General features: G+C 70.6%; 48 protein-coding genes and 2 pseudogenes (2 of these 50 running past the window's edge). 29 read left to right on the plus strand and 21 right to left on the minus strand.

What is annotated here, in order from left to right; all coding sequences use genetic code 11:
* Nucleotides 1–1732 carry the 5' portion of a beta-N-acetylglucosaminidase domain-containing protein gene (locus ABZX79_RS21515; RefSeq protein WP_355259876.1) on the minus strand. Its footprint begins 1274 nt before the window's first position, so only the first 1732 of its 3006 coding nucleotides appear in the window; the start codon lies at nt 1730–1732; its stop codon lies off the left edge, out of view.
* Nucleotides 1733–1930: 198 nt separating this feature from the next.
* Between ABZX79_RS21515 and ABZX79_RS21520 the strand changes: the two genes are divergently transcribed.
* From ABZX79_RS21520 to ABZX79_RS21530, 3 genes are read left to right on the plus strand one after another with little or no spacing between them, the layout of a single operon-like run.
* Nucleotides 1931–2206 carry a hypothetical protein gene (locus ABZX79_RS21520; protein ID WP_355259879.1) on the plus strand — a complete coding sequence of 92 codons (276 nt, stop codon included), beginning with the start codon at nt 1931–1933 and terminating at the stop codon, nt 2204–2206.
* Nucleotides 2207–4495 carry a 4-alpha-glucanotransferase gene (gene malQ, locus ABZX79_RS21525; protein ID WP_355259882.1) on the plus strand — a complete coding sequence of 763 codons (2289 nt, stop codon included), beginning with the start codon at nt 2207–2209 and terminating at the stop codon, nt 4493–4495. It abuts the gene before it with no gap.
* Nucleotides 4496–4515: 20 nt separating this feature from the next.
* Nucleotides 4516–4749, plus strand: coding sequence for a hypothetical protein (locus ABZX79_RS21530; RefSeq protein WP_355259885.1), 234 nt, complete (start codon nt 4516–4518; stop codon nt 4747–4749).
* Nucleotides 4750–4855: 106 nt separating this feature from the next.
* Here ABZX79_RS21530 and ABZX79_RS21535 read toward each other — a convergent pair whose 3' ends face one another.
* A complete protein-coding gene (locus ABZX79_RS21535) occupies nt 4856–5377 on the minus strand; it encodes a MarR family transcriptional regulator (RefSeq protein ID WP_355259888.1) in 522 nt (173 codons plus the stop codon).
* A 125-nt stretch (nt 5378–5502) separates the two neighbouring features.
* Here ABZX79_RS21535 and ABZX79_RS21540 point away from each other — a divergent pair, with 125 nt between their 5' ends.
* The 4 genes from ABZX79_RS21540 to ABZX79_RS21555 all read left to right on the plus strand — a co-directional run bounded on the left by ABZX79_RS21540 (nt 5503) and on the right by ABZX79_RS21555 (nt 14015).
* Complete coding sequence (locus ABZX79_RS21540) at nt 5503–6453, plus strand: EamA family transporter (RefSeq protein ID WP_355259891.1); 951 nt, start codon at nt 5503–5505, stop codon at nt 6451–6453.
* 92 nt (nt 6454–6545) lie between these two features.
* Entirely contained in the window at nt 6546–7457 is a 912-nt protein-coding gene (locus ABZX79_RS21545; protein WP_355260082.1) for a DMT family transporter, read from the plus strand.
* Nucleotides 7458–7590: 133 nt separating this feature from the next.
* On the plus strand, nt 7591–8499 hold the full coding sequence (locus ABZX79_RS21550) for a LysR family transcriptional regulator (protein WP_355259894.1): 909 nt from the start codon (nt 7591–7593) through the stop codon (nt 8497–8499).
* Nucleotides 8500–10640: 2141 nt separating this feature from the next.
* A complete protein-coding gene (locus ABZX79_RS21555; protein WP_355259897.1) occupies nt 10641–14015 on the plus strand; it encodes a glycoside hydrolase N-terminal domain-containing protein in 3375 nt (1124 codons plus the stop codon).
* A 15-nt stretch (nt 14016–14030) separates the two neighbouring features.
* Here the strand turns inward: ABZX79_RS21555 and ABZX79_RS21560 are convergent, their stop codons facing one another.
* The 5 genes from ABZX79_RS21560 to ABZX79_RS21580 are packed head-to-tail and all read right to left on the minus strand — an operon-like array spanning nt 14031 to nt 18951.
* A complete protein-coding gene (locus ABZX79_RS21560) occupies nt 14031–15467 on the minus strand; it encodes a cytosine permease (protein ID WP_355259900.1) in 1437 nt (478 codons plus the stop codon).
* Nucleotides 15468–15480: 13 nt separating this feature from the next.
* Nucleotides 15481–16416: an ABC transporter substrate-binding protein gene (locus ABZX79_RS21565; RefSeq protein WP_355260085.1), complete on the minus strand. Its 936-nt coding sequence runs from the start codon at nt 16414–16416 to the stop codon at nt 15481–15483.
* Between the two features lie 38 nt (nt 16417–16454).
* The gene (locus tag ABZX79_RS21570) at nt 16455–17129 is read right to left on the minus strand and encodes an ABC transporter permease (protein WP_355259903.1); all 675 of its coding nucleotides are present in this window, start codon (nt 17127–17129) and stop codon (nt 16455–16457) included.
* The gene (locus ABZX79_RS21575; RefSeq protein ID WP_355259906.1) at nt 17129–17773 is read right to left on the minus strand and encodes an ABC transporter permease; all 645 of its coding nucleotides are present in this window, start codon (nt 17771–17773) and stop codon (nt 17129–17131) included. The genes ABZX79_RS21570 and ABZX79_RS21575 overlap by 1 nt, the downstream gene beginning before the upstream one ends.
* Nucleotides 17770–18951 carry an ABC transporter ATP-binding protein gene (locus ABZX79_RS21580; protein ID WP_355260088.1) on the minus strand — a complete coding sequence of 394 codons (1182 nt, stop codon included), beginning with the start codon at nt 18949–18951 and terminating at the stop codon, nt 17770–17772. The genes ABZX79_RS21575 and ABZX79_RS21580 overlap by 4 nt, the downstream gene beginning before the upstream one ends.
* 137 nt (nt 18952–19088) lie before the next feature.
* Between ABZX79_RS21580 and ABZX79_RS21585 the strand changes: the two genes are divergently transcribed.
* Both ABZX79_RS21585 and ABZX79_RS21590 read left to right on the plus strand, forming a co-directional pair.
* Complete coding sequence (locus ABZX79_RS21585) at nt 19089–20555, plus strand: aromatic amino acid ammonia-lyase (RefSeq protein ID WP_355259909.1); 1467 nt, start codon at nt 19089–19091, stop codon at nt 20553–20555.
* A 10-nt stretch (nt 20556–20565) separates the two neighbouring features.
* Nucleotides 20566–21402 carry a MurR/RpiR family transcriptional regulator gene (locus ABZX79_RS21590; RefSeq protein ID WP_355259912.1) on the plus strand — a complete coding sequence of 279 codons (837 nt, stop codon included), beginning with the start codon at nt 20566–20568 and terminating at the stop codon, nt 21400–21402.
* A 160-nt stretch (nt 21403–21562) separates the two neighbouring features.
* Here the strand turns inward: ABZX79_RS21590 and ABZX79_RS21595 are convergent, their stop codons facing one another.
* The 7 genes and pseudogenes from ABZX79_RS21595 to ABZX79_RS21625 all read right to left on the minus strand — a co-directional run bounded on the left by ABZX79_RS21595 (nt 21563) and on the right by ABZX79_RS21625 (nt 27069).
* Nucleotides 21563–21937: a hypothetical protein gene (locus tag ABZX79_RS21595; protein ID WP_355259915.1), complete on the minus strand. Its 375-nt coding sequence runs from the start codon at nt 21935–21937 to the stop codon at nt 21563–21565.
* Between the two features lie 65 nt (nt 21938–22002).
* Nucleotides 22003–22428: a roadblock/LC7 domain-containing protein gene (locus ABZX79_RS21600; RefSeq protein WP_355259918.1), complete on the minus strand. Its 426-nt coding sequence runs from the start codon at nt 22426–22428 to the stop codon at nt 22003–22005.
* Nucleotides 22429–22468: 40 nt separating this feature from the next.
* Nucleotides 22469–23230, minus strand: a complete 762-nt coding sequence (locus tag ABZX79_RS21605) for a transcriptional regulator (protein ID WP_355259921.1) — start codon at nt 23228–23230, stop codon at nt 22469–22471.
* Entirely contained in the window at nt 23227–23601 is a 375-nt protein-coding gene (locus tag ABZX79_RS21610; protein ID WP_214972817.1) for a hypothetical protein, read from the minus strand. Before ABZX79_RS21610 ends, ABZX79_RS21605 begins: the two co-directional genes overlap by 4 nt.
* Before the next feature lie 132 nt (nt 23602–23733).
* Nucleotides 23734–25105 (minus strand): annotated as a pseudogene (locus ABZX79_RS21615) (APC family permease).
* A gap of 97 nt (nt 25106–25202) precedes the next feature.
* Nucleotides 25203–25679, minus strand: a complete 477-nt coding sequence (locus ABZX79_RS21620; RefSeq protein ID WP_355259924.1) for an SRPBCC family protein — start codon at nt 25677–25679, stop codon at nt 25203–25205.
* Nucleotides 25680–25746: 67 nt separating this feature from the next.
* Nucleotides 25747–27069 carry a diaminopimelate decarboxylase gene (locus ABZX79_RS21625; protein WP_355259927.1) on the minus strand — a complete coding sequence of 441 codons (1323 nt, stop codon included), beginning with the start codon at nt 27067–27069 and terminating at the stop codon, nt 25747–25749.
* A 142-nt stretch (nt 27070–27211) separates the two neighbouring features.
* Between ABZX79_RS21625 and hutU the strand changes: the two genes are divergently transcribed.
* From hutU to hutI, 4 genes are all read left to right on the plus strand, one after another.
* Entirely contained in the window at nt 27212–28870 is a 1659-nt protein-coding gene (hutU, locus tag ABZX79_RS21630; protein ID WP_355259930.1) for a urocanate hydratase, read from the plus strand.
* A gap of 89 nt (nt 28871–28959) precedes the next feature.
* Entirely contained in the window at nt 28960–30159 is a 1200-nt protein-coding gene (locus ABZX79_RS21635; protein WP_355259933.1) for an allantoate amidohydrolase, read from the plus strand.
* Nucleotides 30150–31484: a formimidoylglutamate deiminase gene (locus ABZX79_RS21640; RefSeq protein WP_355259935.1), complete on the plus strand. Its 1335-nt coding sequence runs from the start codon at nt 30150–30152 to the stop codon at nt 31482–31484. The genes ABZX79_RS21635 and ABZX79_RS21640 overlap by 10 nt, the downstream gene beginning before the upstream one ends.
* 272 nt (nt 31485–31756) lie before the next feature.
* Nucleotides 31757–32941, plus strand: a complete 1185-nt coding sequence (hutI, locus tag ABZX79_RS21645; protein WP_355259939.1) for an imidazolonepropionase — start codon at nt 31757–31759, stop codon at nt 32939–32941.
* Nucleotides 32942–33032: 91 nt separating this feature from the next.
* Here hutI and ABZX79_RS21650 read toward each other — a convergent pair whose 3' ends face one another.
* Complete coding sequence (locus ABZX79_RS21650) at nt 33033–33980, minus strand: RNA polymerase sigma factor SigF (protein ID WP_355259942.1); 948 nt, start codon at nt 33978–33980, stop codon at nt 33033–33035.
* Between the two features lie 239 nt (nt 33981–34219).
* Here ABZX79_RS21650 and ABZX79_RS21655 point away from each other — a divergent pair, with 239 nt between their 5' ends.
* From ABZX79_RS21655 to ABZX79_RS21680, 6 genes are all read left to right on the plus strand, one after another.
* Nucleotides 34220–34588 (plus strand): STAS domain-containing protein, encoded by a 369-nt coding sequence (locus tag ABZX79_RS21655; RefSeq protein ID WP_214972804.1) that lies wholly within the window; start codon nt 34220–34222, stop codon nt 34586–34588.
* A 194-nt stretch (nt 34589–34782) separates the two neighbouring features.
* A complete protein-coding gene (locus ABZX79_RS21660) occupies nt 34783–35280 on the plus strand; it encodes an ATP-binding protein (protein WP_355259946.1) in 498 nt (165 codons plus the stop codon).
* A gap of 175 nt (nt 35281–35455) precedes the next feature.
* Nucleotides 35456–36145: a peptidase gene (locus ABZX79_RS21665; RefSeq protein ID WP_355259949.1), complete on the plus strand. Its 690-nt coding sequence runs from the start codon at nt 35456–35458 to the stop codon at nt 36143–36145.
* Between the two features lie 8 nt (nt 36146–36153).
* The gene (locus tag ABZX79_RS21670) at nt 36154–37086 is read left to right on the plus strand and encodes a hypothetical protein (RefSeq protein ID WP_355259952.1); all 933 of its coding nucleotides are present in this window, start codon (nt 36154–36156) and stop codon (nt 37084–37086) included.
* Between the two features lie 191 nt (nt 37087–37277).
* The gene (locus tag ABZX79_RS21675; protein ID WP_355259955.1) at nt 37278–38345 is read left to right on the plus strand and encodes a hypothetical protein; all 1068 of its coding nucleotides are present in this window, start codon (nt 37278–37280) and stop codon (nt 38343–38345) included.
* Between the two features lie 14 nt (nt 38346–38359).
* The gene (locus ABZX79_RS21680; RefSeq protein ID WP_355260091.1) at nt 38360–39718 is read left to right on the plus strand and encodes a hypothetical protein; all 1359 of its coding nucleotides are present in this window, start codon (nt 38360–38362) and stop codon (nt 39716–39718) included.
* A gap of 91 nt (nt 39719–39809) precedes the next feature.
* Here ABZX79_RS21680 and ABZX79_RS21685 read toward each other — a convergent pair whose 3' ends face one another.
* A complete protein-coding gene (locus ABZX79_RS21685) occupies nt 39810–41309 on the minus strand; it encodes an oligopeptide:H+ symporter (RefSeq protein WP_355259958.1) in 1500 nt (499 codons plus the stop codon).
* A 393-nt stretch (nt 41310–41702) separates the two neighbouring features.
* Here ABZX79_RS21685 and ABZX79_RS21690 point away from each other — a divergent pair, with 393 nt between their 5' ends.
* Together ABZX79_RS21690 and ABZX79_RS21695 are read left to right on the plus strand one after the other, a co-directional pair.
* Entirely contained in the window at nt 41703–42383 is a 681-nt protein-coding gene (locus ABZX79_RS21690; RefSeq protein ID WP_355259961.1) for a response regulator transcription factor, read from the plus strand.
* 15 nt (nt 42384–42398) lie between these two features.
* Nucleotides 42399–43664 carry an ATP-binding protein gene (locus ABZX79_RS21695; protein WP_355259963.1) on the plus strand — a complete coding sequence of 422 codons (1266 nt, stop codon included), beginning with the start codon at nt 42399–42401 and terminating at the stop codon, nt 43662–43664.
* Here ABZX79_RS21695 and ABZX79_RS21700 read toward each other — a convergent pair.
* Nucleotides 43657–44175, minus strand: a complete 519-nt coding sequence (locus ABZX79_RS21700) for a GtrA family protein (RefSeq protein WP_355259966.1) — start codon at nt 44173–44175, stop codon at nt 43657–43659. The genes ABZX79_RS21695 and ABZX79_RS21700 overlap by 8 nt on opposite strands.
* A 202-nt stretch (nt 44176–44377) precedes the next feature.
* Between ABZX79_RS21700 and ABZX79_RS21705 the strand changes: the two genes are divergently transcribed.
* From ABZX79_RS21705 to ABZX79_RS21720, 4 genes are all read left to right on the plus strand, one after another.
* A complete protein-coding gene (locus ABZX79_RS21705) occupies nt 44378–45496 on the plus strand; it encodes a 5-(carboxyamino)imidazole ribonucleotide synthase (protein WP_355260094.1) in 1119 nt (372 codons plus the stop codon).
* Nucleotides 45493–46029 (plus strand): 5-(carboxyamino)imidazole ribonucleotide mutase, encoded by a 537-nt coding sequence (purE, locus tag ABZX79_RS21710; RefSeq protein WP_355259969.1) that lies wholly within the window; start codon nt 45493–45495, stop codon nt 46027–46029. The genes ABZX79_RS21705 and purE overlap by 4 nt, the downstream gene beginning before the upstream one ends.
* Nucleotides 46026–47207, plus strand: a complete 1182-nt coding sequence (locus ABZX79_RS21715; protein ID WP_355259972.1) for a dipeptidase — start codon at nt 46026–46028, stop codon at nt 47205–47207. The genes purE and ABZX79_RS21715 overlap by 4 nt, the downstream gene beginning before the upstream one ends.
* 870 nt (nt 47208–48077) lie before the next feature.
* The gene (locus tag ABZX79_RS21720; RefSeq protein WP_355259975.1) at nt 48078–49313 is read left to right on the plus strand and encodes a dipeptidase; all 1236 of its coding nucleotides are present in this window, start codon (nt 48078–48080) and stop codon (nt 49311–49313) included.
* Between the two features lie 10 nt (nt 49314–49323).
* Here the strand turns inward: ABZX79_RS21720 and ABZX79_RS21725 are convergent.
* A pseudogene (locus ABZX79_RS21725) lies at nt 49324–49461 on the minus strand (VOC family protein); the annotation flags it as partial.
* Between the two features lie 336 nt (nt 49462–49797).
* A complete protein-coding gene (locus ABZX79_RS21730) occupies nt 49798–51144 on the minus strand; it encodes a UDP-glucose/GDP-mannose dehydrogenase family protein (RefSeq protein WP_355259978.1) in 1347 nt (448 codons plus the stop codon).
* 177 nt (nt 51145–51321) lie between these two features.
* On the opposite strand from ABZX79_RS21730, the gene ABZX79_RS21735 reads away from it, so the two are divergent.
* The 3 genes from ABZX79_RS21735 (at nt 51322) to ABZX79_RS21745 (ending at nt 54443) form a co-directional block, all read left to right on the plus strand.
* Nucleotides 51322–52494, plus strand: a complete 1173-nt coding sequence (locus tag ABZX79_RS21735; RefSeq protein WP_355259981.1) for an acyl-CoA dehydrogenase — start codon at nt 51322–51324, stop codon at nt 52492–52494.
* A gap of 192 nt (nt 52495–52686) precedes the next feature.
* Nucleotides 52687–53205, plus strand: coding sequence for a hypothetical protein (locus tag ABZX79_RS21740; protein WP_355259984.1), 519 nt, complete (start codon nt 52687–52689; stop codon nt 53203–53205).
* Nucleotides 53206–53267: 62 nt separating this feature from the next.
* The gene (locus ABZX79_RS21745; protein ID WP_355259987.1) at nt 53268–54443 is read left to right on the plus strand and encodes an amidinotransferase; all 1176 of its coding nucleotides are present in this window, start codon (nt 53268–53270) and stop codon (nt 54441–54443) included.
* Here the strand turns inward: ABZX79_RS21745 and ABZX79_RS21750 are convergent, their stop codons facing one another.
* Nucleotides 54444–55730 (minus strand): LCP family protein, encoded by a 1287-nt coding sequence (locus ABZX79_RS21750; RefSeq protein ID WP_355259990.1) that lies wholly within the window; start codon nt 55728–55730, stop codon nt 54444–54446.
* A gap of 108 nt (nt 55731–55838) precedes the next feature.
* Between ABZX79_RS21750 and ABZX79_RS21755 the strand changes: the two genes are divergently transcribed.
* Nucleotides 55839–56393 carry an acyl-CoA thioesterase gene (locus ABZX79_RS21755; RefSeq protein WP_355259993.1) on the plus strand — a complete coding sequence of 185 codons (555 nt, stop codon included), beginning with the start codon at nt 55839–55841 and terminating at the stop codon, nt 56391–56393.
* An 18-nt stretch (nt 56394–56411) separates the two neighbouring features.
* Here ABZX79_RS21755 and ABZX79_RS21760 read toward each other — a convergent pair whose 3' ends face one another.
* Nucleotides 56412–57102, minus strand: the 3' portion of a protein-coding gene (locus ABZX79_RS21760; protein ID WP_355260097.1) for an LCP family protein. It continues 671 nt past the right edge of the window; 691 of the gene's 1362 nt are visible here — the last part of the coding sequence; its start codon lies off the right edge, out of view; the stop codon is at nt 56412–56414.

Raw genomic sequence — 57102 nt, forward strand, 5'->3', positions numbered from 1 at the left:
GGAGCCGCAGTGGTGCCTCGCGCATCACCGTGAAGGCGTCGCGCAGCTTCTTCGCCGCCGCGTCCCGTACGCGCTGGTCGCCAGACGTACGCGCGCGCCAGAAGCCGTCGATGAGCGGCCGCAGGTACGCCGATTCCTCGCCGCCCAGCACGGACGACGCGTCATTGCCCGCCAGCGCCCGCATCGCCTCGCGGGCCGTGGCGTCGCCGCCCGCCAGGTCGTCCATCGCGGCCTGCCACGACTCCTGCGGCTGGTAACCGCGCGGGTTCCAGGCGTAGTCGGCGGCCGTGAAGAGCGGGATGCGGGAGGCGGACGCCTGCTCCATGGCGTTGGCGAGGAGGGCGGCGGAGCCGGTCGCGACGGCGGGCTCCCGGCCCTGGTAGGGGCCGAGGAAGATGCGGTCCTGCGCGTAGTCGTTGACCGGGTAGTTGTCCATCGTCACCAGCGGATGCCGGAACGCGTCGCGCGCACCGGCCAGTTCGCGACCGGTGATCGTACGCGGTACGACGCCGACGCCCGTCCACGCGACGTGCACCCCGCCGTCCAGCTCGGCGGCGAGCGCCTGCCGGTAGTCGGTGTCGCCCTCCTGGTAGAACTCCGTCGGCATCACGGACAGCGGCTCGGACCCCGGGTGCCGCTCCGCCAGGTGCCTCGCCACCGCGTTGGCCACCCGCGCGTGCGCCTTCGCCGCGGCCTGTGGCCCCGACCCGAAGGTGTCCGCGTCCGCGTCGCAGTGCCACTCGCTGTAGCTGACGTCCTGGAACTGGAGCTGGAAGGAGCGCACACCGAGCGCCCACATCGCGTCGAACTTGCGGTTCAACGCCCTGATGTCGTCGTCGGACGACATGCACAACGCCTGCCCCGGCGCCACGGCCCAGCCGAGCGTCACATGGCTGCTGCGGGCCCGCTCGGCGAGCGCCCGGAAGTCGGCGCGTTGGTCGGCCGGGTACGGGTCGCGCCAGCGGGCCTGGCGGTACGGGTCGTCGCCCGGCGCGTAGAGGTACCGGTTCTGCTTGGTACGGGCCATGAAGTCGACCTGGTCGAGGCGCTGTTCGCGCGTCCACGGCTGACCGTAGAAGCCCTCGGTCATGCCGCGTACGGCCGTCCCCGGCCAGTCGCGGACGAGGGCCCCCGCGATCTGCCTCCCCTGGCCCCCGTCCCCGTCCCCGGTCACCAGCTGGCGCAGGGTCTGCGCCGCGTGGAAGAGGCCGTCGTCGCCGACGCCGTCGAGCGCGACCGTGTCCCGTCCGCCGACGCTGCCGACGGCTATCCGGTAGCCCCCGGACGGCAGATCGGCGCTTTCGGGTGCGCGCAGGGCGCGCAGCGCGTCGTTCGCGCCGGTGCCTCCCGCCCGTACGACCAGGCCACGCGCGGGCAGCGGCAGCGGCTCATCGGGCCGCACGGTGTAAAGGGTCTTCACGCCCGCGTCGCGCAGCACCCCTTCGAGGGCCTTCACGGCGTACTGATCGGTCCCCGCCTCCGCGACGAGCACCGCTTCCTCGCTCACCCGCACCGGCTGCCCGGCCGCCCGTATGGACTGCGGGCGTGGCCACACGGCGGGCAGGGCGGCGTCGCTCTCGCGGTCGGGCTTCGTGGCGGCGGGGGCGCCGGGGTCGGGTTCGGGGTCGGAGGGAGCGGCGAACGCCCCCTGCGCACCACCGAGCAGCCCACCGATCACGGCCACCGCGACGGCGGTCGCGCCCCTCGCGCCTCTCCTGCGCCCGAACTGCACGGCCGTCTCCTCAGTCGCGTCAGTCTCTCCTGTGGGCCCCGAGCCCACCACCCGCCCGCCCGGGTGTCAATTTTCATACGGGTTTCGTGGGGGGAACCTGGTGTGAGGCGGGACACGTTGATGGAACGTATACGTCTGCGGCCGTGTCCATTGGGTAGGGCTGCTGTGTCCATGTAGCCCACCCGTAGGGAGGCCCCTGTGGCCGCTGCACAGCTTCTCCTCTCCGCCCTGTCCAAACCGGTGCCCGCTCCCCGCGCCGATCTCGCCCCCGTGTTCCCCCTCGATCCGGCGTTCCCCCTCGACGCCGGATTCGCCGATCCGCTGCTCACCACCGAGCCGCCCCTGACGAGCGAACCGCCGATGGCCGACGCCGCGCCGCTCACCAGCGAGCCCCCGATGGCCGATGCCGCCCCCCTGACCAGCGAACCGACCGCCCACGGCACGGCATCGGGCGTGGAGCCCACGGGGGTCTAGATGGGCCTTGCCCGGCTCGCGGCCCTGCATGGCGTCGCCACGTCCTACCAGCCATCGGCGCACCGCACGCTCCAGGTCCCCGACGACACGGTGGTGGCCGTGCTGGCGGCCCTGGGCGTCGACGCGCGTACGCCCGAGGCGGTGCGTACGGCCCTCGAAGCCCACGAGGCCGCCGCCGCCCGCCGTCTGCTGCCCGCCACGGTGGTGTCCTGGACCGGTCCGGACGGACCACAGCCGCCGCCCGCCCTCAGCGGGCTGCCCGCGGGGACGCGGCTGCGGGTGGAGACGGAGCAGGGGCCGGCGGTGGAGTGGGCGACGGCGTCGCCGGGGCAGGCGTCGCCGGGCTCACCGTCCCCCGGCTCACCGTCCCCTGGCTCACCGTCTTCCGGCTCAGGGCCTGAGAGCGCGCCTCGCGAGGACGCCACCCGCGAGGAGGCCACCCGCGAGGAGGCCACCCGCGAGGAGGCGCCCGGACCGGGGACTGCGGACCGGGTGGCTCCGCCGCCCGTCGCGAGCGAGGGCTGGGGGCAGCTGCCGCTCGGGGTCCACCGGCTGGATGTACGTACGCCGGAAGGGACGGAGGACGCCGCCACGCTCGTCGTCGCGCCCGCCCGCGTCCCGCAGACCCCCGGCCGCACGTACGGGTTCATGGTCCAGCTCTACTCCCTCCTCTCCCGGCGCTCCTGGGGCATGGGCGACCTCGGTGACCTCGCCGAGCTCGCCGTCTGGTCCGGGCGCTCGCTGGGCGTCGGCTTCGTGCAGATCAACCCGCTGCACGCGGCCGTCCCCGGCACGCCCACCGACCCGTCGCCGTACCGCCCGTCCTCGCGCCGCTTCCCCGACCCCGTACACCTGAGGGTCGAGGACGTTCCGGAGTACGCCCATGTCCCGGCGGCGGACCGCGCGCGCATCGACGAGCTGCTGGAGCGGGCCGCGACCCTGCGCGACGGCGTACTCAACAAGGGCGAGCTGATCGACCGCGACGCGGTGTGGCAGCTCAAGAAGGAAGCCCTGGAGCTGGTACGTCCCGTCCCGCTCGGCCCCGGCCGCCGCGCCGCCTACTGCGACTTCCTGGCCGAGCAGGGCACGGCCCTGGAGGACCACGCCACGTGGTGCGCGCTCGCCGAGGTGTACGGGCCCGACTGGCACGCCTGGCCGGCCGAGCTGCGCGACGACCCGCACTCCGCCGCCGTCGAGCGTGCCCGTAACGACCTCTACGACCGCGTCGACCTGCACGGCTGGCTGGCCTGGCTCACCGACTCGCAGCTCGCCGCCGCCCAGCACGCCGCCCGCGAGGCGGGCATGCCCGTCGGCATCGTCCACGACCTCGCCGTCGGTGTGCACCCCGGCGGCGCCGACGCCTGGGCGCAGCAGGAGGCGTACGCGCGCGGCATGTCGGTCGGCGCCCCGCCGGACGCCTTCAACTCGCTCGGCCAGGACTGGGGCCTGCCCCCGTGGCGGCCGGACGTTCTGGCTTCAGCTGCGTACGCTCCCTTCCGCGGCCTGCTGCGCGGGCTGCTGCGCAACGCGGGCGCGCTTCGGATCGACCACGTGATGGGGCTGTTCCGGCTGTGGTGGGTCCCGGAGGGCCGTGAGCCGACGGAGGGGACGTACGTCAGGTATGACGCGGAGGCGATGCTCGCCGTACTCGCACTGGAGGCGCATCTGGCGGGCGCGAGCGTCATAGGGGAGGACCTGGGGACGGTCGAGCCGGGTGTGCGGGACGTGCTTGCCGAGCGCGGTGTGTCGGGCACGTCGGTGATGTGGTTCGAGCGCGACTGGACCGGTACGGGCGAACCGCTGCCCCCCGAGAACTGGCGCGAGCACTGCCTGGCCACGGCTACCACGCATGACCTGCCGTCCACTGCCGCCCGGCTGACGGGCGAGCATGTGGCGCTGCGCCACCGGCTCGGGCTGCTCACGCGCCCGCTGGAGGAGGAGCGGGCGGAGGCGGCCGTGGAGGTGGCCGACTGGCTGTCGTACCTGGCCAGACTGGGGCTGCTGCCGGAGGGCGTGGGCGACGAGGAGGGCGAGATCCGCGCCGTGTACCGCTTCCTGCTGCGCACCCCGGCCCGCATGATCGGCATCTGGCTGCCGGACGCGGTGGGTGACCGGCGGCCGCAGAATCTGCCGGGCACCTGGGACCAGTACCCCAACTGGCGCCTGCCGGTGGCCGACGCAGAGGGGCGGCCCGTAACCCTGGAGGAACTGGCCGCGTCGCCGCGCCTGCACGACCTGATCGCCGCCTTCCGGACGCGTACGGCACCCCCGGGCGCGCGGTCCTGTTAGGCGTTCGCTACGTTTGCACCGTGGACAAGAAGAACGCCCTGCGCGCCGGTGCCGTCGCGGCCGGTACGACGCTGATGATGCTGCTCATGTCGTCCCCCGCCCTCGCGCTCACGCCCGACGACGGCGACGACCCGGGTCCCGGCCTGAGTGTGGCCGAGACGCTCGGCCTGTATGTCGTGGCTCCGATCGTGCTGTTCGCGGTGATCGCGGGTCTCGTGATGGTGCTGGACAAGTCCAAGAAGCAGACCCGCTGACTGTTCTCTTTCTTTCTCTTTCTGAGGGCTTTCTGAGGGCGTCTTTGCCCGTACGCGCGTGATCGCGTACGGGCGGAGGCGCCCTCACGTTTTTCTACGGCTTTCCCTACGGCCGGGTCGAACCGGCCAGCAGCTGCCGCAGCAGCTCCTGGAGCTGCTCCACCTGCCCCTCGCCGAGCCCTTCGAGCGCCTCGTGCTGAAGCTCCAGGCCGGCCACGACGGCCTCGTCGACGATGGCGAGGCCGCGCTCTGAGAGCGTCACCCGCAGTCCGCGCCGGTCGTGCGGATCGGGGCTGCGGCTCAGCAGTCCGGCCCGCTCCAGCTTGTCGAGCCGGCCTGTCATCCCGCCGGTCGTGAGCATCAGCGTCGCGGAGAGCTGGCGCGGCGAGAGCGTGTACGGCTCACCGGAGCGGCGCAGCGTCGCCAGCACGTCGAACTCGCCGCGTGAGATCCCGAACCGGGCGTACGCCTTCTCAATGCGGTCGCCCATCGCGCGTGCGATCCGGTAGATGCGTCCGAAGACGGCCATCGGGGCGGTGTCGAGGTCGGGGCGCACCTCGGCCCATTGGGCGGTGATGGCGTCGACGGGGTCCCTGTCCTTGGCTGCCGTGGTCGTGGTCGTGGTCATGACCGCAGTATCCGAGGAGTGCAGGTCGGTCGCAAGAAAGTTGCTTGACGGAAAGTGGCTTAGAGGTAAGCTACTTTCTACCGACCTACTTTGGGACGGAACAACTTCGGGGGGTCCGAGCAGTCATGAACCGTGCCGGGACAATCGCGCTCACCGCACTCGCGCCCATCTCATGGGGCTCGACGTACGCCGTCACCACCGAATTCCTGCCACCCGACCGCCCGCTCTTCACCGGCCTGATGCGCGCCCTGCCCGCCGGGCTCGTGCTGCTCGCGATCGCCAGGACGCTGCCACGCGGCGTCTGGTGGGGGAAGGCCGCCGTGCTCGGGGCGCTGAACATCGGGGCGTTTTTCCCGCTGCTCTTCCTCTCCGCCTACCGGCTGCCGGGCGGCATGGCGGCGGTCTTCGGCTCGCTCGGACCGCTGTGGGTGGCCGGGCTGGCGGTCTTGCTGCTGAGCGAGAAGCCCACCGTACGCACCCTGCTGACCGGGATCGCGGCGGCGCTGGGCGTGAGTCTGGTGGTGCTGCGCGCCACCGCCGCACTGGACACGATCGGCGTGCTGGCGGCGCTCGCCTCCTCCGCCTCGATGGCGGCGGGCACCGTACTGACCAAGCGCTGGGGGCGGCCCGAGGGTGTGGGCCCGCTGGTGATGACCGGCTGGCAGCTGACCGCGGGCGGGCTGCTGATCGCGCCCGTCGCGTTCCTGGTGGAGGGCGCACCCCCGGCGCTGGACGGCCGGGCCGTGGCCGGATACCTCTACCTGGCGCTGGTCAACACGGCGGTCGCGTACTGGCTGTGGTTCCGCGGCATCGGTCGGCTCACCGCGACCTCGGTGACCTTCCTCGGCCCCCTGTCGCCGCTGACGGCGGCGGTCATCGGCTGGGCGGCGCTGGGGGAGACGCTGACGCCGGTGCAGCTGGTGGGGATGGCGATCGCGTTCGGGGCGACGCTGCTGGGTCAGATGAAGGTTTCGCGTCCGCCGCGGTCGCCGCGGCCTTCGCGATCTTTCAGCTCACCTAAAGGGAATGATCGGAAACATTCGATGGACCTGACGAGTGGCGCGGTGCGACGGTAGAACCCGCAACCAAGACACCGGATTGACGATGGATTGACGATTGAGGGATACCTGTGGCAGTTCAGGACCGCGTCCGTATCAGCAGCGAGCCGTTGGCAGGGGAGAGGGGGCGGCCGGGGCGAACGGAGAAGGCGGCGGCCGTCGGTCTCGTCCTTGCGGCCGTGGCGACGGTCGTCTGGTCCGGCAGCTTCGTCACCTCCCGCGCCCTCCATGACTCCGTCCCGCCCGTACAGGCCGCGTTCTGGCGCTGGGTTGTGGCGATCGTCGCCGTGGCCCCCTTCGCGGCCCGCGAGGCCTGGCGTCAACGGGCGCTGTTGAGGCGCCACTTGGGGTTCGTGACCCTGGCCGCCCTCCTCGGCGTAACCGTCTACAACACCCTCGTCAACCAGGCCGGGCTTTCCACCTCCGCAGGCAACATGGGCATGATCATGGCCGCATCGCCGGTCCTGATGGCCCTCTACGAACGCCTGGGCGGCGCCCGCCTCGGTGCCCGCCGCACCATCGGCATGCTGGTGGCCTGTGCCGGGGTGCTGCTACTCGTCAGCAAGGGTTCGACGGCCATGGACTTCGCCGCCGGCGACCTGTGGATGCTGGCGGCGGCGGTCTGCTTCGGCTCGTACAGCGCGCTGCTGCGCCGCAAGCCGACCGAGATCGGCGGACTGGCTTTTCTCTTCAGTACGTTCGTGCTCGGCGCGCTGATGCTGGTGCCGGCGTACGTCGTGAGCCTGACGCTCAAGGGCGGCTTCGAGCCGACGGCGGGAACGGTGGGTCCTCTCGTCTACGTGGGTGTCTTCTCCTCCGCGGTGGCGTTCTTCGCCTGGAACAAGGCGATCGCGCTGATCGGCGCGGCCAGGGCGGGCGTCATCTACTACCTCCAGCCGATGTGCGTGGCCTTGCTCTCCTTCGCTCTGCTGGGCGAGGCGACGGGCCCGATGCAGGTCGTGTGCATGGCGCTGATCCTGGGCGGAGTGATGCTGGGTGCGGGCCGTGGCGGGACGCGGTGAGCGGCGGGGGTGGCGGGGTGGCGGCCGTCGCGACGGACCGGGGGCGGGCAGGGTGACGGGTGGGGTGACAGGTGGGGTGACGGGTGGGGTAACGGGCCCGGTGGCCGCGATGGACCGGGATAGATTCCGTCCCATGATCGAGTGGGACATCAAGAAGCTGCGGATCCTGCGGACCCTGCGCGACCGGGGGACAGTGACCGCGACGGCCGAGGCGTTGCTGATGACGCCGTCGGCCGTTTCGCAGCAACTGTCGAACCTCGGCAAGCAGCTCGGCGTACCCCTGCTGGAGGCGCACGGGCGGCGGGTACGGCTCACAGATGCGGCCCACTTGGTGCTGCGGCACGCGGAAGCTGTCTTCGCGCAACTGGAGCAGGCGGACGCGGAGTTGACGGGCTACGTGCGCGGGGAGGCGGGGGAGGTGAGGGTCGGAGCGTTCTCGACCGCTGTGCCGGCGCTGGTGGTGCCGACGGTGCAGCGGCTGCGTACGACACATCCCGCGTTGGAGGTACGAGTGCGGGAGGCGGAGGCGGCGGAGGCGTACGAACTGCTGGCGAGCGGGGCGGTGGACCTGGCGCTGTCGCTGGCGGCGCACGCGCCGACCGCCCGAGACCCCAAGCTGGCCCGCGTACCGCTGCTGGCGGACCCGCTGGACGTGGCGCTCCCGGCGGGGCACCCACTGGCGGCGGCGCCGGGGCTGAGGCTGGCGGACCTCTCGGGCGAGCCGTGGATCTTCGGCGGGAGCGGGCCGTGGTCGGAGATCACGCGCCACGCGTGCGAGGCGGCGGGCTTCGTACCGGAGCAGGCGCACAGCGCCGCCGGCTGGACGGCGATCCTGGCCATGGTCGAGGCAGGGATGGGCGTGGCGCTGGTCCCGCGGATGGCGGCGGCGGAGCGGCGTACGGGGGTGGTGATGCGGGTCCTGAGCGCGGACCAGCCCCAGCGCCACGTGGTGGCGGCGGTACGCCGAGGCGCGGAAGCGGGCCCGGCGGTGGCCCGCGTGCTGTCGGCCCTGCGCGAGGTAGCAGCGGCACGGCTGCCGTGACGGGGGGCCGCTGAGCCGAACCAAGGCTTGCTTCTGGGGGTTTCGGGCCGTCCCGAGCGCTCGAGTGTCGGTGGGCCGTGACGCCGCGTCAAGGGCGCTCCCTACGGTCGCGTCGCTGCGCGATGTGCCTTCGGCCCACCCTTGACCCGCCGCCCCGGCCCACCGCTAACGCTTGTACGGGGACGGCCCAAAGAAAAACGCCCTGCACGGGGGCTGGGGGAGTGGCGCGGGTGGGTTCGGTGGCTGTCGGCCGAGTGGGTGGGGCGCACGATGTCTAGGGGGCGGCTGGGCCCCAGCCTCAGCGACTGCAGGAACGGCCGTTGGCGCACCATCCCCATTCCCACGCACACGAGCACCCACGAGGGTGGACGGCCGGCCGTCGGGCCGACCTGCGGACTGATGACTGCGCGGGTGGGGCGCATGAGTTGAATGGGGTGACTCGGGCGGGTGTGGCGTCCGCCCCGGCGGGTGGTCGGTTGGGCTGCAAGCAGGTGGCTGGTGTGGGTGGGTGGAGGGCTTCCCAGGGGGTGGGGTGGGATGAACTCGACAGAAGTCGAATGCGGGCAGTCTCTTTGCCCCACTTTCGCCACCTCAGGTCGACCTCGGCGTGCGTCACGTGTCGGGTTCGGTGCACGCGCACAGCGCGGCATGGGCTTCGGGGCGCGCTGAACCCACCGGCCGCCGATGCCTGACGGCGCACCAGCCCCGTTCGGCCGTCGGATGCGATCCGTACGACCCAGCGGGTGTGACCGGGCACTTGCCGAATTCCTTCACTTCACCAGTCCCATCCGCCTCAGCAGTGTCGCTTGCCGCCGTCACGGGAGCGTTTCGACTCGCACAGCAGCCACACCTTCGTCGTATCGCCCCAATCACCCGGCTCGGGGCCTCGGAATGCCGCCAAAGCAGCACTTGGTGACGCCCCAACGCCACTCCAGCCCCACTTGGCTCACAGGTATTGCTTACGGCCATCACGAGAGCCTTTCGGTGCACGCGGACGGCTTGCTGGTGTGACCGTTGCGGCTACCGCAGCCTCGACCGCACACCGGCCCGGCTCGTGGTTCCGGAACGCGACGAACCCTCCGCTTGGTGAATCCCAACACCTCGCCCGTCCCACCAGTCTCAGCTGTTTCGCTCGCGGCCATTACGGGCGCGTTTCGATCCACGGCCGGGGAGCCTGTGAGACCGAACAGGATGAGTGGTGCGGCAGTTGTGTCCGGGGTTGCGGCTCGTCAGCAATCGGCCAGGCGGACTGGGCGATGTTCGTTCGCTCCAACAGCCCGATCCGGTACTGCGAACGCAACGAACCCGGCACTTGGCGAGCCGCAACGCCCCTCCAGCCCCACCCGTCTCAGCCCTGTCGTTTCCGGATCTCAGGGGAGCGTTTCGACCCACACCCTGGCCCGGGCGACGGAAGGCGGCTCGTGTGATCCATTTGCGGGGATGGGCAGGCGCAGTCGGTGCGCCACCACCCATCCACATCAACAACCCGCTTGAGGCTTCGCCGATCACCGGTCGGGGTGGACGCCGAACCGGCCCGAGTCGCCCCATTCAACTGTCGCGCCCCACCCGCAGGCGGGATGGTCCGCAGGTCGACCCGGATGGCTGGCCACCTGCCTACATGGGTGAAGCGTGTGCGTGGGAATGGGGATGTCGCGCCAAGGGCCGTTCCCGCAGTCGCTGAGTCTGGGGCCGAGCCGCCCCCTCAACCTGCTGCGCCCCACCCACTCAGCCGTCGGTCGGCAGCGAAATAGCAGCCACTTGCCGGAGTTTCCCCGTGGGCTCCCCCCGGGGGCCGCCCCCCAGATGCATTGCGGCGGAGGTCCGGCGGTCAAGGGGGGAGCGGAGCGGAATCGCCGTAGGCGACGCGACGTAGGAGCGCCCTTGAGGGGCGGGGCTCCGGCGCCACACTTACGTGTGGCGGCCCCCATCGCAGAAGCGACCAACGCCACGGGGCGCCCGGAGCCCCAGGCCACCTCCCCCCCAACGCCCCCCCTCCTAGGGATGCGCCCAGTACAACATCCGATGAGTCGGTGGAATCTTGTCAAAGAATGCCGAACTATTGCCTCAACTACCCCTCCACTTCTAGGTTCGGCTCGCCAGTCATCCGAGCTCTAGTGTGCGCTTGTTGAGGAGTGGGTTCGTTGTCACGGAAGTACACCCGGAGATCGGTCATCGCTGCGGCCGCCGGTCTCGTCGGAGCCTCGGCCTCAGGGGCGATCGGTGGGGGCACCGCCCACGCCGCCCCGACCGCCGGTCCCACCGCGGCCCCCAACCCCGCCCCCAACCCCGCCCCCAACCTCCAACCGAACGCCCCCGCGCTCCTCTGGTACGACAAGCCCGCCACCAGCTGGGAGCGGGAAGCCCTGCCCATCGGTAATGGCGCCATGGGCGCCAAGGTCTTCGGTGGTGTGGCCCGGGACCGGCTTCAGCTCAACGAGAAGTCCTTGTGGACCGGCGGCCCCGGCAGCAAAGAGGGTTACGACCACGGCAATTGGCCGAAGCCGCGTCCCGGCGCCATCGCCGACGTACAGAAGATCATCGACGAGAAGGGGGCGCTGGACCCCGACGAAGTGTCCCGGCGGCTCGGGAATCCGACGTACGCCACCGTCGGCAAAGTCCCCGGCTTCGGCGACTACCAGAACTTCGGCGATCTCTTCCTCGACACGCCCGGCGCCCCCGCCTCGCCCGTCGGCTACCGTCGCGGCCTCGACATCGCCGACGCCGTCGCGACCGTCTCGTACAGCGACGGCCAAACCCGCTTCACCCGCGAGTACTTCGCCAGCCACCCCGCCGGCGTCGTCGCCGGGCGCGTCTCCGCCGACCGGCCCGGCCAAGTCTCGTTCACGCTCAGCTTCAAAAGCGCGCAGGCCGGGGCCTCCGTTACCGCCAAGGACGGTCGGCTCCTCATCCGTGGCGCCCTCGCCGACAATGGGCTGCGGTACGAGGGGCAGGTGCAGGTCCTCACCAGCGGCGGAACCCGTACTGACGGCGGCGACGGACGGATCACCGTCACCGGCGCGGACAGTGCCACGTTCGTGTTCTGCGCCGGGACGGACTACGCCGCCGGCGCCACCTATCCGCACTACCGGGGCGACGACCCGCACGCGCGCGTCACAGCCGCTGTCGATCGGGCCGCAGGGCAGACGTACGGTGAGTTGCGGAAGGCCCATGTGGAGGACCACCGCGCTCTGTTCGACCGAGTGCGGCTGGATATTGGCCAGTGTGCGTCCCCAGGAGCGTCGGCCCCGGCCCCCGAAGTGCCCACCGACCAGTTGCTCAGTTCCTACACCGGCGGCGCCTCGTCCGCCGACCGTGCGCTGGAAGCGCTCTTCTTCGCGTACGGGCGCTACCTGCTCATCGCCTCCTCGCGGCCCGGCTCCCTCCCCGCCAACCTCCAAGGCGTCTGGAACAACTCCAACACCCCACCCTGGAACGCCGATTACCACACCAACATCAACGTCCAGATGAACTACTGGCCCGCCGAGCCGGCCAACCTCGCCGAGACCGCCCAGCCCTACCACGACTTCATCGACGACCTCCGGGCGCCGGGACGCCGCACCGCGCAGTCGATGTTCGGTACGGACAAAGGGTGGGTGGTGCACCAGAACACCAACCCGTTCGGCTTCACCGGCGTACACGACTGGTCCACCTCCTTCTGGATGCCGGAGGCCAACGGCTGGCTCGTTCAGCAGCTGTACGAGCGCTACCTCTTCAGCCGGGACAGGGACTTCCTGCGAGAGCATGCCTATCCCGCTATGAGAGAGGCTGCCGAGTTCTGGCTGGCGAACCTCCACACCGACCCGCGCGACGGCAAGCTCGTCGTGTCGCCCAGCTACTCGCCCGAGCAGGGCGACTTCACCGCAGGCGCCTCCATATCCCAGCAGATCGTGCACGACCTGCTGGTGAATGTCGTCGAGGCCAGCGAAGCCCTCGGTTCCGGTTTCGATGAGGAGTTTCGTACGGAGGTCAAGGCCGCCCTGACGCGCCTCGACCCCGGACTGCGCATCGGCTCATGGGGGCAGCTCCAGGAGTGGAAGGCCGACCTCGACAGCCGTACCAACACCCACCGGCACGTCTCCCACCTCTTCGCGCTGCACCCGGGACGCCAGATCGAGGCAGGTTCGGCGTACGCCGAGGCTGCGCGCGTCTCGCTCACGGCGCGTGGCGACGGTGGCACCGGGTGGTCGAAGGCCTGGAAGATCAACTTCTGGGCGCGGCTGTGCGACGGCGACCACGCCGCCAAAATGCTCGCCGAGCAGTTGAAGTCCTCTACTCTGCCGAATCTTTGGGACACCCACCCGCCGTTCCAGATCGACGGCAACTTCGGGGCCACTTCCGGGATCGTGGAGATGCTGCTCCAGAGTCATGGGCGCGATGCGGTCGTCGACGTGCTGCCCGCCCTGCCCTCCCTCTGGGCCGAGCGGGGTTCGTACGACGGGCTGCGCGCCCGTGGTGACTTCACCGTCGGTGTGGACTGGCGGCAGGGAGCCGCCACGGAGATCCGGATCGCCTCGGGCAGCGGCGTGACCGCGAAGCTGCGCAGTCCGCTCTTCGCGGGTCCCAGCCCCGGCCCGTTCCGCGTCGTACGAGTCGTAGGCGTACGAGGGGGCGGGGACGACGAGAAGCCCGTCGGCCACGCGGTGCGGGACGGGGTGCTCACCCTGCCGACCCGCGCGGGCGAGCGCTACCGGATCGTCGCCCAGGCAGCGGTGACCGTCGAACTTCCCGGGACCCTCAAGCCGGGCGCCGCTGTGACGGCGACCGCGACGCTGAGCGCCGTCGGCTCCAGGACTCTTTCCACCGCCCGGCTTTCGCTCGGCGGCCTGCCTGACGGGTGGGCGGTCACTCCTGCGACGGTGAAGACACCCCGGCTGAAGCCCGGCGAGCCCGCAGCGGCGGAGTTCACGCTCACTCCGCCCGCCGCCGGCGCGGGCCGGTTCACCGTCCGCGCGACCGCCCGTACCTCCGACTGGTCGGTCTCGGCCACGCGCAAGGTGCTCGTCTTCGACGCGCCGGAGGTCGGGGCGCGGGTCCGGGACGACACCACGCGCGGGGACTGGAAGGGTGCGTACGGCGAAGACGGCTGGGAGCTGCCCGGCTTCGGGCGTAAGAACCCCGAGGGCGTCGTACTGGACACCTCGCAGGCCGGCGGCACCTGGACCTGGCACGGCAACAGCACCGAGGCGCGCGCGCTCCAGCACCCCACCGAGGCCGGCCGGCGCATCCTGCCGTCCTGGTACGGGGACACGGTCTCCTTCATCGTCGACACGGGTACGAACGCCAAGGCCAAGCGCGTCGCCCTGTATCTGGTGGACGGCGACGGGGTGGCCGGTGGTCACCCGCGCGACGAGGAGGTGAGCGTGTCCGATGCGGCCGGGACGGTGTACGACACCTTCCGCACCGGCCGCTTCGACCAGGGGTTCTGGGTCGCGTGGACGGTCAAGGGGCGGGTCACCATCACGCTCAGGAGGGTGAGCGGAGCGAACGCCGGTGCCAGCGGCATCTTCATCGGCTGACCCGAACGACCCAAGTCACCCCGCCCGGACCGCCTCCGGCCCCGTCTCCGCCGCCTCCACCCCCGGCGGAACCAGAGTCCGGTCCGGGATGTGGGACGTGTCGCGTCGCGCCAGCAGCCAGTAGAGCAGCGCCGGTACGGCCAGGCCCACCACCCACGAGATGTCCGCGCCGCCCAGCGGCGCGACCAGTGGTCCGGTGTAGAAGTGCGTGACCAGGAAGGGGAGCTGGACGAGGATGCCCACGCCGTACACCGTCAGCGCGTCCCAGCGCCACGCGCCGTAACGGCCGTCCGGGTCGGACAGAGCAGGGATGTCGTAGCGCTCGCGCGAGATCAGGTAGTAGTCGACCAGGTTGATCGCCGACCACGGGGTGAAGAATGTCAGGAGGAAGAGCAGGAAGTCCTTGAAAGAGGTGAGGAAGGTGTCCTTGCCCAGGAGTGCCACCGCCGTGCCCGCCACCATGATCGCCGCGATGTACGCCGCCCGGCCGCGCGGCGAGAGCACCCGCTGGCCACGGAAGCCGCTGATGCTGGTCACCATCGACATGAAGCCGCCGTACGTGTTGAGCACGTTGATCGTCAGCTTGCCGAGCGCGATCACGAAGTAGAGGAACGACGCGATCAGGCCGGTGCCGCCGAGCGCCACGACGTAACTCACCTGGCCGGCCAGGAACGCGTCCCCGGCCGTCGCCGCGACCAGTACGCCGAAGGTCATCGACCACTGCGAGCCGATCGCCGTCCCGCCGAGCGTCCACCAGAAGGTGGCGCGGCCGCTCGTCGTACGCGGAAGGTAGCGGGAGTAGTCGGCGACGTACGGGCCGAACGCGAGCTGCCAGGACGCGGACAACGACACGGCCAGCAGGAACATCGGGAGGTCGAAGCCGGCGCGGTCCGACAGCACCGCGCCCAGGTCTATGCGCTCCAGCAGGCGTACGCCCAGGTACACGAACGCCAGCGCGCAGATGACGCTCGCCACCCGCCCCAGCGCATGGATGACGCGGTAGCCGATGGCCGCCATCACTGCGGTGACGGCCGCGAAGATCACGATGCCCGCCGTGTCGCCGAGCTGGGTCAGCTCGCCGACCGCCTGGCCCGCCAGGACGCTGCCGCTGGCGAAGAAACCGACGTACATGATGATGACGAGGAGGAGAGGGACCACTGCTCCGCGTACGCCGAACTGGGCGCGCGACTGGATCATTTGCGGCAGGCCCAGCTTCGGGCCCTGCGCCGAGTGCAGGGCCATCACCGCGCCGCCGAGCACGTTGCCGACCAGCAGGCCGACGATCGACCAGAGCGCTCCGCCGCCGAATACGACCGCGAGTGCGCCGGTGACGACGGCGGTGATCTGGAGGTTCGCGCCCAGCCAGAGGGTGAACTGGCTGAAGGCGGTGCCGTGCCGTTCGCTGTGCGGTACGACGTCGATCGAGCGGCGCTCGACCAGGGAATCGGCCATGGAGGGACTCTCCTTACTTCATGAGGTGGTGGGCGGCGGCCCAGGCGTTCGCCACGTCCTCCGGGTCCTTCTTGTCCTTGTCGACCTGGCGGTTGAGCTCGGTCAGGTCCTCGGTCGTCAGCGCGTTGCCGAGGCGTGCCAGTGCCTTGCGTACGGTCGAGTCCGCCTTGCGGTCGGCGATCAGCGGCACGATGTGCTGGCCGGGTATGAGGTTCTTGGGGTCGGTGAGGACGACCCAGCCCTCGGCGAGGATGTCGGTGTCGGTGGTGAAGAGGTTCGCCACGTCCACGTCGCCCTTCTTGAGCGCGCCCTTGACCAGCGGGCCCGACGAGTCCAGGGACTTGAACTCCTTGAATTTCACGCCGTACTCGTCCTTGAGGCCGACCGCTCCGACCGTGCGCTTCTTCACCTCGGGGGCCGCGCCGATGACGAGCTTGCCGTTGTGCCTGGCCAGGTCGGCCAGGGACTTCAGGCCGTACTTCTCGGCGGTCTCGCGGGTGACGGCGAAGGCGTCGGAGTCCTCCGCCTTGCCGTACGGGAGGATTTGCAGGCCCTTCGGGAGCGCTACGGCGAGTTCGTTCTGCATCTCGCCCTCCTCCGTCGCCTTCGCCTTCGGGTCGAGGTAGTGCAGGAGCGCGCCCTGGTACTCCGGGAGCAGGTCGACGTCGCCGCCCTTGAGAGCGGGGATGAGGATTTCGCGGGTGCCGAGGTTCGGGCGGACCGTCGTCTTGATGCCTGCCGCGCCGAGTACGGCGGCGTACAGATGGCCGAGGATCTGGTTCTCGGTGAAGTTGGCGGTGCCGATGGTGATGCCGTCGGCGCTGGAGCCGCCTCCGCCGCCCCCGGTGCCTCCCTCGCCTTCGAGGGACGTGATGCCGCTGCTGCACGCGGTGAGGGCGGGGACGGTGGCGGCGGCGAAAAGGCCGCCGAGCAGGGTCCTGCGGTTCATGGTGGACATGGCGGTGGATCTCCTCAGTGGGCTGCGGCTCAGTGGGCTGCGGCGGAACGTCGGTGGCGGAAGAGGGCGCGCTGGAGTCCGGCGAGCGCCAGGTCGAGTACGACGGCGATGACGGCGACCAGCACCGCGCCCCCCAGCACCTGCACGAGGTCGCGCTGGGCGAGGCCGTCGAAGACGTACCGGCCCAGGCCGCCGAAGCTGACGTACGCCGCGATGGTGGCCGTGGCCACCACCTGGATGAGGGCCAGGCGCAGGCCGGTCATGATCAGGGGGAGGGCGAGCGGCAGTTCGACGTGGAAGAGGACCTGGTGGGCGCGCATGCCCTGGCCTCGGGCCGCGTCCTTCACGTCCGGGTCGACGGCGGTCATGCCCGCGTACGTGTTGGTGACGATGGCGGGGACCGCGAGGGCGACCAGCGCGACGTACACCGGGGTCATGGACAGGCCGCTCGCCAGGAAGACGAGGACCACCAGGCCGACGGTGGGCAGCGCCCGGCCGAACGAGGAGAGATTGATCGCCAGGAAGGCGCCGCGGCCGGTGTGGCCGATGAGGAGGCCGACGGGCAGGGCGATCACGGCGGCGACGAGGGTGGCGATGAGCGAGTACTGGAGGTGCTCGGCGAGGCGGTGCGCGATGCCGTCGGGGCCTGCCCACTGCTCGCCGCTGGTCAGCCAGGTGCCGAGGTCGGAGAAGAGTTCGTACATCAGGCGGGCCTCTTCCGTGTCCAGGGAGTCAGCGCGTACTGGACCGCGACCAGCAGCGCGTCCGCGACCAGCGCGAGCAGGAGGGTGAGCGCGACGCCGGTGATCACGGGGGTGGGGAAGTTGCGCTGGAAGCCGTCGGTGAAGAGCTGGCCGAGTCCGCCGTCGCCGATGTACGTCGCGACGCTGACCAGCGAGATCGACATGACGGTCGCGATGCGTACGCCCGCCATGATCACCGGGAGCGCGAGCGGCAGTTCGACGGTGAGCAGGGTGCGCAGGGGGCGGGTGCCCATGGCCTTGGCTGCCTCCCGGACCTTCACGGGTACGGCGTCCAGGCCCTCGACGGTGTTACGGAGCAGCACGACCAGCGTGTAGACCGTCAGCCCGACGACGGTGGTCGTACGGGTGAGGCCGGTGACCGGGAGCAGCAGCACGAAGATCGCGATGGACGGGATGGTGAAGAGGACGTTGGAGAGGCCGAGCAGCAGCCCGCGCAGGGGCCGGACGCGGTGGGCGACGACGGCCAGCGGCAGCGAGATCAGCAGGCCGAGCGCCACGGCGGTGAGGGCGGCCTGGAGGTGGGAGATGGTGAGGGTGGCGAGATCGCTCGCGTGGTCGGATATCCACGCCCATTCGACGGTCATGCGGTACGCCTGGCGGCGGCAGCGGAGGTGCCGTCTGCGGTGGCTGAGCCCGTCGTGCTCCCGCCCCTCGCTGCGGCGTCGGTGGTGGCCGTGGCTGGCGCCGGCGGGTGTGTTGCCGTGGCGTGGGCTGTGCCTGCCTGGTTGTGGATCTCTTCGCGGGAAGTGACTCCGGTCAGGATTCCGGCCGCGTCCACCCGCGCGACCAGGCCGCTGGGCGATGCCACGGACTCATTGAGCGCGGAGAGGAGGGAGTCCGCGTCGGACAGCGGTCGTACGGGAACGAGCGCCGCGTCGTGGGCGGTCGCGTCGAGCCAGCCCAGGGGCTTGCCCGCGGGTGAGGTGACCAGGTGCCAGGGGTTGTCCGTCCCCCGCGCCGGCTTCTCGTCCTCCCGTACCGTCGTCGCCGCGACCTGCGGGACATCGGCCAGCGTGGTCAGCGACAGCAGCTTCAGGCCGCGCTCGGCGCCGAGGAAGTCGGCCACGAAGCTGTCGGCCGGGCGGGCCAGCAGCTCGGCGGGCGGGGCGCACTGGACGAGGTGGCCGCCGGTGCGGAAGACGGCTATGCGGTCGCCGAGGCGTACCGCTTCGTCGATGTCGTGCGTGACGAAGACGATGGTCTTGCTCAGCTCCTGCTGGAGGCGCAGCAGCTCGTCCTGAAGCTGCGTGCGTACGACAGGGTCGACCGCCCCGAACGGCTCGTCCATCAGCAGCACGGGCGGGTCGGCCGCCAGCGCCCGCGCGACACCGACGCGCTGCTGCTGGCCGCCGGAGAGCTGGTGCGGGTAGCGCTTGCCGGCGTCGGCGGTGAGGCCGACGGTCTCCAGCAGCTCCGAGGCCCTGGCCCGCGCCTTCTTGCGGCCCCAGCCCAGTAGCAGCGGCACCGTGGCGATGTTGTCGAGGACGGTGCGGTGCGGGAAGAGCCCGGACTGCTGGATGACGTACCCGATGCCGCGGCGCAGCTCGGCGGCGTCCGCTTCGAGGATGTCCTTGCCCGCGACCCGGATGGTGCCGGACGTCGGGTCCACCATGCGGTTGATCATGCGGAGAGTGGTGGTCTTGCCGCATCCGGACGAGCCGACCAGGACCGTGATGCCGCCTTCCGGCATCTCCAGGTTCAGGTTGTCCACCGCCGTTGTGCCGTTCGGGAACCGCTTGTGCACTGCGTCAAATTTGATCATCGGCCATCCCTTGCCGGGGCTGTATATGGTCATGCAGAGTTCTTGGTGTCTGAATAGATGTCAATGCTCTGAGGTAAATCACTGGTTACGGCCGACCGGTGGACGAGACGAGCTGTCCGAAAAGGAGGCGTTTGCGCATGAAGTCGTCCCACATGGTGGTCGTTCTGGACGGACAGAGCCTCCCCGTCGCCGACGTCGTACGCCTCGCCGACGGCGCCGCGCGCCCCGTCCCCGGCACCGACGCCATGAAGCGCGTCGAGGTCTCCTGGCACGCCGCCCGCGAACTCGCCGCATCCGGTCGCGTCTACGGCCGCTCCACCGGCGTCGGCGCCAACCGCTCCGAGGCCGTGCCCACCGAGGCGGCCGCCGACCACGGCCTGCGTCTGCTGCGCAGCCATGCCGGTGCGATTGGCGCCGCGCTGCCCGCCCGCGAAGTACGCGCCATGCTCGCCGTCCGCGCGAACCAGCTGCTCGCGGGCGGCGCGGGCCTGCGCCCCACCGTGGTGACGGCCCTGTGCGAGGCGCTGGAGTCGGGCGCGTACCCCGTCGTGAACGAATACGGCTCGGTGGGTACGGGTGACATCGCCGCCCTCTCCCAGGTCGGCCTCGCCCTGGCCGGCGAGCAGCCCTGGCTGGGCGCCGGTACGCCGCCCGAGGCGCAGCCCCTCGACAACAACGACGCCCTCGCGATGATCAGCAGCAATGCCCTCACCCTGGGCCAGGCCGCGCTCGCCCTCGACGAGCTGCGTCGCCTCATCACCGCCACCCAGGTGGTCGGCGCGCTCTCCCTCCTCGCGGTCGACGGCTCGTACGAGGCGTACGCCGAGCCGGTCCACGCGGCCCGCCCGCACCCCGGCTCGTACGCCGTCGCCGCCGCCATGCGCCGCCTGCTCGGCGCGCCCGAGCGGCCCACCCCACCACTGGGCCGCATACAGGACCCGTACGGCTTCCGCTGTCTGCCGCAGATCCACGGTCCGGCGCAGGACGCGGCGGACCTGCTGGAGCGCACGCTGGCGGTCGAGATCAACGCGGCCGCCGAGAATCCCCTGATCTGCCCGCAAGACATGGCGGCGTACCACCACGGCGGCTTCTACATGGCCCAACTCGCTCTCGCCCTGGACCACTTCAGGCTGGCGGTCACCCAGACAGCGCGCCTCTCCACCTCCCGCCTCTCCGCCCTCAATGAGCCCGGCTTCACGCGTCTGCGCCCCTTCCTGGCGGATGGTGAGCCGGCCAGTTCGGGCGTGATGATCCTGGAGTACGCCGCCGGGGCCGCCCTGGGCGACCTGCGCGCCCTCTCCGCCCCCGCGTCGCTCGGCCACGCCGTACTCTCGCGGGGCGTGGAGGAGCAGGCCAGCTTCGCGTCGCTGGCCGCGCGCCAGTCGCTGCGTGCGAGTGACGCGTACCGGCACGTTGTGGGCTGCGAACTCGTCGCCGCTGTACGGGCGTTGCACCAGCGCGGGCTGCGTCCCGACCCGGAGCTGCCGGTCGGCCGCGCCTTCGCGCTCGCTGACGCGGTGCTCGATCCTGACCATGTGGACCGCCCGCTCACCGATGATGTGACTGCGGCGGCCGCGCTGCTCGACCAGTTCACGGACCTTTGAGGGGGATGGCATGAGCGACAGCCCTGCCGCACGACTGCAGCAGCTCTTCGACGGGCATCGGCTGACGCCGACCCAGCGGCGTATCGCGCACTGCATGGTGCGCAAGGCCGCCGATGTGCCGTTCCTGTCGAGCGTCGAGCTCGCGGAGCTGGCCGGGGTCAGCCAGCCGTCCGTCACGCGTTTCGCGGTCGCGCTCGGCTTCGACGGCTATCCGGCCCTGCGCAAGCACCTGCGCGAGGTCGCGCCCACGGAGCCGTCGCGGGGCGAGGACGACTACAACGAGTACCAGCAGGCGGTCCTGGCCGAGATCGAGAACCTCAAGCACCTCGCGGAGCTGCTGGCCGACCCGGGCCCGGTGGAGGAGGCGGGCCGCGTCCTGGCCGCCTCCAGGCCGCTGCCGGTGCTGGGCCTTCGTGCCGCCTCCTCGCAGGCGCGTGGCTTCGCGTACTTCGCGGCGAAGGTCCATCCCGACGTACGGCTGCTCGACGAGAGCGGCTCGATGCTCGCCGACCGCATCGACGGGGCCCGGCGGGCGGGTGCGACCGCGCTGCTGTGCTTCGCACTGCCGCGTCATCCGCGCGAGGTCGTGGACGCGCTGGCGTACGCGCGGGAGCAGGGGCTGACGGTGGTGACGGTCGCCGACTCCGCCTTCGCGCCGGTGGCCGGGCACAGCGACCTGCTGATCCCGGCGGCGGTCGGCACGGGCCTGGCCTTCGACACGGCGTGCGCGCCGATGCTGCTGGGGCGGGTGCTGCTGGAGGCGATGTGCGACGACCTGCCGGATGCGCAGGCGCGACTGGAGGAGTTCGACGCGAAGGCGGCGGCGCGGGGGTTGTTCGTGGAGTAGGTCCGGGTGCTCGGTTGCTGCTGGCCCTGCCGGGGGCTTTCCCCGACCCGCCGATCAAACGCCGGACGGGCTGGATTTGCCGCTTGCGGCAATCTCAGCCCCTCCGGCGTTTGAGGAGCGGGGTCTGGGGCGGAGCCCCAGTTCGGGAAGACAGCGGCGTCTACAAGTCCAGCTCGGCCTCGATCTTCCGCAGTTGGTGGCGGGCCATCGCCAGATTCGCCCGCGCCTTGTCCAGCGCCAGGTAGAGGAACAGCCCGTTGGTGCCGCGCCCCTTGAGGAGGCGGATCAGGTGGTACTGGCCGCCGAGCGTGATCAGGATGTCCTCGATCTCGTCCTTGAGGCCCAGGTGCTCCATGGTGCGTACCTTCGCGCGCACCACATCGGTGTTGCCCGCCGCGGCCACCGTCAGGTCGAGATCCTTGCTGCCGCCGAGGGTGCCCAGCGCCATGCCGCTGGTGTAGTCGACCAGGGCGACACCGAGGGTTCCCTCGATGCTGGTCATCGCTTCCTTGAGCGCGGTTTCGGTGTTGGCCATGGGGCTCGCACTTCCTTTTCGTCCGGTGGTGTTCCTGGCTGCTGCTGTCGTGCGTTTCGGTACGGTCATGCGTTCTCCCGGGCGCTGTCGACCAGGGCGCCGATGCGGACACTGGCCCGGCGGGCCTCAAGGTGGAGCCGGCCCACGTTGATGCGCGGCCCGGCGAGGAGCGTCAGGACGGCGGAGGACCCCGCCGCGTAGGTGGCCACGTAGCCGTCGTCGCCGCGCACGAGCAGTTCGCGGAAGGCCCCCTGGCCGGTCGCGTCCGTCAGCCGCACCGCGACGCCGAGCGCCGCGGCGGTGAGCGCCGCCACCCCCTCGGGCTCCACGGTCGTGGTGTCCTGGGCCAGTACGAGGCCGTCGACGCTTGCCGCGAGCGCGCCGGTCAGCTGGGGAACCCTTGCTCTCAACTGCCGTAGTTCGTCGAGCACTTCGGGTTCGGTCGCCATCATCTTTCTCCTTTCCGCGCGTTGTCTCAGGGCGCGCCTCATGAGGTGGGGGCAGCGAGGGCCGCGCCGACGGTCCGGGACATCACAGGCTTGCTTCCAGGGCGTCGCGGAGCCGGCGCAACAGGGCGGTGTCCGGGTCGTCGGCGACCCGCGCGACCCAGGCGGGCACGGGAGGCGGGGGCGGCGGGGTGTCACGCGGCGTGGCGACCGTCCCGGCCGCCGCGAGCCTGCGTACGTCGATCAGCGTGTGGAAGGCCGGCCGGCCCAGGGCCCGGGCGATGTCCCCCGGGGTGCGTTCACCGTCCGCCAGGTCGAGGACGGCGCGCTGCCTGCGGGTGACGGGCTGCCCCGACGGGCTGGTGCGGCGTACGACGGGTGCGGTGTCGGTTTCCGGGTACGGCCACAGCTCGTCCAGCAGTTGCCTGCGCCGCCGCGACTCGCGCTCCACCACGGCGGCGGAGACCGGGCGTATGGCGCCCATCCAGTGGGCCGCGCCGTACCGGAAGCGGGTCGGGCCGCTGCCGGGGGCGAGCGCGAAGAAGGCGGCGTCGAACAGCGCACTGAGATGGCACAGTTCGAGCTCGCCGCCGGCCAGCCGGCCGCTGTCGACGAGGAAGCGCCCGACCCGGCCCCGGGTGCCCGCCCGGTCGACGGCCTCCTGCCAGTCCTCGGCGGGCAGCCGCCCGGTCGAGGTCAGCAGTACGTCGATGCCGGGCGCGGCAGGGCTCTCGGCGTGCACGACCTGGCCGTCGACGAGGTACAGGGTCCCGTGGTCCCGCAACAGGGCGCCGGTGGCGCGCTCGGCGGCCAGCCGGTCCAGCATCGGGGACACGGTCCCGGTCATCCCAGGACCAGCCGCTCGGCGAGGCTGCTCAGGCGTAATCGGGCCAGCGCCAGATTGCCGTGCTCGCGGTCGAGCCACAGGTGCAGGAAGACGCTGCTGTCGAAGGCGGTCTCGACGAAACGCAGCAGGTGGTAGCCGCTCGGCGTGGTGATGATGACGTCCTCGACGGGCAGTCCCTTGGGGGAGAACGCCCGCTGCTCGGCGGCCATCCGGGCCAGTTCCGCGGTCTCCGCCGCGGTGGCCTCGTGGTCACCGTTCGGCGACTCCCCTTCCGTACCCAGCGCGAGCCCGCTCGTCCAGTCCACCAGGGAGGCTCCGAGAGCGCCGGGCAGAGCCATCGCCGCCAGCAGACATTCGTCGATTCCGGGCATGCGGAACCCCCCTTCCGGCGTGGCACACGGATGCGGACTGCCGGACACGCGTTCTGTGGCAGTGACGAGGAGATTACGTAAAGGGAGGTGCGAAGGCAGGTGGTTCTGGCATTTTCCACGTGCACATGCCAGCTAGCTTTCGCCTCGTGTCTTCATTACTGCTTTATTGATCGCCCAGAGACCGATTCCGATCAAAAGTAGGACGCCTGCGCGGATGTAGACGTCCGTCGGCCGGTCGGCCAGCGGGCTGGCGAGGATCAGGGCGGTGATCGCGCCGAGCACCGGCAGGACCGTCGGCGTACGGAAATGCTGGTGCGCCACGCGGTCCTTGCGCAGGACCAGCACCGCGACATTGACCACGGCGAACACGCACAGCAGCAGGAACGCCGTCGTGTCGCCGAGCCCCTCGATCTCGCCGGTCGACACCAGGCCGATCGCGAGCAGCGACACGAACACGATGCCGACGACGGGGGTACGGCGCCGGGAAAGGACCCGGCCCATGCCGCGCGGCAGGATGCGTTCGTTCGCCATGCCGTAACAGAGCCGTGAGGCCATCATGATGTTGATCAGCGCGGAGTTGGTCACGGCGAACAGCGCGATCAGAGCGAAGAGTTTGGGCGGGAAGTCGACCCCGCCCGCCTTCACGACCTCAAGCAGCGGCCCGCTCGATTTCTGCAGCGTCGTGTAGTCGACGAGCAGCGACGAGACCAGCGCGACCAGGACATAGATGGTGCCGGTGACCGCGACGCCGATGAAGATGGCCTTGGGGAAGGTGCGTTGCGGATTCTTCGTCTCCTCCGCCATGTTGACGGAGTCCTCGAAGCCGACGAAGGCGAAGAAGCCGAGCGCGGTGGCGCCGAGGACGCTCGTGAGCAGGGCGTAACCCGTACCGGACGCCTGGAACTCGCCGAGCCGCGCGGGCTCGCCGTCGCCCGAGAAGACGGCGTACGCACCGATCGTGAGGATGATCGCGAGCCCGGTCACCTCGACGAGCGTCAGCACCACGTTCGTCTTCACCGACTCCGACACACCGCGCCAGATTGAGCGCGGCGAGCGCGACGATGAACAGGATCGCGACGAGCGTCGGCGGCACGGCGTCCGTGAACTCCGCCAGATAGTCGCCGCTGAACGCGCGGGCGGCCGCGCTGGCGGACGACAGGCCCGAGCACATCACCATGAAGGCGATGATGAAAGTGAAGAACGGGACCTTGAAGGCTTTCTGGGTGTAGAGCGCGGCGCCGGCGGCCTTCGGATACTTGCCGACGAGTTCGACGTACGACGCCGCCGTCAGCAGCGCCACGACGAAACCTATGGCGAACGGCAGCCACAGCGCGCCGCCGACCTTCCCCGCCACTTTGCCGGTGGTGGCGTAGATGCCGGTGCCGAGGATGTCGCCGATCACGAACAGGATCAGCAGCTTGGGGCCGAGCGCGCGCTTGAGCGGTGTGTCGTCGACTGCTGCGGATGCTCCTGGCGATCCGGGCACTTCGGAACTGGTGGTCATGGGACCTCCCCCGATGTCGGTGTGGGGGGTTTTCTGCCCGGTGGAACGCGAGTGATGCCCGCGCGCCCGTTCGCGCCCCTTCGCGCCCGTACTCCGGTCAGCCGCGGCGGGCGCTCTCCACGGCGGCCGCGACATCGTCCAGGTCTCTGGTGATCGCCTTGCTCACCGCTCGCGCGCCCAGCCCCCCGAGGACCTTGGCCAGCAGCCCCGCCACTCCGGCGGGCGGGACCGCGGAGAACGTCATCCGAACGGCCGTCGCGTCGGGCCCCTCGGCGCGCAGCACGAACTCCGACACGTAGTGCGCGCCTTGCGAGTCGGCCTCCACCACATAACGCACCGGCGGCTCGCTGGCCGTCACGTACATCTCCTCGGTGGCCTGTTTGCCCAGCATCCGGCGGGTCTCGCGCCAGCGGGTGCCGACACCGAACGGGCCCGCCGACGACCGCTCCAGGACCTCCACCTTCTCCACGCCGCTCAGCACGCGCGGCATGTCTTCCAGGTCGGTCAGGGCGCGCCAGACCCGGTCCGCACCGGCCGAGATCCGCCGCTCGACGACCACGCTCTTGTTTGCCATGGACTCATGGAACCAGCCAGGTCTGACACTCGCGCCCGACGGACTTCCGGATGGCGTACCGGATGGACTACAGGAGCGCGTCCGGGTGTGTTCCGCCGGACTCGGCGACGATCTCGGCGAGCGTCTGCGGCGGCCGTACGACGCTGAAGCGGACCCCGTCAGCAGTGGCGGTGAAGCCGTGGATCCCGGCCCTGGCAAGGCTGTTGTAGGCGTAGTGCGCGGCCATGTAGTACGCCCCCGTGTCCAGCACCGCCGCATAGTCGCCCTGGTCCAGGAGCGGCAGCAGCCGGTTCTCGGCGAGCAGGTCGCCCGCGAAGCACGCGGGGCCCGCCACGTCCTGCGCGACCGGCGGGCCCGGCTTGGGCAGGCCCTTCGCGTCGTACGCCGCGATGCGCAGTGGCCAGGACTCGGGGGCGTACACGGTCCGGGTCGCGATCTGGACGCCCGCGTGAGTGACGGCGATCGGCCGGTCCCCGGACCTCTTCGCGTACTCGACGCGGGCGAGGACCGTGCCGTGCTTGGCGAGCAGTGAGCGGCCGAACTCCGTGACCAGCCCGTAGCGCCCGTCCAGCAGGCCCGGGACGTGCTGCTTGAGGAGTCGGGCGTAGTCGGCGTACGTCGGGGTCTCGGCGTCGGAGGTGAAGTTGACCGGGAGGCCGCCGCCGATGTCGACGGTGTCGATCTGCTGCCGGCCCGCGGCCGCGTTGATCTCCTCGGCGAGGTCGTACGCCGCCGCCACGCCCCGGGCCATCAGCTCCAGAGGCAGGCCCTGCGAGCCCGAGTGTGTGTGCAGCCGGGTCATCCACGGCCGGTCGAGGTACGTGCGTACGACCCATTCGCGGGCGCCGGGGTCGAGTAGCGCCACGCCGAATTTGGACGTTGCGGTGGCGGTGGAGAGCGCGCCGATGGAGCCGCCGCCGATCTGCGGGTTGACGCGCAGGCCGACGGGGGAGGTGGTCGCGGCCGACTTCACCAGCGCGTCGATGCGCGCCAGTTCCTGCGGGTTGTCGGCGTTGACCGCGATGCCCAGTGCGAGGGCTTCCCGCAGCTCGGCGGGCGTTTTCGCGGGGGAGTCCAGCACGGTGTGCACCGGGCGTACGCCGGCGGCGCGGGCCAGGGCCAGCTCGCCGGGGCTCGCGACTTCGGCGCCGATGGAGGCGTGCTCGTACAGCAGCCGCAGGACCGGGACCAGCGGCGTCGCCTTGACGGCGAACGCGTGCAGGACCGGGGTGCCGGGCGGGGTGACCGCGTCGAACGCGGCGCGCAGGGCGGCGGCCGAGGCGCGGATGCCGGTGACGTCGAGGAGGCCGGCGATGGGGGCGGCGGGGCCGACGACGCCCTGCTCGACGGCGGCGCGAACGGCCTGCTCGCGCCGCTGGGGCGCACTCATGTCCGGGCTCATGTCCGAAGGCATGTGTTCCAGCCAACCACCCGCTCGGACCGGGCGCAGGCGGCCGCGTGTATTGACTAGCTCTATTCATCCAGCCAGGATGTGAATAGACCCCAATGCAGTAGTCGCGAGGAGGCACACCATGTCAGGACCCCGACCCGTACGGGCGCCGCGCGGTACGGAGCTGAGCGCCCTGGGATGGCAGCAGGAAGCCGCCCTGCGCATGCTCCAGAACAACCTCGACCCCGAGGTCGCCGAGCACCCCGACAAGCTCGTCGTCTACGGAGGCACGGGCAAGGCGGCGCGGGACTGGCGCTCGTTCGACGCCATGGTGCGCACCCTCAAGACCCTGAAGCAGGACGAGACGATGCTCGTCCAGTCCGGGCGCCCGGTCGGTGTCATGCAGACCCACGAGTGGGCGCCGCGCGTGCTTATCGCCAACTCCAACCTGGTCGGCGACTGGGCGAACTGGGAGGAGTTCCGCCGCCTGGAGGCGCTGGGTCTGACCATGTACGGCCAGATGACCGCCGGGTCGTGGATCTACATCGGCACCCAGGGCATCCTCCAGGGCACGTACGAGACCTTCGCGGCCGTCGCGGCGAAGAAGTTCAACAACACCCTCGCCGGGACCATCACCCTCACCGCCGGCCTCGGTGGCATGGGCGGCGCCCAGCCCCTCGCCGTGACCATGAACGACGGCGTCGCCATCTGCATCGACGTCGACCCGCGCGCCATCGAGCGCCGCATCGAGCACCGCTACCTGGACGTCAAGGCGGACAACCTCCAGCACGCCCTCCAGCTCGCCGTAGAGGCCCGCGACGCCCGCAAGCCGCTCTCCATCGGCCTCCTCGGCAACGCGGCCGAGCTGCTGCCGCGCATGCTCGCCGAGGGCGCGCCGATCGACATCGTGACCGACCAGACGAGCGCCCACGACCCGCTCGCGTACCTCCCTCTCGGCGTCGACTTCGACGACATGGCGTCGTACGCCGCCGAGAAGCCCGCCGACTTCACCCTGCGCGCCCGCGAGTCCATGGCCAGGCACGTCGAGGCCATGGTCGGCTTCATGGACGCCGGCGCCGAGGTCTTCGACTACGGAAACTCGATCCGCGGCGAGGCCCAGCTGGCCGGCTACTCCCGCGCCTTCGACTTCCCCGGCTTCGTACCGGCGTACATCCGTCCGCTCTTCTGCGAGGGCAAGGGCCCGTTCCGCTGGGCGGCGCTGTCCGGCGAGGCCTCGGACATCGACAAGACCGACAAGGCGCTGCTCGACCTGTTCCCGGAGAACGAATCCCTCCACCGCTGGATCAAGATGGCCGGCGAGCGCGTCCACTTCCAGGGCCTGCCGGCCCGTATCTGCTGGCTGGGCCAGGGCGAGCGCGACAAGGCGGGCGCCCTGTTCAACGACATGGTGGGCGACGGCACCCTCGCGGCCCCCCTCGCGATCGGCCGCGACCACCTGGACTGCGGCTCCGTAGCCTCCCCATACAGGGAGACCGAGGCCATGCTCGACGGCTCCGACGCGATCGCCGACTGGCCGCTGCTCAACGCCATGGTCAACGTCGCCTCCGGCGCGTCCTGGGTCTCGATCCACCACGGCGGCGGCGTCGGCATGGGCCGCTCCATCCACGCGGGCCAGGTCTCGGTCGCGGACGGCACGAAGCTCGCGGGCGAGAAGATCCGCCGCGTACTGACGAACGACCCGGGCATGGGCGTCATCCGGCACGTGGACGCCGGCTACGACATCGCGGAGAAGACGGCGGACGAGCAGGGCGTACGTATCCCGATGCGGGAGGACCAGTGACTGGGTTTGTGGGCAGTCGTTCCGCAGGGCGGAACGGGTGGGCACAACCAGACGACGGCCCGCACCTTGCTGCCCCTTCGTTCCACGAGATGTGGCGGGACCTCGCCCCCATCGGCCGTAACGCGGCCACCCGCGGCTACCGCCGCTACGCCTGGACGGCGGCCGACCAGGACTGCCGAGCGTGGTTCAAGGCCCAGGCCGAATCCCGGGGCCTGACGTACGAGCTGGACCGCAACGGCAACCAGTGGGCCTGGCAGGGCGACCCCCTCGCCGGGGACGCGGTCGTCACCGGCTCCCACCTCGACTCCGTCCCGGACGGCGGCGCGTTCGACGGCCCGCTCGGCGTCGTGTCGTCCTTCGCCGCGCTCGACGAACTCCGCCGCAGGGGGGCGGAGTTCACGAAACCACTCGCCATCACCAACTTCGGCGACGAGGAGGGTGCCCGCTTCGGCCTGGCCTGCGTGGGCTCCCGCCTCGCGGCCGGGCAGCTCACGGTCGCCAAGGCCCACGAGCTCCGGGACGCGGACGGAATCACGCTCCCCCAGGCCATGGAGTCAGCCGGCTACGACCCGACCACCATCGGCCCGGACCCGGACCGCCTCTCCCGTATCGGCGCGTTCATCGAGCTGCACGTGGAACAGGGCCGAGCCCTGGACCTCACCGGCGACCCCGTAGGCATCGCATCCGCCATCTGGCCGCACGGCCGCTGGCGGTTCGACTTCCACGGCGAGGCCAATCACGCGGGCACCACCCGTCTGGAGGACCGCCGCGACCCGATGCTGACGTACGCCGAGACGGTCGTAGCCGCCCGCCGCGAGGCCCAGTTCGCAGGGGCCCTCGCGACCTTCGCGAAGGTCGCCGTCGAGCCGAACGGCGTCAACGCGATCCCGTCCCTGGTACGCGGCTGGCTCGACTCGCGCGCCGCTGACCAGGCGACTCTCGACCAGGTCATCGCCGGAATCGAGCAGGCGGCCCGCGAGAACGCCACCCGCTCCGGCATCGACCTGCGCATCACGCAGGAGTCCTTCACCCCGGTGGTGGAGTTCGAGCACGCACTGCGCGACGAACTGGCGAAGCTCCTTCAGGGCAGCCACGGCGACCTTCCCGTCCTCGGCACGGGCGCGGGACACGATGCGGGTATTTTGTCCGCTTCGGTCCCGACCGCCATGCTGTTCGTACGGAACCCCACGGGTATCTCGCACTCCCCGGCCGAGTACGCCGGCGAGGACGACTGCGTCGCGGGGGTCATCGCACTCGCCGACGTACTGGAGGGGCTCGCGTGCACGTGACCTACTGGCTGGAGCACGCCTGGCTGCACACCTTCGTCGAGCCGGGCGTGGTCCTGGACGTGGCGGACGGCCGGATCACGGCCGTCCGCAAGGACGTCCCGGCCCCGCCGCCCGGCGCCACGGTCCTGCGGGGCCTGACCCTGCCGGGCTTCGCGAACACCCACTCGCACGCCTTCCACCGGGCGCTGCGCTCGACGGTGCAGGTCGGCTCGGGGACGTTCTGGACCTGGCGGGAGGTGATGTACGGCGTCGCCTCCCGCCTGACGCCCGAGACGTACTTCGACCTGGCCAAGGCGGTGTACGCCGAGATGGCGCTGGCGGGGATCAGCGCGGTGGGCGAGTTCCACTACCTGCACCACGCGCCCGGCGGTACGCCCTACTCCGACCCGAACACCATGGGCGAGGCCCTGATCGCGGCCGCCGACGAGGCCGGCATCCGCATCACGCTCCTGGACACGGCCTACCTCGCGTCGGGCTTCGGTACGCCGCCGAACCGCCAGCAGCAGCGGTTTTCCGACGGCACGGCGGACGCGTGGGCGGAGCGGGCGTCGCTGCTCAAGGACCGCGATCACGCTCGTATCGGCGCGGCGATCCACTCGGTACGGGCGGTACCGGCGGACCAGCTGTCGACGGTGGCGGCGTGGGCGCAGGCCCGCGTGACGCCGCTGCACGTGCACCTGTCCGAGCAGACCGCCGAGAACGACGCGTGCCTGGCCACGCACGGCTGTACGCCGACGCGGCTGCTGGCGGACCATGGCGTCCTGGGGCCGCGTACGACGGGCGTACACAACACCCACCTCACCGACGAGGACATCGCCCTCCTGGGCAGCACCTCCACCGGCACCTGCATGTGCCCGACGACGGAACGCGACCTGGCGGACGGCATCGGCCCGGCGACCCGCCTCCAGAAGGCGGGGTCCACCCTCTCCCTGGGCAGCGACAGCCACGCGGTGATCGACATGCTGGAGGAGGCGCGGGCGATGGAGCTGAACGAACGCCTGCGCTCACGGACACGGGGCCACTGGACTGCGGCGTCCCTGCTCCGCGCGGCGTCGGCCGACGGGCACGAGGCGCTGGGCTGGCGGGACGCGGGGGTGATCGAACAGGGCGCGCTGGCGGACCTCACGACGATCGCCCTGGACTCCGTCCGTACGGCGGGTCCGTTGCCGAGGCTGGGCGGGGAGACGGCGGTGTTCGCGGCGTCGGCGTGCGACGTACGGCACACGATTGTGGCGGGCCGCCACATCGTGAAGGACGGCGCCCACACCATGATCCCGGACGTCCCCCAGGCCCTGGCGAAGGCGATCACCGCCGTCTACAGATAACGGGGTGCGGGCGACGCCTGCGGCGGGCCCTTTCCCCACCCCGCCCCTTCCCGAACTGGGGCTCCGCCCCAGACCCCGCTCCTCAAACGCCGGAGGGGCTGGGCGGTGCGGCCGAATCCAGCCCGTCCGGCGTTTGAGGACAACGCCCGAAGGGCGTCTGTGTGGTCTGGGGTCTGGGGCTTGCCCCAGTTCGGGAAGGGGCGGGTAGGGGAAAGCCCCGCGCAGCGGCCCCCCACCCACCCCGAGCAACCACGCAACCGGGAGAGGACCCCTTGACCACCACCCTCATCACCAACATCGGCAGCCTCGTCACCAACGACCCCACCCAGGGCACCGGCTCCCCCCTCGGCCTGATCCAAGACGCAGCCGTCCTGATCGACGGCGACCGCATCGCCTGGGCCGGCAAGGCCAAGGACGCGCCGCCGGCCGACACCGCGTACGACGCCCGCGGCCGCGCCGCCATCCCCGGCTTCGTCGACTCCCACTCCCACCTCGTCTTCGCCGGCGACCGCACCGACGAGTTCAACGCCCGCATGTCCGGCCGCGCCTACTCCGCCGGCGGCATCCGCACCACCGTCGCCGCCACCCGCGCCGCCACCGACGAGGCGCTCGAAGCGAACCTCACGCACTACCTCCGCGAGGCCCTGCGCCAGGGCACGACCACCTTCGAGACGAAATCCGGCTACGGCCTCACGACTCACGACGAGGCCCGCGCCCTCCGCATCGCAGCGGCCCACACCGACGAGGTCACCTACCTCGGCGCCCACATCGTCTCCCCCGACTACGCCGACGACCCGGCCGCGTACGTCGAACTCGTCACCGGCGAAATGCTCGACGCCTGCGCCCCCCACGCCCGCTGGATCGACGTCTTCTGCGAGAAGGGCGCCTTCGACGGCGACCAGGCCCGCGCCATCCTCACCGCCGGCAAGGCGAAGGGCCTGCACCCCCGCATCCACGCCAACCAGCTCAGCTACGGCCCCGGCGTCCAGCTCGCCGCCGAGCTCGACGCGGCGAGCGCCGACCACTGCACCCACCTCACCGACGCCGACGTGGACGCCCTCGCGAACAGCAACACCGTCGCCACGCTCCTCCCCGGCGCCGAGTTCTCCACCCGCGCAGCCTGGCCGGACGCCCGCAGGCTCATCGACGCGGGCGCGACGGTCGCACTGTCCACGGACTGCAACCCGGGCTCGTCGTTCACGTCCTCTATGCCGTTCTGCATCGCACTCGCCGTACGCGACATGGGCATGACCCCGGACGAAGCCATCTGGTCGGCCACAGCGGGCGGCGCGGCAGCCCTGCGCCGTACGGACATCGGCCGCATCACCCCCGGCGCCCGGGCCGACCTGGCCCTCCTCGACGCCCCGTCCCACGTACACCTCGCCTACCGCCCCGGAGTCCCCCTCGTCTCCGAGGTCTGGCAAAAGGGTGTGCGTACGACGGCATACGTCGGGTAGGCACCAGAACGTAGAGGAGGGCCTGCCCCGGATAGCGCCTGGGGCAGACCCTCACTCACACCACACCATGTTCGTGCCGTACGCCGGAGTATTACTCCTCCAGCGTCAGGCCCTTGCGCAGCTTGTTCAGCGTGCGCGACAGCAGGCGCGACACGTGCATCTGCGAGATGCCGAGCTCGTCGCCGATCTCCGACTGCGTCATGTTGGCGACGAAGCGCAGCGAGAGGATCTTCCGGTCCCGCGAGGGGAGTTCGGCGATCAGCGGCTTCAGGGACTCGACGTACTCGATGCCTTCGAGCCCGTGGTCCTCGTAGCCGATCCGGTCGGCCAGCGCGCCCTCGGAGTCGTCCTCCTCGGGCTGGGCGTCCAGCGAGCTCGCGGTGTACGCGTTGCTCGCGGCCATGCCCTCGACGACCTCTTCGTTGCTGAGGTCGAGGCGCTTCGCGAGTTCGCCCACCGTCGGGGCGCGGTCGAGCTGCTGGGCGAGCTCGTCACCGGCCTTCGCGAGGTCCAGGCGCAGTTCCTGGAGGCGGCGCGGGACGCGGACCGACCAGGACGTGTCACGGAAGAAGCGCTTGATCTCGCCGACGATCGTCGGCATCGCGAAGGTGGGGAACTCGACGCCACGGCTGAGTTCGAAGCGGTCGATCGCCTTGATCAGGCCGATGGTGCCGACCTGGATGATGTCTTCCATCGGTTCGCTGCGGGAGCGGAACCGGGAGGCGGCGAACTTGACCAGAGCCAGATTCAGTTCGACGAGTGTGTTGCGTACGTACGCGTACTCGTGCGTTCCCTCTTCGAGGGTTTCGAGGCGCGCGAAGAGCGTCTTCGACAGGGCCCTGGCGTCCAGCGGCCCCACCTCGTCGTACGGGGGAATCGCCGGGAGGCCTTCGAGGCCCTCGGGTCCGGTCTCGATCTGCTCGGAGAGGGCGGGCAGGGCGGGCGGGGGTGTCGACGGCGCGGTCTCCTGCGCGGTGAGAACAGGGAGCGCAGAGGGCGTTCGCGTTTCGTCGAGCCGGGGTGACATGGTCTCCTCCATCGTTCTCGGCATATGGCTGCCGATGCCGATACGTTTGCGTGCGATGTGCGGCGCCTCCAAAGCCGGTCGTGTTGGTTGTGTCCCTACTAGGCCTACCCGCTCTTGACCGGCACTTGCAAGTCCCTTATGTCCGAATTGGCTAGTATTGAAGGGGTCTTCGGGTACCGAACGACGTGGAGAAGGCGTAGGGTTCTGGCACGTCAATGACAGTCACGACTGCGAAGAGGGACGAGACGGACATGGAGCGCGGGACGGTCGGCAGCGCGAACCGGGGTCGGCTCCGGGTCGCAGTTCGGACCGAGGGTCAGAGCGAGATTGTCACGCCGGCGGGTGAGCTCGATCACCACACCGCCGAGCTGCTCCGTGAACCTCTGGAAAATGCCCTTGAAGCCGGGCGTGCGCGCCTGGTCATCGACTGTTCGGCGCTCGAGTTCTGTGATTCCACCGGGCTCAATGTGCTGCTCGGTGCTCGCCTCAAGGCCGAAGCGGCCGGGGGAGGGGTTCACCTGGCCGGGATGCAGCCAGTGGTGGCCAGGGTCTTCGAGATCACCGGGGCCGAGGCCGTCTTCACTGTCCACGAGTCACTCGAAGCCGCTTTGGAAGAGTGACTTCCGCCTCAGTGGCACCTCCTGCTGACCGGTTTGGTTACCCGCGTCACACGTCCGTCCCGAAAAAGTGGGTGTTCTCACCGTTCGGCCGGGCAGGAGGTCTCTGACCCTGTCGACCCCAGGGGGCTCGGATGCCCCCGCCGTCCTTGCAGCGATGAATTGATGAATTGGCGAATCGGTGAGGTGAAGCGCTGATGAGCACCACCCGGCAGCCTCAGTCGGGCGACCTCGGCCCGGGGTCGGCGAGCCACGGCTCTGCCTCGGCCTCTGCCGTGCCCGCCGCCGGCCAGGGGCGTTCCCTGGCGCTGACCAGTGCCAGCGGCATCGTGCCGCTCGCTCGTGACTTCACCCGCCAGGCGCTGTACGACTGGGGCTGGCTCCCCGCTTCGTCGGCCGACCGGCGGGCCGCTGCCGAGGACGTCCTGCTCGTCGTCTCCGAGCTGGTCACCAACGCCTGCCTGCACGCCGAGGGGCCCGAAGAGCTGCGCGTCGCGTGCGACGGCAAAGTGCTGCGCCTCGAGGTCGTTGACCGTGGCACCGGCCAGCCCGCCCCGCGTACGCCGCACCGGGCCGGGCGGCCCGGCGGCCACGGCATGTTCATCGTGCAGCGGCTCTGCCTGGACTGGGGAGTCGAGCGGACCCAGGAGTCCACCGGCAAGACGGTCTGGGCGGAACTCGCCGCTCCGGCGTAGTCGGCAGTCCACCGCGCGGTCCCCCGGCTGGGGGTTACCGGCGGTTCGCGGTTATTCAAGTGCACGCCGGACCGGCGTGCACTTTCTCTTCCCCCCGCAAGACCTCAGGCGTACCTTGACGCCCAATCTGATGTGTCGTCAGTAACTTGAGGCTTCCGGCATAAGGGGACTAGAGGTGTCGTACAAGAAGCGGACAACTCTCGCGCTGGCGGCGGCGGTTGCGGGCTCGGTGGTGCTGCTGGCCGCCCCCGCGGCCCATGCCGACGTCGTGGACGTCAACTACCAGTGCAAGACGCCGATCGGGAACAAGGGGGCCGTCTCCCCGATCGACATCAAGGCCGTCAAGAGCGGCAGCGCGTACAAGCTCACCATGTCCTTCCAGAAGGGCGTCTCGTCCAGCCCCGTGGAACTGGGCAAGGGGGCGATGAAGCCGAGCGCCGTCATCAAGCTGGGCGGCGCGGACAGCGGCAGCGTGCCGGTGTCGGGCCCGCCGAACCCGGCGGCCATCCCCGCCAACACCCCGATCAAAATCAGCGACTTGACGGGCACGTACACCTCCGCCAAGACCGGCAAGGTCACTTTCACGGCGTCCGTCCTGACCATCAAGGCGCTCGGTACGACCACCACCTGCACCCCCTCCAACAACCCCAAGCCGTCGCTCGAACTCGACGTCAAGGGCGCGGGCGGCGGTGACTCCTCGGGCGATACGTCGCAGAACGCGTCCGGCGGCAGCCCCGGCGAGCTGCCGAAGACGGGGCCGCTGGACTCCGCACTGGCACTGGGCACGCTCGGCGGCACGGTCCTGCTGACCGGGGCGGCCGGGGCGTTGTGGCTGACCCGGCGCGGCCAGCGGCCCACGGGCTGAAGCGGCCCGTGCAGTCGCCGCGCAGTGTCACTCACGCGGTCCGTCTCCTCGCCGCCGCGTCTGTGGTCGCCGTTGCCGTCTCTCTGCCCCCGTCCGTCGCCGCGGCGGACGGGGGGCCGGCCTGGACGGCGGCCCCGAGCGGCAGCGGTGGTGGCGACGGCAGACCGTACTTCTACCTGGAGGGCGTGGCCGGAACGGTCTTCGAGGACAAGCTGGCGCTGACCAACACGGGCAGCAAACCTCACACGGTCGGGCTGCGCGGCACGGGCGAGGGCGCCGGGGCATGGATCGTGCTCGCCACCCCCGAGGTGAAGATCCCTCCGCGCACCCGCGCGGAGGTCCCCTTCACGGTGACCGTGCCGCCGGGTGCGGCGCCCGGTGACCACCCCGGCGCGATCGTCGCCTCGGGCGCGGGCCGCGAGACGGACGTACGCGTCCACCTGCGCGTCAGCGGCCCGAGGCTGGCGGCGCTGACGGTCGAGGACGTGACGGTGCGCTCGCGCGGCGACGGCGCGGTCATCGGATACGCACTGGTCAACCGAGGCAACACCACCCTCACCCCGCGCCTGGCCGTCCGCGCCGAAGGCCTCGTCGGCGGCGAGCTGCTGTACCGATCGCCCCGCACCCTGCCGGAGCGCCTCGCCCCGGGCGAACGCGTGGAACGCACCGAACCCTGGCCCGACGCCCCCGCCCTCGACTCGGTGACCGTACGCCTCACCGCGACCGCGGCAGGCGGCGCCCGGGGTGAGGCGACGGCGTCGGCATCGTTCGTGCCCTGGGGCACGGTGACGGGCGCGGCGCTGCTGGTACTGGTGCTGGGAGCCGGGGGAGGGGCGGCGTGGCGCGTCGTACGCCGCCGCCACGGCAAACCACCGACGACGGATACCCAACCCCCAACGAAACCCGAACGGCACCTGGCGCAGGCAGGAGCAACAACGTGACCGCCGCGACCCCTGACCGCCCCGAACCCCACGCCCGGCCCGGCGCGGAGATGCCGCGTGCGGGGGTGCGGGGGCGAAGCCCCAGCGGCTTCCTCCCGCCCGCGCAGCGGGCGTCGGGGGGCTGGGGGCCTGCCCCCCGTTGTTGGAAGGGGCGGCGGGAGGGAAAGACCCCTGCTCGTACCCCGTCGGCCATGGCGCTCCTGCTTGCGCTCCTGGCCGTGCTGGTTCTCCTTCCCGCCGCCAGCACCGGCGCCGCCGCCAGCGCCGACAAGCCGCCCGAGGTCACGCTCTCCCAGCAGGAGGCCGGCAAGGGCGGTGACATCACCGTCAGCGGGAAAGGGTGGCGGCCCAAAACGCTCCTCATGATGCTGATCTGCGGCCAGTCCGCCCCCGGCAGAGGCGTGATCGGCGGCACCAACTCCTGCGCGAACTCCGACGGCCGCGCCGTGACCACCGACGCCAAAGGCGCCTTCCGCAAGAAGATGCCGGTGGCCGAGCCGCCCAAGCCCTGCCCGTGCGTCGTGCACGTCGCGACGGTCACCGGCAACGAACCGGCCGCAGCGGACACCGAGTTCAAGGTCGCGGGCCACCCCGTCGCACCGCTCCCGCAGCCCGGCGAGGGCGGAAAGCTCGCCGTGCTCGCGGCCGCCCGGCTCGACGGTTCGGGCTCCGTACTGACCTGGTTCGGCGCCCCGCAGACCCGCAGACTCGTCGTCACCGTCGGCAATCTCGGCTCCGACCCGGTGAAGGATCCCGTCTTCCAGATCGGCACCTCGCACGGCGTCTTCGCCCCGCAGTGGGAGGAACGCCAGTGGCGGGGCACCATCCAGCCCGGCAAGAAGGCCCGCGTCGCCCTGGACGTCCAGCTGTCGGCCGGCGCGCACGGCGACTACCTCGTCTCGCTCAAGTACGGGCAGAAGGTGCTGGCCGAGCAGCCGTGGGGCGTGGGGCGGCCGTGGGGCGTCACGCTCTTCTGGGTCCTGCTGTGCGTCGTCGTCCCGGCGGCGGTGTTCCGTATCGGCATGGCGGTCGTCGACAGGGTCCGGCCGCTAAGGCCAGCACGGCCGCGTACGCCGGGCCGCCACCGCCCGGTGCGCCTCCCGGCCCGAACCCGTACGCCACGCGAAGAGGCGACAGCCGCCCCCGCCCTGCCGTGGTTCACCCCGGACACCGCACCCGGTCCGCACACCCCGATCTCCGCACCGTCCCGGTCCCAGCCCCAGTCCCAGAACAGTCCGACGACGAAGGGAAATTCGTGACCACGCAACGGAGGATGAGCGCGGCCGGCGTCGCGCTGATGCTCGGCGGCGCGGGAATCCTGCTCGCGGCGAGTCCCGCGCAAGCAGCCGAAGTCTCGTTCAAGACCGAGTGCATACCCCCGCCGATCTCCGGCATGCCGCCCGTACAGGGCACCACGAAGGTGCAGATCACCGCACCAACGGAGGCCAAGGTGGGCGACGAGGTCGAGGTGGTGTGGAAGACGGTCGAGGCCGCTTCCAAGAACCCCGACGTCATCGACCTGGAGAAGGACACCGTCAAGCCGACCGGCACCATCAAGGTGGGCGGGGCGGCGACCGCGGACCTCAAGATGGAGGGGCCGCGCCAGAACCCGCCGATCCCCAAGAACAGCCCGATGGTCCTGCCGGACATGAAGGGCAAGCTGAAGCTGGAGAAGGCGGGCGAGATCACGCTGACGCCCGACGCGTACAACATCAACGTCAGCAAGCCGATGTCGACGGACACCAAGTGCACGCCGAAGGAGACGGTCAAGGCCGCCGCGACCATCAAGGTCACGGACGGTGGTGGCGGCGGTACGTCCGGCGGCACGACATCCGGCGGCAGCGATACGGGCGGAACCGCGTCCACCGGTGGTACGGCCTCCTCCGGCGGCAGCACCGCGTCCGGCGGCACCAGCACGTCCGGCGGTACGAGCACGTCCGGCGGCGGTGGTGGCGGCGGCCAGAGCGACTTCCCAGGCAAGGAAGTCACCGTAGCCTTCGAGTGCAAGTCCCCCGGCCCGGCGAGCATCAACTCCAAGGTGACCATCAACGCCAAGAAGAACGGCGGCAGTTACGACCTGGTCGTCAAGACCGCCAAGGGCGTCATGGACAGCCCGGCCGCGCTCCCGGCCGGTGCTCTCAAACCGTCCATGGCGATCCCCGTCGGCGGCGCCGACAAGGGCACCGTCCCCGTAACGGGACCCGCCAACAAGGACCCACTCGAACAGGGCAAGCCGGTGGACCTGCCGGACATGACGGGGACGTACAAGCCGGGTGCCAGCGGCAAGTCCACGCTCAGCCCTGGCACGCTCACCATCGAGGTAACCCTGGGCGGCCAGAAGATCACCATCCCCTGCACCGTCAAGGGCAAGGCGGATGTTTCCCTGGAGCTCGACACCTCCGCCCAGCCGGGCGGCGCGTCGGGCGGCGGCTCCCCAGGCGGCTCGGCCGGCGGTTCGTCCGGCGGCGCCACATCCACCACCGGCGGCGGCACCGACTCCGGCGGCGGCCTCGCCGACACCGGCGCCGCCGACAACGGCGGCCTGCGCGCGCTCGGCCTGGTCGCGGGCACGGTGATCCTGCTGGGCGGCGCGGTGTTCACGTTCACCCCGTGGCGACTGCTGAAGCGCTGACCAGCAGCGTAAAGCGCCGCACAACGGCGAAGGGCCGCCGCACCGAATCCGGTGCGGCGGCCCTTCGTACGCGTACGTCAGTACGTACGTGTCAGTGCACGCCGCCCATGAGCGGCTGCACCTTCCTGCGGTACATGAAGATCGCGAACCCGCCGAGCATCGCGATGGCGCCCTGGCTGGCGAACCACCACTCGGAGTCGGTCGGCGCGCCGATCAGCTGGAGCAGGGCGATCACGGAGGATCCCGCGGTCACGGCGAGGAACCAGACACCCATCATCTGGGACGCGTACTTGGCCGGGGCCAGCTTCGTCGTCAGCGACAGGCCGACCGGGGAGAGGGTGAGCTCACCGACGGTCTGGATCAGGTAGACCGAGCACAGCCACAGCGGGGTGACCTTGACGTCGCCCGAGGACGCCGTCTGGGCCAGCATCATCACGAAGAACGAGGCGCCGATCATCACCAGGCCGAAGGCGAACTTGGTGAGGGTGCTCGGCTCCTTCTTGCGGCGGGACAGCGCCACCCACAGCCAGGCGAAGACCGGGGCGAGCGCCATCACGTACAGCGGGTTCAGCGACTGGAACCAGCTCTCCGGGAAGGCGAAGCCGAGCATCGAGCTGGCGGTGTTGTCCTTGGCGAACAGGGTCAGCGTGGAGCCGGTCTGGTCGTAGATGCCCCAGAAGGCGGCGGCGGCCACGAAGAACCAGACGTACGCCGACACCCGCGACCGCTCGACGGCGCTCAGGTCGCTGTCGCGCTTGATGCGGATGATGTAGAACGCGGGCAGGACCAGACCGAGGATGGTCAGCGGCCACAGCACCCAGTCGATCGTGAACTGGCCGCTGAGACCGACGAGCGTGTACGCGACGCCTGCGACGGCCAGCCAGATCAGGGCCTTGCGGATGATGCCGACGCGGTCCGCGTCCGACAGCGGCGCCGGGACCTCACTCGACTCCGGCGCCAGGTTGCGGAAGCCGAGGAAGTAGAAGGCGAGGCCGATGGCCATGCCGACACCGGCCATGGCGAAGCCGTAGTGCCAGTTGACCTTCTGGCCGACCCAGCCGATGGTCAGCGGGGCGACGAAGGCACCGAGGTTGATGCCCATGTAGAAGATCGTGAAGCCACCGTCACGGCGCGGGTCGTTCTTGTCCCGGTACAGGTGGCCGACCATCGTCGAGATGTTGGCCTTGAGGAGACCGGAACCGGCGGCGATGAACGCCAGGCCGATGAAGAACGACACCACCGTCGGCAGCGCCAGCAGGAAGTGGCCGATCATGATGATCGTGCCGGAGACCGCCACGGTCTTGCGGGCGCCCCAGACACGGTCGCCGAACCAGCCGCCCGGCAGGGCGAGCAGGTAGACCATCGCGTTGTACACCGAGTAGATGGCGATGGCGGTGCCCGCGTCGAAGCCGAGGCCGCCGTCGGCCACCGCGGCCGACAGGTAGAGCACGAGCAGGGCGCGCATGCCGTAATAGCTGTAGCGCTCCCACATCTCGGTCATGAACAGGTTGGCCAAGCCGCGGGGGTGGCCGAGGAAGGTCCTCTCGACGCCAGGAGTACTGGCCGAGTCCTTCGTCAGGCTGGACGCCATGGTGGATCCTTGCTCGCTCGGGACGCGTCCGCCTCGTGAGCGGGTGCGCGCCCGGTGTGGGGGGTGGCCGACGGCACGCGACGGCCCGGCCGACAGGTCATTCACTGTCCGGGCAGGCGATGCCATGGCGGGCGATGCCGATCCCGCACAGAAAAGAGCCCTTTGGCGTGTTTCGTCACCCAAAGGCCTCTCGGTCCTGCTACAGACGACTCGCCACCATACGGCACGACACCGGTGCATATGGAAGGACTTGAGAGATGGATCACAGGGCGAGCAGGAACCAACGGTCCTGATTCCAAGGTCGATACCAGGATCGCATCCCACAGCCGCAGGACAGAACGATCATCCACCGACCGGCCCCTCCCCGTACCCCACGCGGACTACCATCACCCCATGACCCGTGTACTGCTGGCCGAGGACGACGCATCCATCTCGGAGCCGCTGGCCCGTGCCCTGCGCCGGGAGGGCTACGAGGTCGAGGTGCGCGAGGACGGCCCCTCCGCGCTGGACGCAGGTCTCCAGGGCGGCGTCGACCTCGTCGTACTGGACCTGGGGCTGCCCGGCATGGACGGCCTCGAGGTCGCCCGCCGGCTGCGCGCCGAGGGCCACGCCATCCCGATCCTGGTGCTGACCGCCCGCGCCGACGAGGTGGACACCGTCGTCGGCCTCGACGCCGGCGCCGACGACTACGTCACCAAGCCGTTCCGTCTCGCCGAGCTCCTCGCCCGCGTACGGGCCCTCCTGCGGCGCGGCGCCAGCGATCATCACGCCCCCGCGCCCGCCACCCACGGCGTACGGATCGACGTCGAGTCGCACCGCGCCTGGATGGGCGAGGAGGAACTCCAGCTCACGGCGAAGGAGTTCGACCTGCTGCGGGTCCTCGTCCGGGACGCCGGCCGCGTCGTCACCCGCGACCAGCTGATGCGCGAGGTCTGGGACACCACCTGGTGGTCGTCGACCAAGACCCTCGACATGCACATCTCGTGGCTCCGCAAGAAGCTGGGCGACGACGCCGCCAACCCGCGCTACATCGCCACCGTGCGGGGCGTCGGCTTCCGCTTCGAGAAGAGCTGACGTACACACACAGCCATGCGCCGCCGCCTGATCAACTCCACGCTCGCCGTGGTGCTCGTCGTCATCGCCGTCTTCGGCGTCTCCCTGGTCCTCGTCGAGACGCGCACCATCAGCAACAGCGCCCAGGAGAGCGTCGACTCCGAGGCGCTGCGCCTGATCAGCGTCGTGGAGAGCCGCATCCTCGGCGAAGAGAGCGTCAACCCGGGTGTCCTGGAGGAGCAGATCCACCCCGAGCGGTACGCCCGGATCGAGATCCCGGGCCGTGCCCCCATCGAGATCGGCGAACGCCCCGAGGGCAGCCTCATCACGGGCGTAGCGCGCAGCAAGTCGGGCGAGAAAGTCACCGTCCAGGAGTCCCGCTCCACCGTCACCGACGAAGTCGGCCGTACGCTCATGATCATCGGGGCGGTGGCGCTGCTCGCCGTGATCGCCGCGGTCCTCCTCGCCGTACGCCAGGCGAACCGGCTCGCCTCCCCGCTCACCGACCTCGCCGAAACCGCGGAACGCCTCGGCTCGGGCGACCCACGGCCCCGCCACAAGCGGTACGGCGTACCGGAGCTCGACCGGGTCGCCGACGTACTCGACTCCAGCGCCGAGCGCATCGGCCGGATGCTCACCGCCGAACGCCGCCTGGCCGCCGACGCCTCCCACCAGCTCCGTACCCCCCTCACAGCCCTCTCCATGCGGCTGGAGGAGATCACCCTCACCGAGGACCTGGACACGGTGAAGGAGGAGGCGACGATCGCGCTGACGCAGGTCGAGCGGCTCACCGACGTCGTACAGCGGCTGCTCACCAACTCACGCGACCCGCGCACCGGCTCCGCCGTCGCGTTCGACCTCGACGAGGTCGTCAAGCAGCAGATCGAGGAGTGGCGCCCGGCCTACCGCAGCGCGGGCCGCGCCATCGTGCACTCGGGCAAGCAGGGCCTGCGGGCGGTCGGCACACCGGGCGCGGTCGCTCAGGTGCTGGCCGCGCTGATCGAGAACTCGCTGATGCACGGTGGCGGTACGGTCGCCCTGCGCACCCGCGTCACCGGCAATCAGGCCGTCATCGAGGTGACCGACGAGGGTCCCGGCGTACCCGCGGAACTCGGCGCGCGGATCTTCGAGCGCAGCATCAGCGGCCGTAACTCGACCGGGATCGGGCTGGCCGTGGCGCGCGACCTGGCAGAGGCCGACGGCGGCCGGCTGGAAATGCTCCAGCAGCAGCCGCCGGTGTTCGCGCTCTTCCTGAGCAGGGTGGCGCGCCCGAAGCAGGAGCCGGAGCCGACGGTCAGGTGACGCGGTCGATCCGGGCGTCCCGGGGGTCGTCCAGGAAGGACTCCGCGGTCCCGACGGCATCGCCACCCACCACGGGCAGCTTCTGGAAGACCCAAGTCCGATACGACCAGAACCGGAAGACGGTGGCGATGCCGATGCCGAGGAACTTGAAGAGGTTGCTCTGGAGCGGGCTGTCCCAGCCGAAGCCGTACGTCGCGGCGTACAGCACACCGCTCTGGATCACCAGGCCGATCACGCTGAACAGCAGAAAGAGCGTGAGCTCCCTGGTCCTGCGGTTCTTGTCGCGCTCCCGGTAGGTGAAGTAGCGGAAGCCCAGGTAGTTGAAGCCGATCGCGACGACGGTGGCCACGATGCTCGCCCGGACGACGGGGAGGTCCGTGAAGTGGCGTACGAGGTTGAAGACCCCGAGGTCCACCAGCAGCCCCAGTCCACCGACCGCGCCGAACTTCGCGAACTCGCGCCCGATCTGTTCCAGGCGCCTTCGCAAGGGGCCGCCGTCCCGTCCACTCATGGTGATCGCAGCCCCGTTTCGGTCGATGTCGTCAACGATCGGTCATGTCGTCAACCCAGCCATGCTAACCAGGCGCCCCCGGCACATGCCTGCGGGCACCATCGAGGTGTGGCGGGGCTGTGACGCAGAGCGTGCGGAACGCGCGGACAAGGCGCCGCGGGCCTGCGGATACCCTGGAGGTGTGACGTTCCCCGTAGTCGGCATGGTCGGTGGCGGTCAGCTCGCCCGTATGACCCACGAGGCGGGCATCCCCCTCGGCATCAGATTCAAGCTCCTCAGTGACACCCCCCAGGACTCGGCGGCCCAGGTCGTCAGCGACGTCGTCATAGGCGACTACCGCGATCTGGACACACTGCGTGCCTTCGCGCGCGGCTGCGATGTGATCACTTTCGATCACGAGCATGTCCCGACCGAGCACCTGCGGGTCCTGGAAGCGGACGGCATCCCCGTCCGGCCGGGGCCCGACGCACTGGTGAACGCCCAGGACAAGGGCGTAATGCGAGCGAAGCTCACGCAGATCGGAGCGCCTTGCCCGCGCCACCGCATCGTGAGCGACCCGGCGGACGCGGCGGCGTTCGCTGCCGAAACCGGCGGTTTCCCGGTGATCCTCAAAACAACCCGCGGCGGATACGACGGCAAGGGCGTCTGGTTCGTACGCAGCGAGAAGGACGCCGAGGAGCCCTTCAAGGCGGGCGTCCCGGTCCTCGCGGAGGAGAAGGTCGACTTCGTACGGGAACTGGCGGCGAACATCGTCCGCTCCCCGCACGGCCAGGCCGTCGCCTACCCCGTCGTCGAGTCGCAGCAGGTCGACGGCGTGTGCGACACCGTGATCGCCCCCGCGCCCGGCCTCTCCGAGGAGCTCGGCGGCCAGGCCCAGGCACTGGCCCTGCGCATCGCGGGCGAGCTGGGCGTCGTCGGCCACCTGGCCGTGGAACTCTTCGAAACGACAGACGGCCGCATCCTCGTCAACGAGCTGGCGATGCGCCCGCACAACTCGGGCCACTGGACGCAGGACGGCGCGATCACGTCCCAATTCGCGAACCACGTCCGCGCCGTCCTCGACCTCCCCCTCGGGGACCCGCGCCCGCGCGCCAAGTGGACGGTCATGGCGAACGTCCTCGGCGGCGATTACCCGGACATGTACCAGGCGTATCTGCACTGCATGGCGCGTGACCCGCAGCTCAAGATCCACATGTACGGAAAGGACGTGAAGCCGGGCCGCAAGGTCGGCCACGTCAACACCTACGGCGACGACCTCGACGACGTGCTGGAGCGCGCCCGTCATGCCGCCGGCTACCTGCGAGGAACGATCACCGAATGACGACCCCTGCTGCAGCCCCCGTAGTCGGCATCGTGATGGGCTCGGACTCCGACTGGCCCGTCATGGAGGCGGCGGCCAAGGCCCTGGACGAGTTCTCGATCCCGTACGAGGTCGACGTCGTCTCGGCGCACCGGATGCCCCGCGAGATGATCACGTACGGCGAGGACGCGGACGCCCGCGGCCTCAAGGTGATCATCGCGGGCGCGGGCGGCGCTGCCCACCTCCCGGGCATGCTGGCCTCGGTGACGCCGCTGCCGGTCATCGGCGTACCGGTGCCTCTCAAGTACCTCGACGGGATGGACTCGCTCCTCTCCATCGTCCAGATGCCGGCGGGCGTGCCGGTGGCCACGGTCTCGGTGGCGGGCGCGCGGAACGCGGGCCTGCTGGCGGCGCGCATCCTGGCCACGCACGACAGCGACCTCCTCTCCCGCATGCGGGAGTTCCAGCAGGAGCTGAACGACCAGGCGACGGAGAAGGGCAAGCGGCTGCGCGCGAAGGCGCAGGGCGCGGACGCGTTCGGCTTCGGCAAGTGAACGAACTGTCCCGAGCGCGGCAGCTGCTGACCACCCACCCGATCGTCGACGGCCACAACGACCTGCCGTGGGCGCTGCGCGAGCAGGTCCGCTACGACATCGGTCGGCGCGACCTCGCCACCGACCAGTCGGCGCACCTCCACACGGACATCCCCCGCCTGCGGGCGGGCGGCGTGGGCGCGCAGTTCTGGTCGGTGTACGTACGCTCCGACCTGGCCGGGGACGAGGCGGTCAGCGCCACCCTGGAACAGATAGACGCCGTAACGCAGCTCCTGGCCCGCTACCCGAAGGACTTGGCACGAGCCCTGACGGCGGACGACATGGAGTCGGCCAGGCGGGAGGGCCGGATCGCCTCCCTGATGGGCGCCGAGGGCGGCCACTCGATCAACAACTCCCTGGCCACTCTGCGTGCCCTGCACACGCTGGGCGTCCGCTACATGACCCTCACCCACAACGACAACATCGCGTGGGCGGACTCGGCGACGGACGAGCCGGGGGTGGGCGGCCTGTCCCCCTTCGGCCACGAGGTCGTCCGCGAGATGAACCGCATAGGCATGCTGGTGGACCTGTCCCACGTGGCAGCCACAACCATGCGGGCGGCCCTGGCCACCACCGTGGCCCCGGTGATCTTCTCCCACTCCTCGGCCCGGGCGGTCTGCGATCACCCGCGCAACATCCCGGACGACGTTCTGGAACTCCTCCCCGCCAACGGCGGTGTGGCCATGGCGACCTTCGTGCCGAAGTTCGTGCTGCCGGAGGCGGTGGACTGGACGCGGCGCGCGGACGAGAACATGCGCGCGCACGGCTTCCACCACCTGGCGATGACGCCGGACGCGATGAAGATCCACAGCGCCTTCGAGGACGCGAACCCGCGTCCGGTCGCGACGGTGGCCACGGTCGCCGACCACCTCGACCACATGCGCGAGGTCGCCGGCATCGACCACGTCGGCATCGGCGGCGACTACGACGGGACGGCGTTCACCCCCGCCGGCCTGGAGGACGTGGCCGGCTACCCGAACCTGATCGCGGAGCTGCTGCGGCGCGCGTGGTCGGACTCCGACGTAGCGAAACTAACCTGGCACAACGCGGTACGGACCCTACGCGACGCCCAATCGACAGCCGCCACGCTCCAACACCGCCCCCCGTCAAACGCAACACTCCCCGAACTGGACACGTAGCCCAGCCACTCCCACCGGCGCCCCGCGGGGCGCGGCCCCGAACCCCGTCCCTCAATCGCCGGACGGCCTGATTTTTCCACCCCGCCCGACGGCAAACTGCCGCCTGGTGTGCCGGGACGCGAAGGCCCGGGGCCGGTGCCGCGCTGCGGCGGCTGTTTTGGGGTGCCGGACTCCGTCCGTCGGGCGGTGGCCGTTTCGCGAGGGCTCTGGGGTCGGTGCCGCGCTGCGGCGGCTGTTTTGGGATGCCGCGCTCGCGCCGTCCGGCCCGGGGGCCTTCCGGGCTTCGTGCGGCTGCGCCGGACTCCGTCCGTCGGGCGGTGGTCGTTTCGCGAGGGCTCTGGGGTCGGTGCCGCGCTGCGGCGTCTCCTCGGGCGCCGAACGTTCGGGTAGCGCGTTGCTTCGTTGGGCTCGTTGCGTTCGACGCCCTGCGGGGAGCGCCCCAGCACGTCCCCTCCTGGCACCGTGACAGGCGAAACGGGGTGGCGCGCGCCCTGCCCGCCGGGATGCGGCTGTGGCTGTGGGCGCCGCCCCGTGTCCGGGGGCCTGGGGGCTTGCCGTCCTCGTTGGGCGCGGGGCAGGTTCCGCCCGGCCCCGCCTCGCGGACCACCGTGCCAGGAGGGGACGTGTCGGGGCGCTCCCCGCAGGGCGCCGAACGCAACCCGCCCGGACCTACTCAGTACCCGAACGTTCGGCGTCCGAGGAGACGCCCCGGCGCGGGACCGACCCCAGCGCCCCAGGCTTCCGCCCCCCGGACACCGCCCAGCCCCCGCCGCACCACACCCCCGTACCCCGAACGCACCACCCGCCGTGAACCCTCGCCGCTCCCGTGTCACCGTGGCCGTACCGCGTCCATGAATTCGGAGCCCCGTCATGGCAGATCTGCAGGACGACCCGCAATCCTCGTCCACCGCCGCGGTCGGCGAGCTCGACCGAATAGCGCCCGCGGCCGTCCCGAAGCGCACCGCGCCCGTGTCACCGGAGTCCGTGTCCGGGCCGGCGCCGGCCGCAGAACTCACCGAGCCCGAGCCCGAGCCCGAGCTCGCTGAGCTGGTGGCCGAGCCCGAGCCCGAGCCCGCGCCCGAGCTCGCCGAGCCGCAGCCCCCCGAGCCCCAGGACAGCCTCAGCCGCGCCCACGCCCTCCTCGCGGCGCACCCCGTCGCCGACGGGTACAACCGTCTCGCCTGGACCCTCGGCCAGCGCCAGTGGCACGACCTCGAACTGGGCGAGAGCACCCTGGACACCGACATCCCCCGCCTGCGCACCGGCGGCGTAGGTGCCCAGTTCTGGTCCCTGCTTGTCCCGGCGGAGTACGCCGGCGACCGCGCCATCAGCGCCACCCTCGAACAGATCGACCTCGTCAAGAAGGTCGTGGCGGCCTACCCCGAGGGCCTCCGCCTGGCCCTCACCGCCGGAGACATGGCCGACGCCCGCAACTGCGGCCGCATCGCCTCCCTCCTCGGCCCCGTCTCGGGACACGCCCTCGGCGAGTCCCTGGGCACGCTCCGCGCGTACCACGCACTCGGCGTGCGCAGCGTCGCGTTCGCCGGCACGCGCTGGGCGGGCGCCAAGGGGGAGGGGCTGACCCCCTTCGGCCAGGAAGTCGTACGGGAGATGAACCGCCTCGGCGTGCTCATCGACCTCACCGGCGCGCCGCGCGAAGCCGTGCACGGCGTGCTGTCCGTCAGCCGCGCCCCGGTCCTGCTCTCCCACTCCGGCGCCCGCGCCCTCACCGACACCCCCACGAACGCCTCCGACGACGTACTGCGCGCACTCACCCCCGACAAGGGCGTCTGCATGGTCGGCTTCGCCCCCGAACAGACCGTGCGCCGGGTGGCGGACCACCTGGACCACGTGCGCGAGGTGGCGGGCCCGGAGTGCGTGGGACTCAGCGGGATGTACGGGGCGGACGTGGCGGACGTACCGCACGCGGACGACCTCCGGGACGTCTCCTGCTACCCGCATCTCATCGCGGAGCTGCTCGACCGCGGCTGGGACGCGGCCGACATCGCCCTGCTGACGTGGGGCAACGCGGCGCGAGTGGTACGGGACACGGAGTTCACGTCCCGAGCCACCCGCCGACGCCGCCCCATCCCCACCGCGCCGTGACGCCGGTCGATCAGGAGGAGCAGAGGCAGAACGGGCCGCGGGCGGGGTCGGCGTAGTACCGCCACCCTCGCCCGCGGCCCGCCGCATCCAGCGGCTCCGCGCCGAGCGCGAGCACCCGTTCCTCCACCGCCTCGAGATCGTCGACCGACCCGGCGACGCCCATCCCCTCGTCGCCGCGTGGCGTCCCCGCCCAGCAGCTCCGTCACCGAGGACCGCGCGGGCGCGACCGCCCTGCGCCCGGCAGACCCGACGCCGCCTCGCACGCCTTGAGGCGCAGCCGGCTCCCGTCGGCGGTCTCCGCCGCGATGGCCACGGCGGTACGGAGGGCCAGCGCGGCAACCGCAGCCCGCCGGCACGCAGCCGCAGCCGGGCGAAAACGCACCAGCACCGCGCGAGCCGCACAAAGCCGGGACCACGCGAAGAGCGCCCCCTCGAGCGCCGGCCGCAGCCCGCGCCCGAGGGGGCGCCCTCAACCAGCAAACCGCTACGCCTTCGGCCGCCCCATGGCCCGGTACGTCCAGCCCGCCCCACGCCACAGCTCCGGATCCAGCGCGTTGCGCCCGTCCAGGATCAGCCGTACGGAAGCCACCTCGCCCAGCTCCTCAGGGTCCAGCTCCCGGAACTCGCGCCACTCCGTCAGGTGCAGCACCACGTCCGCGCCGCGCACCGCGTCGATGGCGGTCGGCGCGTATCCCAGGGTCGGGAAGAGGCGCTGCGCGTTCTCCATGCCCTTCGGGTCATAAACCGTCACCTGGCCACCCTGGAGGTGGATCTGCCCGGCGACATTGAGCGCCGGCGAGTCCCGTACGTCGTCCGAGTCCGGCTTGAACGTCGCGCCCAGCACCGCGACCCGCTTCCCCAGGAAGCCGCCGCTGCCGCCCACCGCCTCGCGCGCCAGCTCGACCATGTGTCCGCGCCGCCGCATGTTGATCGAGTCGACCTCGCGCAGGAACGTCAGCGCCTGGTCGGCCCCGAGCTCACCGGCGCGCGCCATGAACGCCCGGATGTCCTTGGGAAGACACCCGCCACCAAAGCCGATCCCCGCCCGCAGGAACTTCTTCCCGATCCGCTCGTCGTGCCCGATCGCCTCGGCCAGCTTCACGACATCGCCGTCAGCCGCCTCGCACACCTCGGCCATGGCGTTGATGAATGAAATCTTGGTCGCCAGGAAAGAATTGGCGGAGGTCTTCACCAGCTCGGCGGTCGGGAAGTCCGTCACCACGAACGGCGACCCTTCCTCGATCGGCCCGGCGTACACCTCGCGCAGCATCTTCTCCGCGCGCTCGCTCTCCACGCCGGCGACGATCCGGTCGGGATGAAGGGTGTCGTTCACGGCGAACCCTTCCCGCAGGAACTCCGGATTCCAGGCCAGCTCCGCGTCCGCCCCCACCGGCGCCAGCTCCGCCAGCAGATTCGCGAGCCGGGCGGCGCTGCCGACCGGGACGGTGGACTTGCCGACGACGAGCGCCGGCCGGGTCAGCTGCGGCGCGAGCGAGGCGAAGGCGGAGTCGACGTAACTCATGTCGCACGCGTATTCACCGTGCTTCTGCGGCGTGTTCACGCAGACAAAATGAACGTCGCCGAAGGCCCCGACCTCCTCCCAGGAGGTCGTGAAGCGCAGCCGCCCGCTCGATCCCTCGATCCCCGCGACATGCTTGCGCAGCAGCTCCTCGAGCCCGGGTTCGTACATCGGGACCTTGCCGGCGGCCAGCATCTCGATCTTCTCGGGCACGACATCCAGCCCGAGCACGTCGAATCCGAGCTCAGCCATGGCCGCGGCGTGGGTGGCGCCGAGGTAGCCGGTGCCGATCACGGTGATCTTGAGGGCCATGTGGGGAGCTCCAGAGAGGTACGGGCAGGCATTCGGCCCGAGCATAGTCGGGCAAGCCGGAGCGGACCTTTCCTCATACCGCCCCCTGTCGGCAAGCTCACGTATCCCTACAGCCGCCCCGCCCCCTAAAATTGGGGTTACTTAACGGTAGTTAGCATCCTTGGGGAGTGAGAGACCTTGGCAGGCTCGCCTGATTTCGACATGTACCGCCCGTCCGAAGAGCACGACATGCTCCGTGACGCGGTGCGCTCGCTCGCCGAGGCGAAGATCGCGCCGTACGCCGCCGAGGTCGACGAGGAGGCCCGCTTCCCGCAGGAGGCGCTGGACGCCCTGGTCTCCTCCGACCTCCAGGCCATCCACGTCCCGGAGGCCTACGGCGGTGCCGGCGCCGACGCGCTGGCCACGGTCATCGTCATCGAAGAGGTGGCGCGCGTCTGCGCCTCGTCCTCCCTGATCCCGGCGGTCAACAAGCTCGGCTCACTCCCGGTCATCCTCTCCGGCAGCGAAGACCTGAAGAAGAAGTACATGACGCCGCTCGCCAAGGGTGAGGGCATGTTCTCGTACGCCCTGTCCGAGCCGGACGCGGGCTCGGACGCGGCGGGGATGAAGACGAAGGCTGTCCGCGACGGCGACCACTACATCCTGAACGGCGTGAAGCGCTGGATCACCAATGCCGGTGTCTCCGAGTACTACACCGTCATGGCGGTCACCGACCCCACCAAGCGCTCCAAGGGCATCAGCGCCTTCGTGGTCGAGAAGTCCGACGAGGGCGTTTCCTTCGGCGCCCCGGAGAAGAAGCTCGGCATCAAGGGCTCGCCGACCTGCGAGGTCTACCTCGACAACGTCCGCATCCCCGCCGACCGCATGATCGGCGAGGAGGGCACCGGCTTCGCCACCGCGATGAAGACCCTGGACCACACCCGCATCACGATCGCGGCCCAGGCCCTCGGCATCGCCCAGGGCGCCCTCGACTACGCCAAGGGCTATGTCCAGGAGCGCAAGCAGTTCGGCAAGCCGATCGGCGACTTCCAGGGCGTGCAGTTCATGCTCGCGGACATGGCGATGAAGCTGGAGGCCGCCCGCCAGCTGACGTACGCGGCCGCCGCCAAGTCCGAGCGCGTGTCCGCCGGAGGTGAAAAGGAGGACCTCACCTTCTTCGGCGCCGCGGCCAAGTGCTACGCCTCCGACGCGGCCATGGAGATCACCACGGACGCGGTCCAGCTCCTCGGCGGCTACGGCTACACCCGTGACTACCCGGTCGAGCGCATGATGCGCGACGCGAAGATCACCCAGATCTACGAGGGCACGAACCAGGTCCAGCGAATCGTCATGGCGAGGAACCTGCCGTAGAACGGTTGTCTCCGAACCGCTCGAAGCGAGCAACGAACGCCCCTGCCAGGAAACGGCAGGGGCGTTCGTTGCTTGTCCCCGGGTGCACGGCGACCGCGGTCGCCGGATCGGGTGATTCGGGAGGGCGCCTCGCGTTCCCCGGCGACCGGGTGGGTAGACCAGCAGCCTGACCCCAGTGGAGAGGTGATCGGCATGACCGCCGTCCAGCTGCCGTCCTCGCGGCCCAGCTTCGCCGACATCAACGCGGACCTCGCCGCCGCCTGGTGTCACACCCCGTGGAGGGCCACCGACCTGAGCTTCGACGGAGAGGCGTACCACGGCGTCTACGACGTGGATCTCGCGGCTGATGTCAGCGACCGGGCGCCCTACCGGCCGGTGCTGCACGGGTCGGTCCTGGCACAGATCGTCTCGTATCACACGCTCGCCTCGATGCTGTACGCGTACGCCAACGGTGACCCGGTCTTCGCCGCGTTCCCCAAGGTGGGCCCGGCCGAGGTCCGCAGGCGCATGCTGGTCACGTCGCTCCAGCTGTCCCTGCACCGGCAGGTATCGGAGAGCCGGGTGCCGCTGAGGCTGACCGTCGACAAGTACACCGACAAGTGGGAGAGCCACCGGATGATGTTCGCCGCCATGTCTGTCGACATCGCGGGCGGCAAGCACACCGCCAAGCTGGAGGGCTGCTTCAACTTCCGCGACGCCGTTGACGTGTGACCACCGCGGCGGTCGGCTGGATAGGGTGAATTACTGACTTCTGCAATCGGAAGTGGTTGATCATGGCGGCAGCGCAGAGGCCCGGCATTCTGACGGCGGCGGCAGGCAATGCGGCAGACAATGACGCGGCCACGACCGCCGGCGCTGCTGCGGAACCTCTCGTTTCTCCAGTCAACTCACACAACGAGTGGGACCCGCTGGAGGAGATCATCGTCGGGCGTCTCGACGGCGCGACGATCCCTACCAACCATCCGGTCGTGGCCTGCAACATCCCCCCATGGGCGGCGCGGTTGCAGGGGCTTGCCGCCGGCTTCAAATATCCGCGCGTCCTGACCGAGCGGGCGCAGCTTGAGCTCGATCAGTTCGTCACTCTCCTGGAGTCCCTCGGCGTCACGGTCCGGCGCCCGGACGCCGTCCAGCACAGGCAACGCTTCAGCACGCCCGACTGGTCGTCGCGCGGTTTTTGCAACACCTGTCCGCGAGACAGCATGCTCGTGATCGGCGACGAGATCATCGAGACCCCGATGGCATGGCCGTGCCGGTATTTCGAGACCCATTCCTATCGCGCGATCCTCAAGGACTACTTCCGGCGCGGCGCGCGCTGGACGGCGGCGCCGAAGCCGCAGCTCACCGACGAACTCTTCGAGGCGGATTTCCGTATCCCCGAGGCCGGCGAGCCCATGCGCTACATCCTCACCGAGTTCGAGCCGGTGTTCGACGCGGCGGATTTCGTGCGCGCGGGACGCGACCTGTTCGTTACGCGCAGCAACGTCACCAATCAAATGGGCATCGACTGGCTGCGTCGCCATCTCGGCCCCGGCTATCGCATCCACGAGATCGAGAGCCGCTGCCGCATGCCCATGCACATCGACACGACGTTCCTCGTGCTCTCGCCCGGCAAGGTACTGGTCAATCCCGAATACATCGACGTCGACCGCCTGCCCGACGTCCTGCGCTCGTGGGACGTCCTGATCGCTCCCGAGCCCAACCCGATCGACGAGCGCCTGCTCAAGATCACCTCGATGTGCGGCAAGTGGCTCAGCATGAACATTCTCATGATCGACGACAAGCGGGTGATCGCGGAGCGGCACCACACCACCATGCTGCGCGCGCTGGAGAAATGGGGGTTCGAGCCGATCCCGTGCGACCTGCTGCACTACGCGCCGTTCGGTGGCTCGTTCCACTGCGCGACACTCGATGTCCGGCGTCGCGGCACGCTCGAATCGTATTTCGATTGACTAGTTGCCCTTGACCGTGACCTTTTCGTCGTTCTTGAGCTGCTGCACGAGCTGCGCGACCTTCGCCTTGTCCCAGACCAGGTTGCCGCCGCTGCTGCCCGAGATCGGGATGTTCATCGACGTACCGTCGCCGCCCGTGACGCCCTTCATCGCGAAGAACATCTGACTCAGGGACCACAGGCTCATGTCCTTGTCGACGATGAGCGTGTCCAGGCCGGCGCCCATGGTCGGGTAGAGCTTGAACGGGTTGAGGACCGTGCCCGGCGTCGCCGTCTGGCTTGCCAGGGCAGCGAGGAACTTCTGCTGGTTCTTCGTACGGTCCAGGTCGCTGCCCGCGAAGGCGTAGCGCGTACGGACGAAGGCCAGGGACTGCTCGCCGTTGAGGGTCTGCTTGCCGGCCTGGAAGTCCGCGCCGGACTTCTTGTCCTTGAACGCCTTCGGGATGTCCATCTCCACCCCGCCGATCGCGTCCACGATGTTGGCGAAGCCGGCGAAGCCGATCTCGACGTAGTGGTCGATGCGCAGGTTGGTGTTGTGCTCGACGGTACGGACGAGCAGCTCGGGGCCGTCCTCGGCGTACGCCGCGTTCAGCTTCACGCGCCGCCCCTGGGCCGGGAACGTCTTGCCGGACTCCGATCCGACGAAGGACGGGATCTCCACGTCCGAGTCGCGCGGCAGCGAGATGAGGGTCGGGCCGTTGGAGCCGTCGTGCAGGATCATCATCGAGTCGGTCCGCTTGCCCTCGGCCGACCCGGTGTGCAGCTTCTTCTTGTCGTCGGCCGTCATGCCCTCGCGGCTGTCGGAGCCGACGATCAGGTAGTTCGTGCCGTCACCGGCCTCCGGCCGCTCGATGACCTTCGCCAGGTCGACCTCGCGCTTGAGCTTGCCGTCGGCCCAGAAGTACGTGCCGATGGAGACGGCGAGGAGCACGACGACCAGCGTCAGTGATCCGAGCTTGATACGGCGTCTCCAGTCCGGCGCCGGGCCGACGCGCGGCCCGCGGGGCGGCCGGCCGCCGGGAGGCACGGACGCGGAGCGACCGCCGCCGTAGACCTGGCCGGTGTTGTAGCCGTCGCCGTAGCCGCCCTGGCCGTAGCCGTCGTCGTAACCCGGCGACTGCTGCGGCACCGGGCCGCGTACGGGAGGCACCGGGGCCGGGCCCGCGGGCGGCGGGACCTGGCCACGCTGCACGTGCCTCATCACCCGCGCGCCCTCGGGCTGCGCGCCGCCGCTGCCGCGTCCGTGCGGGTCGCTGCGGTCGTTCCATCCGTCCGGCCAGTCGCTCATGCGCAACAGTGTGCAGGTAAGAGGGGGGCGCCTTACAGGGCGGGTAGGAAATCGGGGCAGGGCTGTTGCAGAGCTGATGCAATGTGCGCCCCGCATAAGGTGGACGGCATGACAGACCAGCCCCAGCATCCGGAAGAAGACATTCCGGGCAAGCCCACCGCGGCCTCCCGCACCACGCTCAGCCACATCATGACGGGCAGCGACACCAACCTCCTCGGCACGGTGCACGGTGGCGTGATCATGAAGCTGGTGGACGACGCGGCGGGTGCCGTCGCGGGCCGGCACTCCGGCGGGCCGGCCGTCACCGCCTCCATGGACGAGATGGTCTTCCTGGAGCCGGTCAGGGTCGGGGACCTGGTCCATGTGAAAGCGCAGGTCAACTGGACGGGCCGGTCCTCGATGGAGGTCGGCGTACGCGTCCTGGCCGAGCGCTGGAACGAGTCGACCCCGGCCACGCAGGTCGGCAGCGCCTACCTCGTGTTCGCCGCCGTCGACGCGGACGGCAAGCCCCGCCGCGTCCCGCCGGTCGTACCCGAGACGGAGCGCGACCGGCGCCGCTACCAGGAGGCCCAGATCCGCCGCACGCACCGCCTCGCGCGGCGCCGCGCGATCAAGGAGCTGCGGGACAAGCGCGCCGCCGAGGGCCTGGACCTGGAGAACTGACGCAGTGCGGCACAGGCCCTACGGGCATACGACCTGGTCGCCGGTGACCGTACCGAACTCGCCCTGGTACGGATCGTCCGCCTGTACCGCCCGTACGCCCTTGAAGTCCGTACCCGCCATCACCTTCAGCAGCGGCCCCTGCCCCTCCACCGCCCGCAGCTCGCACCCCGGCAGCGCCGCCTGGAGTGACTTCGCCGAGCGGTCCCAGCGCGGGTCGTAGGTGACGAGCGTGCGCCGCACGTCGTTGCGGTCCGCGTCCTCGGGGGAGCGGGTGGTCCTGAAGCCGGTGGAGCGCAGCGCGTCGTCCACGCGCTTGCCCAGGCCCCGGGTCAGCGTCCCGTTGTAGACCTGTACGGCGACCTGCTGCGGTGCCACGTCGACCAGCGTCGCCCTCTTCTTCGGGCGCGGCGGCGCGAGCGGCTTGTCGTCGCGCAGGTTCTGGAAGAGCTTCTTGGACTTCGCCTCGTCCCACTTCACGGTCGAGCCGATGCCCTCGATCGGCGGATTGACGCCGGCGATCGGTACGGACGTGAACTCCGACGACGCGGGTGTGAACCCGCGCATCGCCTGCCCCAGGGCGAGGATCTCCTCCGTACCGAAGCCCTTGTCGGCACGCACGGAGCTGAGCAGCGTGGACGTCACCTGCCGGAACTTCACCGGGTTGAGCAGGACGCCGCTGGTGCCGGCCTTGGCGATGAAGGCGGCGAGG

This window comes from Streptomyces sp. NPDC002994, assembly GCF_040611155.1.
Classification (GTDB): Bacteria; Actinomycetota; Actinomycetes; order Streptomycetales; family Streptomycetaceae; genus Streptomyces.

Excerpts from the sequence above, each read along its gene's own strand:
- malQ (WP_355259882.1), top strand. The coding sequence starts at position 2,207 with ATGGGCCTTGCCCGGCTCGCGGCCCTGCATGGCGTCGCCACGTCCTAC.
- ABZX79_RS21535 (WP_355259888.1), bottom strand. The coding sequence starts at position 5,377 with ATGACCACGACCACGACCACGGCAGCCAAGGACAGGGACCCCGTCGAC.
- ABZX79_RS21540 (WP_355259891.1), top strand. The coding sequence starts at position 5,503 with ATGAACCGTGCCGGGACAATCGCGCTCACCGCACTCGCGCCCATCTCA.
- ABZX79_RS21550 (WP_355259894.1), top strand. The coding sequence starts at position 7,591 with ATGATCGAGTGGGACATCAAGAAGCTGCGGATCCTGCGGACCCTGCGC.
- ABZX79_RS21560 (WP_355259900.1), bottom strand. The coding sequence starts at position 15,467 with ATGGCCGATTCCCTGGTCGAGCGCCGCTCGATCGACGTCGTACCGCAC.
- ABZX79_RS21565 (WP_355260085.1), bottom strand. The coding sequence starts at position 16,416 with ATGAACCGCAGGACCCTGCTCGGCGGCCTTTTCGCCGCCGCCACCGTC.
- ABZX79_RS21570 (WP_355259903.1), bottom strand. The coding sequence starts at position 17,129 with ATGTACGAACTCTTCTCCGACCTCGGCACCTGGCTGACCAGCGGCGAG.
- ABZX79_RS21575 (WP_355259906.1), bottom strand. The coding sequence starts at position 17,773 with ATGACCGTCGAATGGGCGTGGATATCCGACCACGCGAGCGATCTCGCC.
- ABZX79_RS21580 (WP_355260088.1), bottom strand. The coding sequence starts at position 18,951 with ATGATCAAATTTGACGCAGTGCACAAGCGGTTCCCGAACGGCACAACG.
- ABZX79_RS21585 (WP_355259909.1), top strand. The coding sequence starts at position 19,089 with ATGAAGTCGTCCCACATGGTGGTCGTTCTGGACGGACAGAGCCTCCCC.
- ABZX79_RS21590 (WP_355259912.1), top strand. The coding sequence starts at position 20,566 with ATGAGCGACAGCCCTGCCGCACGACTGCAGCAGCTCTTCGACGGGCAT.
- ABZX79_RS21595 (WP_355259915.1), bottom strand. The coding sequence starts at position 21,937 with ATGGCCAACACCGAAACCGCGCTCAAGGAAGCGATGACCAGCATCGAG.
- ABZX79_RS21600 (WP_355259918.1), bottom strand. The coding sequence starts at position 22,428 with ATGAGGCGCGCCCTGAGACAACGCGCGGAAAGGAGAAAGATGATGGCG.
- ABZX79_RS21605 (WP_355259921.1), bottom strand. The coding sequence starts at position 23,230 with ATGACCGGGACCGTGTCCCCGATGCTGGACCGGCTGGCCGCCGAGCGC.
- ABZX79_RS21610 (WP_214972817.1), bottom strand. The coding sequence starts at position 23,601 with ATGCCCGGAATCGACGAATGTCTGCTGGCGGCGATGGCTCTGCCCGGC.
- ABZX79_RS21620 (WP_355259924.1), bottom strand. The coding sequence starts at position 25,679 with ATGGCAAACAAGAGCGTGGTCGTCGAGCGGCGGATCTCGGCCGGTGCG.
- ABZX79_RS21625 (WP_355259927.1), bottom strand. The coding sequence starts at position 27,069 with ATGAGTGCGCCCCAGCGGCGCGAGCAGGCCGTTCGCGCCGCCGTCGAG.
- hutU (WP_355259930.1), top strand. The coding sequence starts at position 27,212 with ATGTCAGGACCCCGACCCGTACGGGCGCCGCGCGGTACGGAGCTGAGC.
- ABZX79_RS21635 (WP_355259933.1), top strand. The coding sequence starts at position 28,960 with ATGTGGCGGGACCTCGCCCCCATCGGCCGTAACGCGGCCACCCGCGGC.
- ABZX79_RS21650 (WP_355259942.1), bottom strand. The coding sequence starts at position 33,980 with ATGGAGGAGACCATGTCACCCCGGCTCGACGAAACGCGAACGCCCTCT.
- ABZX79_RS21655 (WP_214972804.1), top strand. The coding sequence starts at position 34,220 with ATGGAGCGCGGGACGGTCGGCAGCGCGAACCGGGGTCGGCTCCGGGTC.
- ABZX79_RS21660 (WP_355259946.1), top strand. The coding sequence starts at position 34,783 with ATGAGCACCACCCGGCAGCCTCAGTCGGGCGACCTCGGCCCGGGGTCG.
- ABZX79_RS21675 (WP_355259955.1), top strand. The coding sequence starts at position 37,278 with ATGGCGCTCCTGCTTGCGCTCCTGGCCGTGCTGGTTCTCCTTCCCGCC.
- ABZX79_RS21680 (WP_355260091.1), top strand. The coding sequence starts at position 38,360 with ATGAGCGCGGCCGGCGTCGCGCTGATGCTCGGCGGCGCGGGAATCCTG.
- ABZX79_RS21685 (WP_355259958.1), bottom strand. The coding sequence starts at position 41,309 with ATGGCGTCCAGCCTGACGAAGGACTCGGCCAGTACTCCTGGCGTCGAG.
- ABZX79_RS21690 (WP_355259961.1), top strand. The coding sequence starts at position 41,703 with ATGACCCGTGTACTGCTGGCCGAGGACGACGCATCCATCTCGGAGCCG.
- ABZX79_RS21695 (WP_355259963.1), top strand. The coding sequence starts at position 42,399 with ATGCGCCGCCGCCTGATCAACTCCACGCTCGCCGTGGTGCTCGTCGTC.
- ABZX79_RS21700 (WP_355259966.1), bottom strand. The coding sequence starts at position 44,175 with ATGAGTGGACGGGACGGCGGCCCCTTGCGAAGGCGCCTGGAACAGATC.
- ABZX79_RS21705 (WP_355260094.1), top strand. The coding sequence starts at position 44,378 with ATGGTCGGTGGCGGTCAGCTCGCCCGTATGACCCACGAGGCGGGCATC.
- purE (WP_355259969.1), top strand. The coding sequence starts at position 45,493 with ATGACGACCCCTGCTGCAGCCCCCGTAGTCGGCATCGTGATGGGCTCG.
- ABZX79_RS21720 (WP_355259975.1), top strand. The coding sequence starts at position 48,078 with ATGGCAGATCTGCAGGACGACCCGCAATCCTCGTCCACCGCCGCGGTC.
- ABZX79_RS21730 (WP_355259978.1), bottom strand. The coding sequence starts at position 51,144 with ATGGCCCTCAAGATCACCGTGATCGGCACCGGCTACCTCGGCGCCACC.
- ABZX79_RS21740 (WP_355259984.1), top strand. The coding sequence starts at position 52,687 with ATGACCGCCGTCCAGCTGCCGTCCTCGCGGCCCAGCTTCGCCGACATC.
- ABZX79_RS21745 (WP_355259987.1), top strand. The coding sequence starts at position 53,268 with ATGGCGGCAGCGCAGAGGCCCGGCATTCTGACGGCGGCGGCAGGCAAT.
- ABZX79_RS21750 (WP_355259990.1), bottom strand. The coding sequence starts at position 55,730 with ATGAGCGACTGGCCGGACGGATGGAACGACCGCAGCGACCCGCACGGA.
- ABZX79_RS21755 (WP_355259993.1), top strand. The coding sequence starts at position 55,839 with ATGACAGACCAGCCCCAGCATCCGGAAGAAGACATTCCGGGCAAGCCC.